This window comes from Vannielia sp. ABF1_015 (genome assembly GCF_056160745.1).
In genome coordinates, this window is record NZ_JBSWXT010000003.1 from 161,980 (window position 1) to 214,621 (window position 52,642).

Sequence of the window (52,642 nt, forward strand, 5' to 3'; positions counted from 1 at the left end):
AAGAAACACCCGCGCCCGTGCTGGAAGCCTCGCTTGGTGCCGCCACGGATGCCGCTGTCGAGGCGGCGCTGGCAGAGCTGCCCGCCGATGAGCCCACCCTTGAGCAAGAGGCCCCCTCGGTTGAACTCACCACTGTGGGTGTTGTCATCGGTCAGCGTGTCAACGTGCGCTCCGGCCCCTCCACCGGAAACGGCGTGATCGGCCAGGTCGTGCAAGACCAAGAAGTCGAGATCCTCAGCTATGAAGACAACGGCTGGGCCCGCATCCTGCTGAACGGCGAAGAGGGCTACATGTCGGGCGATTTCCTCAGAGAACTGCCGCAGGGCTGACAGCATTACTTGCGCCGGGCCACGCGCCGGGGCATGTGCTGCCGCATGACGCAAAAATCCATTCTCATCACCGGCTGTTCCACTGGCATCGGCTATGACGCAGCCCACGGCCTGCGCAAGGCGGGCTGGCGCGTGTTTGCCACCTGCCGCCAGCAAAAAGATGTAGATCGGCTCGCGGCGGAGGGGTTTGAAAGCCTCCGGCTCGATCATCAGGACGACGCCAGCATGAAAGCCGCCGTGGCCGAGGTGCTTGCGGCCACGGGCGGCACGGTGGATGCCCTCTTCAACAACGGCGCATATGGCCTCGTCGGCCCGCTGGAGGATGTGCCCACCGATGGGCTGCGCGACCTGTTTGAGAGCAATTTCTTTGGCTACCACACGCTGACGCGGCTGGTGCTTCCGGCGATGCGGGCGCAGGGGCACGGGCGGATTCTCAATTGCTCCTCCGTCCTCGGCTTCATGGCAATGCGCTGGCGCGGGCCCTATGTGGCATCCAAGTTTGCGCTGGAAGGCCTGAGCGATGTGCTCCGGTTGGAAATGTCAGACGCCAATATCGACGTGGTGCTGATCCAGCCCGGCCCGATCCGTACCGAGTTTCGTCGCAATGCCATCACCAAGTTCGAGCAATGGATCGACTGGAAAGCCTCGCCTCGCAAGGCGCAATACGAAGCCGAGCTGCTCGACCAGCTCTACAAGCGCAGCGACAAGCCCGAACCCTTCGAGCTTGGCCCCGAAGCGGTCACAAAAGCGGTGCTCAAGGCCCTCACCGCCCGCCGCCCGAAGGCGCGCTACCGGATCACCACGCCCACGCATATCATGGCCCTCGCCAAGCGCCTCCTGCCTCAGCGGGTGCAGGACTGGGCGATTCGCAAGGTCTGAGGCAGGCTGTCACCTTCGCATTCGTGCCCCGGCAGGCTACATGAGGCGAAACGCCGGAGACCCAGATGACAAATGATCCGTTATTCCTTCTCGTAGCCGTGGCCTGCCTCATCGTTGTGGCCATCCTGCTCTTTGGCATCGGCGGCTTCGCCAAGGGCGGCGAATTCAACAGGAAGCACGCCAACAAGGTGATGCGCTGGAGGATTGGCGCGCAGGCGGTGGCCATTGTGCTGATCCTGCTTTTTGTCTGGCTGCGCCGGGGAGGCTGACATGGTTGTTCTCAACAAGATTTACACCCGCACGGGTGACCAGGGCGACACCGCGCTTGGCAACGGCGACCGGGTGGCAAAACACTCGGCCCGCGTTACGGCCTATGGCACATCCGACGAGCTGAACTCGGTCGTCGGCATGGCCCGCCTGCATGCGACGGGCGAGATGGACGCGCGGCTTGCCACCATCCAGAACGACCTCTTCGATCTCGGCGCCGATCTCTGCCGCCCCGGGCTGGCCGAGGATGACGCGGCAGAGTATCCGCCGCTGCGGATGATCGAGGCGCAGGTCACGCGGCTGGAGGCCGAGATTGACGAGATGAACGCCGGGTTGGAGGCGCTGCGCAGCTTCATTCTGCCCGGCGGCACCCCGCTCGCCGCGCATCTGCACCTTGCTCGCACCACCTGCCGCCGCGCCGAACGGCTGGCCACCGAACTGGCGCAGGATGAGCCGGAGGATGTGAACCCCTTCACCATCCGCTACCTCAACCGCCTCAGCGATTGGTTCTTCGTCGCCGCCCGATTGGCAAATGACGGCGAAGATGTGCTCTGGGTGCCCGGCGGTAGCCGATAGGCCGCAATCGTTTGCGCTAACGGGGCAAAACGCGGCGTCGGCGTTGCGGATTGCGGCGTTTTTGCCCTGTAAGCGGGGCGCGCACTCCGCTAACAAATGCGCAAATCCGGGTGGTTTTGCCGCCCATGAAGCGAGGAGAGAGACCCTATGAAGGTGCTTGTGCCTGTGAAACGGGTGATCGACTACAACGTGAAGGTCCGTGTCAAATCGGACGGCAGCGGGGTCGATCTTGCCAATGTGAAGATGTCGATGAACCCTTTCGACGAGATCGCCGTAGAAGAGGCGATCCGATTGAAAGAGGCGGGGACCGCCGATGAGGTGGTGGCCGTCTCCATCGGCGTGAAGCAGGCGCAGGAAACGCTGCGCACCGCGCTCGCCATGGGCGCCGACCGGGCGATTCTCGTGGTGGCCGCCGATGATGTGCACCAAGACATCGAGCCACTGGCCGTTGCCAAAATCCTCGCCAAGATCGTCGAGGAGGAGCAGCCGGGCCTCGTGCTCGCCGGCAAGCAGGCGATCGACAACGATATGAACGCCACCGGCCAGATGCTCTCTGCCCTTCTGGGCTGGAGCCAGGCCACCTTTGCCTCCGAGGTGAAGGTTGAGGGCGACAGCGCCGTGGTGACCCGCGAGGTCGACGGCGGCCTGCAGACCATCAAGGTGAAGATGCCCGCCATCGTCACCGTGGACCTGCGCCTCAACGAGCCGCGCTATGCCTCGCTGCCCAACATCATGAAGGCCAAGAAGAAGCCGCTGGATGAGAAGACTGCCGAAGATTACGGCGTCGACGTCAGCCCGCGCCTCGAAGTGGTCAAAACCTCCGAGCCCGAAACCCGCCAAGCTGGCGAAATCGTGCCCGACGTCGATACGCTGGTGGCCAAACTCAAAGAGAAGGGGGTCGTGTAATGGCTGTTCTGCTTCTTGCCGAAGTGACCGATGGCGAACTGGCGATGGACGCCACCGCCAAGGCTGTTTCCGCCGCCAAATCGCTGGGTGACGTGACCCTGCTCTGCGCCGGGGCCTCGGCCTCTGCCGCCGGTGAGGCTGCCGCCAAGATCGACGGCGTGGCCAAGGTGCTGGTCGCCGAAGACGCTTCGCTGGGCCACCGCCTCGCCGAGCCGACCGCGGCGCTGATCGTCAGCCTCGCGGGCGACTACAGCCACATCTGCGCCCCGGCCACGACCGATGCAAAGAACGTGATGCCACGCGTCGCTGCCCTGCTCGACGTGATGATCCTCTCGGACGTCTCCGGCGTGGTCGACGCCGACACCTTCGAGCGCCCGATCTACGCCGGCAACGCGATCCAGACGGTGAAATCGAAGGACGAAAAGAAGGTTATCACCTTCCGGACCTCCACCTTCGACGCCGCCGGTGAAGGCGGCTCCGCCTCGGTGGAAAGCGCCTCTGCCGCCGAAAACCCGGGCCTCTCCGAATGGGTCGAGGACAAGGTGGCCGAAAGCGACCGCCCCGAGCTGACCTCTGCCGGCATCGTCGTTTCCGGCGGGCGTGGCGTGGGCTCGGAAGAAGACTTCGCCCTGATCGAAAAGCTCGCCGACAAGCTCGGCGCGGCCGTGGGTGCCTCGCGCGCCGCCGTCGACTCGGGCTTTGCCCCGAACGACTGGCAAGTGGGCCAGACCGGCAAGGTCGTCGCCCCCGAGCTCTACGTGGCCGTGGGCATCTCGGGTGCGATCCAGCACCTCGCGGGCATGAAGGACTCCAAGGTGATCGTCGCGATCAACAAGGACGAAGAGGCCCCGATCTTCCAGGTCGCCGACTATGGCCTCGTGGCAGACCTTTTCACCGCCGTGCCGGAGCTGATCGAAAAGCTCTGAGCCGGTGGCGGGCCGCTTGCCCGGCCGCTAAACCAATCAAGGCCCGCCCCAACCGGCGGGCCTTTTGCTTTACCTCATCAACTGCCGCAAAACCGGCGAGAGTGCCTCGGCAATTTCCTGATGCACCAGCGGCCCCGGCATTTCTGCCGCAACCGGCGCTTCCATCTCGGTAAATACCATGCCCTCCGTCCCCTTGCCCCAGGCATCAGCACTGGGCGTCACCTCGACAACCCCGGCCAGCTTCGGGCGCAGACTATCCACCATCTCCTCATCCACGAAGAGCGGGTCACACCCAAGCCCCTCGTCGCGGCAGGGCTGACGCCCGTCACGGACCCAAAGCAGCACCACTTTGCCCGGCAGCCGTGCCAGCATCGTCTCCATCCGCGCGACCCAGGCCGCCTTCAGCTCTTCAACCACCATCTTGTACTTTTCCACGCTGACGCGATGCAGCGTGCACAGCATGTGACGAGTGAAGTTGAACTCAGTAAAATCCACCTCGCGGAACACCGTTTTCATCAGGCTGGAGGCCCGCAAAAAGCGATCATTCCGGCGCGGATGCACGGCATAGAACCGGTTTGACATGTTCTGCGCGCCCATCACCTGCACCACCGTCACCGCGGCGCGGCTTGCCGCATCCACCAGCGTCGGATCGTTCACATAGAGGTCTGCCCCCGCGTTCAGGCAGCCGAAGTTGACACAGCGCCGCCCCGTCAGCTCTTCCACCAGCGACGGAAACGGCAACTCAACAAACTTGCCATAGGTCTCCGTGCCGCCAAAGAAGGCTACGTATTTGCCATCCAGCTTGCGTCGCGGGCCGCGAAACAGCAGCCGGGACTTGCCGTATCGGCAATGCATATAATCAAGGGCACACTGACCCCTTGTCGCGTAGGTCATTCCACCACCTCACACAATTTCTCTTCACCCGGGAGAGACCGTGAAGGATGCACCTTTCGATTTCGCTAAAGTTTCGAATTGGAGAGATATTTCTTTGCCGTCCGGGCCTTGCTGCGGCTGCATCCCACCCCTACTCTCCCGCAAAAGCCAAGCGGGGTGCATGACATGGATATCCAGACCATCGGCGTTGTCGGCGCGGGCCAGATGGGCAACGGCATTGCCCATGTGCTCGCCCTCGCGGGCTATGACGTCAAGATGAACGACATCAAGCAGGATGCCATCGACAAGGCGATGGAGACCATCCGCAAGAACATGGAGCGTCAGGTCAGCCGCGAGAAGATCACCGCCGAAGAGCGCGACGCCGCGCTGGGGCGCATCTCGTCAACCCTCACGCTGACCGACCTCGGCCCTTCCGACCTCATCATCGAGGCCGCGACCGAGCGCGAAACCATCAAAACCGCGATCTTTGAGGATCTGGTGCCGCATCTGGCCCCACACACGATCCTGTCGTCCAACACCTCTTCCATCTCCATCACCCGGCTCGCCTCGCGCACCGACCGCCCCGAAAAGTTCATGGGCTTCCACTTCATGAACCCGGTGCCGGTGATGCAGCTGGTCGAGCTGATCCGGGGCATTGCCACTGATGAACCCACCTACAAGGCCTGCGCCGCCGTGGTGGACAGGCTCGGCAAGACCGCCTCCTCCGCCGAGGATTTTCCGGCCTTCATCGTCAACCGCATCCTGATGCCGATGATTAACGAGGCGGTCTATGTGCTCTACGAGGGCGTGGGCAACGTGAAGTCGATCGACATGGCCATGAAGCTCGGCGCCAACCATCCGATGGGCCCGCTGGAGCTGGCCGATTTCATCGGGCTCGACACCTGCCTTGCCATCATGAACGTGCTGCATGACGGGCTGGCCGACACCAAGTATCGCCCCTGCCCGCTGCTCACCAAATACGTCGAGGCTGGCTGGCTGGGCCGCAAAACGCAGCGCGGCTTTTACGACTATCGCGGCGAAGAGCCGGTGCCGACCCGTTAAGGCTCAGCCCTTGGGCTTGAGCGCCAGCGTCTGCTCGCGCAGCCATTGGATGAAGCTGCGCGGATTATCGGCGCGCGAGTCAATCTCGTCCCGCCCGATTGCCTTGCCCACAACCGGGGCCTGCGGCTTGTTCAGCGCGTGGCGCACCTCGTAGAGCAGCAGGCTTTGGCGCAGCACCGCGCTCACCCTGTTGGCAATCTGATACCAGCGGCTGTTCTGGCCCTGAAAGTAGATCGGTACGACAGATGCGTTCGAGCGCAACACCATCTTTGCGGTGAAGGCGTGCCACTCCTTCTCGATCGCCGGGCCAAACCAGCCCTTGGACGAGGCCACCTCGCCCGCCGGAAAGAGCACCACGCAGCCGCCATCCTTGAGGTGCTGCATCGCCTTCTTGCGCATCTCAAGATTGCGCTCCAGCGCGTCCGGCTCATGCGGAAATGGCACCGGAATCATGAAGTCGTCAATCTCCGCAACGCCGGTCAGCAGCGAGCGTGTAAGGATCTTGTAGTCGGTCCGCCGCCGCCCGATCAGCTCGGCCAGCACCATGCCATCCACCAGCCCATGCGGGTGGTTGGCAACGATCACAAGCGGGCCGCTCTCGGGGATGTTGTCGATCTGCTCTTTCGGCGTGGTCAGATCAATCCCCATGACGCCAAGCGCCTGCGCCCAGAAGCCCTGGCCGTGGGGCACGCCCATCGCCTCGAAACGGCGGATCAGCCGCAGCAGCCGCAACTTGGCGGTGAGCCACTCCATCACCCGGATGAAATTGGCCTGCAGCGGGTTTGGGAAGGTGTTGGCGTAGCTCAGGCGCCGCCGGTCATAGGGCACCTCGTTGAGGGCCTCCGACTCATGCTGCGTCTGCGGCCCGGTCACGGGCAGCTCAAGGCCACGGCGCGGGCGCCGCAAGCTCATCGTCTTGGGTTGGTAACTCTCCACCAAGAGGGCCGTGCCTCCCTGCTCTCGTCTCTCAGATGCCTTCGCCGAATTTATCGGCCACCAGCTCTGCAAGGGCGGTGGCCAGCTCTTCGGCCTGGGCCCCGCGGGTTTCGACTTCAATAAAGGTTCCCTTGGACGCTGCCAACATCAAAAGCCCCATGATGCTGTCCCCCCCTGTCGAGAGCCCGTCTTTCGACACCTCGGCCTCCGCGTCAAACTGCTCCACGGTCTCCACGAATTTGGCAGACGCCCGGGCATGCAGACCTTTTTCGTTCACGATTTCCAGACGTTGCACCGACATACCCACCCCGCCTCAGGCGGCTCCACCATCATAGCTGTTTATGTATTTACGTCCTGCCGCCATCGCGCAACTTACCGCGTCCTCCACCTTCAGGTGGCGGGATTTCGCAAGTTTGACCAGCATGGGCAGGTTCGCGCCGTACAGAATCTTCCGGTTATCGGGGCGGCAGGCGAGCAAGGAGAGGTTGGAGGGAGAGCCGCCGAACATGTCGGTCACGACCACAACGCCAGAGCCATCGTCCACCGCATCGGCGGCAGCGCAAATCTCGTTCTGCTTGTTCGACCTGTCACAATCCGCTGCTATGGTGATGGCGCTGATGCCATCCTGTTGGCCCACGACATGCTCAACGGCGGCGAGGTATTCCTTCGCCAGCCCGCCATGCGCCACGATCACGATTCCGATCAAGCCTTCGTCCCCAAAGCTGCGGCCGGTGGCTCTGCCACCCGTGCCCCAACCCGCCGTTCAATTTCCCGATGCCGAATAGACACGCGCCATCCGGCCCCTGCAAGCTCTTTCCCGAACCGTTCCGTCAGGGCAACAGAACGGTGCTTCCCGCCGGTGCAGCCAAAGCCGATCGACAGGTGGGATTTTCCTTCTTCTACAAAGGCCGGAAGCAACATGTCTACAAGGCCTCGCACGCGCTTGTGAAACTCCGCGAAGCGCGGGTCGGCCTCCACATATCGTGCCACAGCGGCGTCGCGGCCATCCAGCGGGCGCAGATCCGGCTGCCAGTGCGGGTTGTTCAGGAAGCGGCAGTCAAACACCATATCGAGCCCATGGGGCAAGCCGCGCTTGTAGGAAAAGCTCTGGATCGACACGCCAAGCCGCACCGTTGCCTCCAGCGAAAACAGCCTGTCGAGTTCCTCGCGCAGGTCATGCACCGACAGGTCCGATGTGTCGATCAGCACATCGGCACGCTCGCGGATGCCGGCAAGCAGCTCAAAATCGCGCCGAATGCCCTCTTCCGGGCTCTCGGAGGGGGCGAGCGGGTGGCGGCGGCGGGTTTCGGAATAACGGCGCAGCAGCACCTCGGGCAGGCAATCGAGGTAAAGCACCTCATGGGCCACGTCCGGGCGCGCGTCGAGCTGAGCCAGCAGGTCGAGCAGGTGCGGCGGGTCAAACTCCCGGTTGCGGCTGTCGATCCCCAGCGCAAGGGCGCCACCGCGCGGCGCGGCCTCCAGCAGGCGGGGAACGAGCGAGAGGGGCAGGTTGTCGATGGCTTCATAGCCCAGATCTTCCAGCACCCGCACCGCCGAGCTGCGGCCCGCCCCGGCTGGCCCGGTCACGAGCACCAAGCGTTGCACAGCACTCGCGTGCGGCAGCGCTTGGGGCGTGGAAGTTGCATGCGGATCGTCAGTCATCGGGCCGGATCGTTGGGGCTGTTGAGGGTGCCGCCTGACATCATCAGCAACACCGCTGCCGGAAACTGCGCTCCTGCCGCCCGGTGAAGCAAGGGCAGACTGCATCCAAGGATCAGAATTTCGCGCGGTGGCGGTAGCCTGTCACGTTCTTCGCGCCCGACGTCGATCACGAGGTCGATTTTTGCCTGCTGCACGGCGGGCACCGTCAGCAGGCCAACGCCCCGGCATTCTATCCGGGCCTCGAAGCCCGGGCGGGGCCGCGCCGTGAGCGCACCGCCTGCCGCGCTGAGCATCAGCCTGTCGTCCCCCACCAGTTTTGCCCCGCGCGAGATCAGTTCCACCGCCAGCGCCGACTTTCCCGTGCCCGAAGGCCCGATCATCATCGCGCCCCGATCACCAATGGCCACTGCCGTTGCGTGGAAAAAGTCATCATGGCTGGCGGTCGTTTCGGCCATCGGCTGACATGTCCTGCACTTGCCTCCGCGCGGGCGGGGCGCGGTCTGCGATCAGAGGGGCAGGCCGACGACGAAGCGGGCGCCCAGCGGCTCGGAGGTGATGTCGCTCTCGGTGGGCCGGATGTTCTCGGCCCAGATCACGCCGCCATGGGCCTCGATGATCTGCTTGGAGATCGCAAGGCCAAGGCCGGAATGGTCGCCAAACTGGCCCTCAGGCCGCTCGGAATAGAAACGGTTGAACACCTTGGTCAGCGCCTGCTCGGGGATGCCGGGGCCGGTATCCTCAACCACCACCAGCACGCGATTTTCGCGCCGGCGGACCCAAACGCGCACCGCATCGCCCTCTTCGCAGAAGCTCAGGGCATTGGTGATCAGGTTGACAAAGACCTGCGCCAGCCGCGCCTCCAGACCATTGATCCGGATCGGCTGGCGGGGCACGTCGGTGATAAATTCCACGCCCTTTCGCTTGGCCTCGCCGCCCAGATACTCGGTAAGGTTGCCCAGCATATGGAGCAGGTCAAAGGGCTCTTCCTCTTCCTTCACCAGCTCGCTGTCGAGCCGGGAGGCGTTGGAGATGTCGCTGACAAGGCGGTCCAGCCGGCGCACGTCATGCTCGATCACGTCAAGCAGCTTCTGGCGCTGGTCATCACGCTTGGCCACCCGCATCGAGCTGACGGCAGAGCGCAGGCTGGCCAGCGGGTTCTTGATTTCGTGAGAGACGTCAGCGGCAAACTGTTCGTTGGCGTCGATCCTGTCGTAGAGCGCGGCCACCATACCGCGCAGGGCACCGGACAGGCGGCCAATCTCATCGGGTCGCCCGGTGAGGTCTGGGATGCGCACCCGGTTGGGGCTCATCTTCTGGCCGCCATTCTCCCGCCCGATCTCGGCGGCGGAGGCAAGGTCGGCAATCGGGTTGGCGATGGTGGAGGCCAGCAGCAGCGACAGGCCGATCGAAACAAGGATCGCGATGACGAACATCTGCAGCACCTGCTCACGCTCAGAGCGGACCAGCGTGTCAATCTCGCCCTGCGCCGAGGTGATGGCCACAACACCCACAACCTGATTGCCCGCAATCACCGGCGTTGCGACCGAAAAGATCGTGCCGCCCGCCGCGTTTGAACCCGTGCGCACCGTCGTGCGGCCGGTTGCGGCATCGGCCACCATGGCGCGCGCCAGCCCTTCGGCGTCTACATCGGGGATGTCGGCGCGCTGCGAGGAGAAGATTGAAGACATCCCCTCCCAGATCGCATTGAGAAAGTCGGTGATGACCGTGCGGCGCTCTTTCTGGGCCTGCGTCACGGCGCTTTCGGTGTCGCGGCCCAAGGTGGAGCCAAGGATTGTCTCGGCCTTGCCAAAAACGAAGACCTCAACCCCGGACGACAGGTCGAGCCCGTCAACCACCGCCTGAATATCCACGCCGCTCGCATCCAGCGCCACCGGGCCGCCCGTCAGCTGCACCTCGAAAACATCGGCGATAAGCTGGGCCTCGGCCTGAAGCCCCGCTTCGCGTTGCAGGGCCAAGCTGTCCCGGAAGGGATTGAGATAGAAAACACCCGCCACCAGCAGCAACAGGCCGAGCAGGTTGAAGGTGATGATCTTGCGGGCAAGCGGCGAGCGATTGAGCGTTAGGAAGCCCCGACGCGCACGCTTTTGCTGCATGGCGTAATCGGCGCTCTGGGGGCTTTCCCAGTCTTCGCCAAGAACGACATCCGCCTCATATGTCTGGCCTGTGTCCCTCACCGGGGCCACCTCCTGCCCGTGCCGCCTCACTCCTCGTTGTAGCGATACCCGATGCCATAGAGGGTTTCGATCGCGGAGAACTCATCATCCACCGAGCGCATCTTCTTGCGCAGGCGCTTGATGTGGCTGTCGATCGTGCGGTCGTCGACATAAACCTGATCGTCATAGGCCACGTCCATCAGCTGATCGCGGCTCTTCACGAAGCCGGGGCGCTGGGCGAGGGCCTGAAGCAGCAGGAACTCGGTCACGGTGAGCGACACATCCATGCCCTTCCAGGTCACGGCATGGCGCAGCGGATCCATCACCAGCTCGCCGCGCACCATCACCTGTGCAGTTTCCGCCTCGGTCGGGCCGTCGCCGCCAATCACTTCCTGACGGCGCAGCAGGGCGCGGATACGCTCCACCAGCAGGCGCTGGGAGAAGGGCTTCTTCACATAGTCGTCGGCGCCCATGCGCAGGCCGAGCACCTCGTCAATCTCGTCATCCTTCGAGGTGAGGAAGATAACCGGCATGGTCGTCTTGGAGCGCAGACGCTGAAGCAGGTCCATCCCGTCCATCCGTGGCATCTTGATGTCAAGAACCGCCATGTCGGGGAGCTTCTTGTTGAAGGCGTCCAGCGCCGTCTGGCCATCATTGTACGTCTCGACCTCGAAGCCTTCGGCCTCCAGAGTCATCGAAACGGACGTGAGGATATTCCGATCGTCATCGACGAGGGCAATTCTCGACATGCCTGTATTCCTTATTGTTTGTGCTCGTTGCCTTGTTTTGCCTCAACATCCCGAATCACACCTTTGGAATCAACTACTAAGTGCGAATCACCCGCACTTGCGGGCCCTAATGAACCGCAAAAGTGAAAACGAATGGCTAATTTGCATCACCTTACCGCCGCATTTCACGCCCCTCGGCGGATGTTTGCGTTAAACTGACGCTGGTTGCGCTAACGCCGCGCCTGCGCCGGTTCCTTTGCAAAAACGCCATGCTATAGGGGCGGAACCACCCCCTTGCCGGGGTGGCGTTTCAGGCCGGGACGGGCCGGAACGGACTGCCAGAACAGAGCTTGCCTCAGGAGCACGAAAGAACGATGACAATCGGACGCGTCAACCCCGCCAAACGCCTGGAAGATCAAGGAATTAATGGCCTGGGGAACGTCTATTACAACCTCATCGAGCCAGCGATCGTTGAAGAGGCCGTCAAGCGCGGCGAGGGTGAACTGGGCAAGGGCGGGGCGTTTCTGTGCTCCACCGGCAAGTTCACCGGCCGCTCGCCCAAGGACAAACACGTGGTCCGCTCCGCCGCCACCGAAGGCACCATCTGGTGGGAAAACAACGCGCCCATGTCAGAGGCCGGCTTCGATGCGCTCTACGCCGACATGCTGGAGCACATGAAGGGCCGGGACTACTTCGTGCAGGACTTGTTCGGCGGGGCCGACCCGGCCCAGCGGCTCGATGTGCGCATGGTCACCGAGCTGGCCTGGCACTCGCTCTTCATCCGCCACATGCTGCGCCGCCCGTCGCGCGACGAGCTTGATACCTTCGTGCCCGAGTTCACCGTCATCAACTGCCCGAGCTTCCAGGCCGATCCGGCCAGGCACGACTGCCGCAGCGAGACCGTGATCGCGCTGAACCTCGACAAGAAGCTGATCCTGATCGGCGGCACCGAATACGCGGGCGAGAACAAGAAATCCGTATTCACTCTGCTCAACTACCTGCTGCCCGAGCGCGGCATCATGCCAATGCACTGCTCGGCCAACCACGCCGAGGGCAACCCGGTGGATGCCGCCGTGTTCTTCGGCCTCTCCGGCACCGGCAAAACCACCCTTTCGGCCGACCCGAACCGGGTGCTGATCGGCGATGACGAGCACGGCTGGTCGGATCGTGGCACCTTCAACTTCGAGGGCGGCTGCTACGCCAAAACCATCAACCTCAGCGAGAAGGCCGAGCCGGAAATCTACGCCACCACGCAAATGTTCGGCACCGTCATCGAAAACATGGTCTACGATCCCGAGACCAAAGAACTCGACTTCGACGACGACAGCCTGACCGCCAACATGCGCTGCGCCTACCCGCTGGAGTACATCTCCAACGCGTCCGAAACCGCGCTTGGCGGCCACCCCAAGAACATCATCATGCTGACCTGCGATGCCTTCGGGGTGCTCCCCCCGATCGCCCGGCTCACCCCGGCGCAGGCGATGTATCACTTCCTCTCCGGCTTCACCTCCAAGGTCGCCGGCACCGAGCGCGGCGTGACCGAGCCTGAGCCGACCTTCTCCACCTGCTTCGGTGCGCCCTTCATGCCGCGCCGCCCGGAGGTTTACGGCAACCTGCTGCGCGAGAAGATCGACGCCCACGGCGCCACCTGCTGGCTGGTCAACACCGGCTGGACCGGCGGCGCCTATGGCACCGGCAACCGGATGCCGATCAAGGCCACCCGCGCTCTGCTCACCGCCGCGCTCGACGGCTCGCTGCACGAGGCCACCTTCCGCAAGGACGAAAACTTCGGCTTCCAAGTGCCCGTCACCGTGCATGGCGTTGACGCTGGCCTGCTCGACCCGCGCTCGACCTGGGACGACAAAGAGGCCTATGACGCGCAGGCCAAGAAGCTGGTGGAGATGTTCGCCGAGAACTTCGCCCAATACGACGCCTACATCGACGACGATGTGAAGGCCGTCGCCATCGGGTGAGTTTGCGAGGCAAGACATTGCGGGCGGTGAGGGCCGGGCTGGCCCTTGCCGTCCTTTTTCTGTCCGCTGGCGCGAGCCTCTCGGAGCCGCACGTGCAAGCCGATTCAACCGTCATCGAAAGGCTGGAATTTGGGCTCACATGCCCGCTGCCCATCGTCTCTTCCAAAGACGCGCCGGGCACAGAGAACGGGCGCGTGGATATCTTCGAAGGGGAGGCGCAGTTCGTCGACAGCCACCAGCAAGTGCCCGCTGTGCTGGGCGTTGGCTTTGGCGTCAAGGCCTGGGCGCGTGAGGGGGCTGCCCCCATGGCCATTACCATCCGCAGCCTGCACCCGGCCTTCCCGGGCACCGGGACCAGCAGCCAAAGCTTTGCCTCGCATCTCGGGCCGGAAGCGCCGATGACCCACATCTTCACCTTCGATGCGCCACACGAGGCCACGCCGGGGCTGTGGCAGCTTCAAGCGCTACAGGGGCAGAAGCCGATCTACTCGGTCTCTTTCCAAGTTGTGCCGCCCGCGGCCTATACCGGCCCGCCGCTGGCCTGCGAGCACCTCGACCTGCTCAGCGCTGCGCCCCGCCCTGCCGGGTCGCCCCCCGCATGAGACAGGCGGGTGAAGAAACCCTTCATCCTTGATCCGGCCACTTGGGTTCTGCCGCCAAAGGCCCCATATTCCCGCAAGATATGAAACACATTCGCCTTACCCTCCTGCTCGCCCTCACCCTCGCCCCGTCCGTCACCGTGGCGCAGGAAACCTCTGCCGAACTCTACATCAACCCCGCGCTGGTTGCCGAGGTCAGCTATGGCCTCAACTGCTCGGTCGAGATCACCGGCACAATGGAAGCGCCCGGCACCGACCGGGGGCAGGTCGATGTGTTCGACACCCCGCCAGAGCTCTCCCCGCTGGGCCAACTCGTGCCCGCGCTGATGGGCCTCGGCTTTGGCGTGCGTGCCCGCGCGGCGGATGGAGTCACGATCACCGGGGCCACCTTCACCGTCTTCCACCCCCCCTTCCCCGGCCGGGGTACCGAAACGCAGAGCTGGCAGGCCAGCTACAGCGACAGCAGCTTCTCGACCCATCTCTACCGGTTCGACTTTCCCTATGAGGCGGTCACCGGCACATGGATCATGGAGGCCAGCTTCGAGGGCGAACTGCTCTATCGAATCCCCTTCACCGTGGTCCCGCCCGAGACCTATCCCGGCGCGGGCGAAATGTGTGATCCGGCGGGCCTGTTGAGCCTTGCACCAGAGCGGCGCAAGCCTTTAGCGCAGCGCGCGCCCGCCTAGCCCATCACCCCGCGCCGGATCAGGTTGAGCCCGGCGATGAAGAGCACGGCCAGCGTTGCCTTGCGGAAGGTGGCCTGATCGATCCTGTCCTGCAGCTTGAAGCCCAGCCACATACCAGCCAGCGCGGGCAACAGCATGAGCGCCGAAAACCACACCGTCTCGCTGTTCATGATTCCGCTCTTCATGTGCCCGGCCAGCAGCATCACCGAACCGAGGCCGTAGATCACGCCTTGCACCACGATCTGCCGCGCCTTGGGGGTTTCGATGGCCACGAGGTAAAGCACCGTTGTCGGCCCCCATGTGCCCGCCAGCCCGCCGAGCGCACCAGAGAGAAAGCCCGCCACAACCGAGGCCACCGGGCGCCGCTCTTCGGGAATGACCAGCTTCAGCCCGGCAAGCTGGATCGCACATAGCAGCGTGACCGGGATGCCCAGCACCAGATACATCACCTGGCTGGAGATCATAGTCACCAACTGCGCCGACAGCAGGATCATGACGCAAACAATGAGGATATAGGCCCGGTAGTCGCGCAGCGCCGCCTTGGCCTCTTCCCAGCCGCAGCGGGCCACCTGAAGCGCGTTGGAAACGACGATAGGCAGGATGATGCCCGCCACCACCAGCTTTGGATCAAGCAAAATGCCCATGCCCGAGACCATGATCAATGGCATCGCAAAGCCCACCGCCCCTTTGACCACGCCCGCAAGCAGGGTGACGCCGAGGGCAAACGCGATGAGACCGGGGGTCAGAAGCTCTGGCAACATGCTCATGATGCCTCATAACGCGCCGCTCGCACCGCTGCACCTTCAATCGACCGCGACATTTTTATGCACCGAAGTCGCACGTGGCGAAATTAAGTTGCGCTGCACCTGCGAAAGGATTATCCCAACCCGAGCACGACAGCGAGGACCGAATCCATGCCCCATGACGGACAGGACATGACCGCCCAACCCATCCTTCTCCCCGATCTCCTCACCCTCACCGCCGCCGCGGTGCCCCCCGCCGAGGCGCTGCTGGAAGCGGCAAAATCGGGCCTGCGGGCCGAGCTGGCCACGGATGGCCGGGTGTCTGGCGGCGCCGTGGAGGCCAATCAGACAGCGGCCCACGGGCTGGCGTGGTTTGCGACCTATGTGCAATCGCTCAAGCAGATGCAGGCCTGGGCCGAGAAGCTGCAGGGAGAAGGCAAGTTTGGCGAGGTGGAGCAGCTGATCCACCAGATCGCCTTCGGAGAGTATCTCGCCCAAATGGTCGGCGGCATCCCGATGAGCCAGGGAGAGATCATCCGGCTCTCGGACATCGGCATCGACAGCGCCGATGCGCTGATGACCCATGAGGTGCGCCACCTCATCGCCAAAGGCAACAGCCAAGCCGCGCGCTTGCGACTGGTTGAGCTGATGCAGGAGCGCTCCGCCGAAATCACGGTCGGGGTCACCGGGCTGGACGACGAGCTGGAGATGATCCGCGAGCAGTTTCGCCGCTTCGCGGTCGACAAGATCGAGCCGCACGCCCATGACTGGCACCTTAAGGACGAGCTGATCCCGATGGAGATCATCGAGGAACTTGCCGAGATGGGCGTCTTCGGCCTGACCATTCCTGAGGAATACGGCGGCTTCGGTCTGTCGAAGGCTTCCATGGTGGTGGTCTCCGAAGAGCTTTCACGCGGTTACATCGGCGTCGGCTCACTTGGCACCCGCTCGGAGATCGCCGCCGAGCTGATCATCTGCGGCGGCACCGAGGCTCAGAAGGAAAGCTGGCTGCCCCGCATTTCCAGCGCCGAGATCCTGCCCACCGCCGTCTTCACCGAGCCCAACACCGGCTCCGACCTTGGCGCCCTGCGCACCCGCGCCGTGAAGGAGGGTGACACCTACAAGGTGACAGGCAACAAAACCTGGATCACCCACGCCGCCCGCGCCCACGTGATGACCCTGCTTGCCCGCACGGACCCTTCGACAAGCGATTACAAAGGCCTCTCGATGTTTCTGGCCGAAAAGACGCCGGGCACCGATGACGCCCCCTTCCCCACCCCCGGCATGACCGGCGGCGAGATCGAGGTGCTCGGTTATCGCGGGATGAAGGAATACGAGCTGGGCTTTGACGGTTTCGAGGTGAAATCCGAGAACCTGCTGGGCGGCGAAGAGGGCAAGGGCTTCAAGCAGCTGATGGAAACCTTCGAAAGCGCCCGCATCCAAACCGCCGCCCGCGCCATCGGCGTGGCCCAATCGGCGCTGGATATTTCGATGAAGTACGCGCAGGACCGCAAGCAATTCGGCAAATCGCTCATCGACTTCCCCCGCGTCGCCTCCAAGCTGGCGATGATGGCGGTGGAAATCATGATTGCCCGCCAGCTCACCTATTTCTCGGCATGGGAAAAGGACAATGGCGTGCGTTGCGATGTCGAGGCGGGCATGGCCAAGCTGCTCGGCGCGCGTGTGGCTTGGGCCGCGGCGGACAACGGGCTGCAAATTCATGGAGGCAATGGCTTTGCATTGGAATATGCCATCAGCCGGGTGCTCTGCGATGCGCGGATCCTCAATATCTTCGAGGGCGCGGCAGAGATTCAGGCGCAGGTCATCGCCCGCCGCCTGCTCGCCTGACAGCGCGCCACTCAGCGGCCCCGCAAGGCCGCTAACGGCTGACCCAGATCACCTTGCAAGCGTAGCCCGGCTTGTTGGGCGGCGGCGTGCCGCGCCCCTGCGCAACCCGGCATTCCGAAACGGCCCTGGCCTCTGCCTCTTCCGGGGATGTGAAGCCCCATGCACTGCCCCAGTGGCCCCGCTTATCGACGGCAAAGGCCCGCAGGCCGCTGTGACTGCGCCGCAACCCGATAAGCGCCTCCGCCTGTGGCCCCGAAACCGGCGGCGCGGCCTGTGCTAGGGGGGTGGCGGGCAACAGCTCTGCCACGATCCGGCAGTCCTCAGCCCATGTCACGCAATGCGCCAACGCATCGGCGCGGCCAACGCTGCGATCTGCATAGCCCGAAACAGCCCCAAACGCGCCATCCGCCCCAACGGCAAAGGCGCCATACCACTGAGGCCCGGTAAGAAACTCATCATAGGCCTGATGCATGGCCCAAGCCTGCGGATAGGCCGCAGCAAGCGCCTGCGGTGCAGGGCCTTGGAGCGCGGCGGCGGGCACGGGCTGATCGCTGTTCACAAGGCCGGAGACCGCCGTGAAGGACAGGGCGGTGATCGCCACCACAGCGCCGAAAAGAGTTGATCGCTTCAACATGCTGCAAATGTCGCAAAGCCCTGTGGCACCAACATGGCACCTTGGCGGCGGCGGGTTGGCACACTACCTCTGTCGGTATGAAACCTCTCGCCCTTGCCGCCCTCTTCGCCCTGCCGCCCCTAGCCACCGCCTGCGCGGATGAAACCCTCACCGGCTATGCCTCTGGCCTCTACCAGTTGGAAGAGATCGACGGCGAAGGCTTTGAATGGGGCGCCACGCTCGACCTGAGCGAAGCCGGGCGGATCGCGGGGCAAGCGCCCTGCAACAGCTACTCGGCAGCGCAGGACGCCCCCTACCCGTGGTTTCAACCCGGCCCGATCGCCTCCACCCGGCGGGCCTGCCTGCACCTGAACGGCGAGACCGCCTTCTTCAAAGCGCTCTCCGAGATGACGCTGGCAGAGGCTTCCGGGCCGGTGCTGATCCTGTCCAACGAGGCGGGGCGCGAAATGGTGTTTCGGCGCAGCGACGGCGAGTGATGCCCTAGCCCTTGGCGAGCACCCTCATCAAGCGCCCGCGCGCGCCGGGCAATGGCTTTTCGCCCAGCGAAGCCCTGAGCTGATGCTCCAGAAAATACCCCGTGGTTTCAAAGCCCTGCATCAACTCACCGGCGCTCTCTGGCGGCTCGCCCATCAGGCACGGCGGCAAGGGCAACAGCTTGGCGGCCCACTCCCCGGCCCCGCCTTCGCTCACCGCCCGGCCGGTCCTTGGCGACACATAAACCAGCCCGTCGCGCGCGCCCGTCGCAGCGCAGGTGGTGAGATCAAGGCCAAAGCCCATTTCGTCCAGCAGCGCCAACTCCCAGCGCAGATAGGCCAGCGGCCAATGGGGAGACCCTTCTTCGATCAGATCCAGCACGGTGAGCGAGCGGGTGTAGAGCCCGGGATAGGCGGAGCGCTCGGGTAAAACGAAGGAGAGCAACGCCGTCACCGCACCCAGCCCCGCCAGCGCCCTCCGGTCGCCCAGAACCCCGGCAGCGCGCGCGCGGATCGGCTCGACGGTGAAGGCCCCGAGGTGATCCTCCAGCCGCGCGCGCCAAGTCAGATCGAGCTGCGCGCCCGGTTGCAGGATGGGCGACATCCGGCGCCCTGCCCCTCCGCGCACCACGCCCGCATGGCGCCCGCGCTCGGCGGTGAAAACCTCAATGATTGCGGCGTTCTCGCCATAAGGGCGGGTGGTCAGCAGCACGCCTTCCGCACGCCACTCCATCAGTCCAGTCCTTCCTCGTCGAGCAAGTGCCGCCCGGCGCGGTCTTCCACCTCGATTACCCAGATATCCGGGTCAAACCGGCGTTGCTCGCGCAGCACCTCATCCACCTCCGGCTCCGGCCCCTCGGCCAACACGTCCCACGGGCGCGAGCCGTCCATTGCCATGATCCGCTGAAACGCCCGCGCAGTGCCGTCGAGCGGGCTCTGCTTGACGAGAATGTTGCCCGCCGTCTCATCGCCCTTGGCGACCACGAAGGCGGGGATGTCGGCCAGCCGCAGGCGGGTGAGGTAGGCCTGCACCCAGAAGCCGCTGGTCAGGCGGGTCATTGGTGCTTGCCAAGCTTTTGGGTGCGTATTCGAGCTCGCAATCCCTCTAGGTCCGCCAGATCATCCATTCGATGGATCATCGCATGGCAGTTTGGACAGAGCGGCACAAGATCGGAGATCGGATCTGGCTTGTACTCAGAACCGCATTTCGACAACGGCAGCAGATGGTGAACGTGTATGAAACCAAGTCCGAGTTCCCCATACCGTTCTAAGAAGTTCAACCCGCACACCTTGCAGGCCAAGCCGTGAGTCGAAATGCAGGCATCTCGGTTCTTCTTGGAGCGTTCGTATCGGTTTACAAACACCGACCGCACATTTCCCTCTACCTCTCCCTCTGCCGACGATGGATCTATCTCTTCTGGTTGCGCAACGATCCCGCTAACTGCGAGAACGTAAAACTTCCGGTTATCACCCTCGGCTTCGACCCATCCTTTCTTTGACGGGCCTTCTCCGCACGAGTGGCACGCGGCAGCGTAGCCGACCCTGAGCTCCTCGAAACCGACGTCGCCTCGGAGCAGGCGGTTCATACCGGCTTCTTGGAAGAGCCGCTCATAGGGCGTCAGTTGCGTTATAGTCTCTGAGGCGCTGGTTTCGTCCCAGCTCGCTCCAGCGAGATGTGCCATTGCCCAGCGCAGCGACACGAACTGCCGAGTTTCTGATTCTAGTACGAGTACCTTCGTCGCGTTGCGCAGCTTTCGCGAGTAGTTGGCCCTGTCCCTAGACCCTAGCCTTTGAAACGCCGCCACAGCACCGGGCAGCGCATCGGAAAACCATCTCGGATCAGTGTTCGGAGAGGGTAACCAAGACTTCATTGGTCAAGCGTTCCCGTCCTTGAAATCAAGCCCCATCTCGTCGTAGCGCTCGCTCTCCTCCAGCCAGTTGGGCCGGACTTTCACCTGCAGGAAAAGGTGAACGCGATGGCCGAGAAACTCCTCCAACTCCTCGCGCGCCGCCTTCCCCACGGCCTTGATCGTCTCGCCCCGGTTGCCCAGCACGATGCCCTTGTGCCCGTCGCGCATGACATAGACGATCTGGTCGATCTTCGCGCTGCCATCCTTACGGTTTTCCCAAGCTTCCGTCTCGACGGTCAGCTGATAAGGCAGCTCCTGATGCAGCCGCAGGGTCAGCTTTTCGCGGGTCATCTCGGCGGCGATCATCCGCAGGGGCAGATCGGCGATCTGGTCTTCGGGGTAAAGCCACGGGCCTTCGGGCAGCTCACCGGCCAGCCATTTGCGCAGATCGTCCACGCCATGGCCCTTTTCGGCGGAGATCATGAAGACCTCTGCAAAATCATAGGCTTCGCTAAGCTTTGCCGTCAGTTCCAGCAGCACCTCCGATTTCACCCGGTCAATCTTGTTGATCGCCAGCGCCACCTTCTGGTCTTCAACCTCGCGCTCTTTCAGCGCGTCCAGAATGGCCTGCACCCCCTCGGTCAGCCCCCGGTGCGCCTCGACCAGAAGAACCACCACATCGGCATCCGCCGCGCCGCCCCATGCCGCGGCCACCATCGCCCTGTCCAGCCGTCGGCGAGGACGAAAGAGGCCAGGCGTGTCGACGAACACAAGCTGGCTCTCGCCTTCAATCGCCACACCGCGAATACGGGCGCGGGTGGTTTGGACCTTGTGGGTCACAATGCTCACCTTCGCGCCGACCATGCGGTTGGTCAGCGTCGATTTGCCCGCGTTGGGCTCTCCGATCAGGGCGACGAAACCGGCGCGTGTGGTCATGGGCTGTGGCCTTTCATGGCGGCGAGTCTAGCCCGCCGGGGAAGGCGCTTCCATAGGGTTAGGCGAGTGTCAGCACAAGCGGGCAATGGTCAGAGACTTCCGGGGTATGGATCACGTCGAACTGGGTCACCTGCACCGAATCGCTGACCATCATGTAATCGGCAAAGCGCTCGGGCTTGGTGTAAAGGCTGTTGCGGGTGCCGGGGTGGCCGCCTTCGGTGACCAGCTCGCGCGGGGCGAGGCTGGAGAGTTGCTCAAGGGTTTCACTGCCGGGTAGCACATTGAAATCGCCGCAAATAATCACCCCATCGCCGGGGTGCAGCACCGCCTCGACCAAGTCCGCGAGGCGCTTGGCCTGCGCGGCGCGGGCGGGGGTGTCGGCCTTGCCAGCCTCGGGGTCACGCAACCCGTGCATATGGGCAATCACCACCGCGCCCTCGGGCCGCCAGAGGCGGATGGCATGGCCGGTGCGGGAGCGGGGATGCGGGCCAAAGCCCTCCGCCCCGAAGCGGCCATGCACAAAACCCTGCGCCTGATGGGTAACAGGCAGGCCACGCCGAACCGCCGTGGCAAGGCCCCATTGGCTCCAAACCTGCGACTCGCCATGCCAGAGCGGGCCTCGGGCCGCAGGGCAAAAGGTGATGTCGTGCCCCGGCAGCGCAGCGGCGAGATCGGCCAGCATGTCGGCCCGCTGGAGCAGGTTGCGCCCCTCGTCGCGGTAATCCAGCCATTCTGAAGGGCTGTTCGGAACGTGGATAACCTCTTGAAGGCACAGGATATCCGGATCGTTCGTACCGAGCCAGGCAGACATTTCACCGTGCATCCGCCCGCCCCATGCGTTGAGGCAGGTGATCCGCATCAGCTTTCCAGCCGCCCCAGCAAGGCCCGCGCCGCCTCGTGCTCTGCCAGCTTCTTGCGGCGGGCCTTGCCCATGGCCTCTTCACCACTGGCCAGAACGGCGGCCATGTGGAAGATGAACTCGTGGCCAACGCCCTCCTGCTTACGCAACTCGTAGCTGGGAGGCGGCAACCCACGGGCCTGCGCCCATTCTTGCAGCGCGGTCTTGGCATCCTTGGCATCCGCCTCAACGCCTTTGACCCGCCCCAGCCAATGCTTGCGCACCACGGCACGGGCGGCATCGTAGCCCGCGTCTCGGTAGACGGCGGCAATCACCGCCTCCATCGCATCGCCCAGCAGCGCCTCCTTGCGCCGCCCGCCTGATTGCATCTCGGAGCGGCCCAGCTTGAGCACATCGCCAAGGCCAATCTCGCGGGCCACATCTGCGCAGGTTTCCTTGTTGACCAGCACATGAAAGCGGGGCGAAAGCTGGCCCTCCGCCGCGGCCGGATCCGCCTCCATCAGCGCTTCGGCCACCACAAGGCCAAGCACCCGGTCGCCCAAAAATTCCAGCCGCTGGTTGTTGTCCTGCCCGGCGGTAGAGAACGACGGATGAGTCAATGCGCGTATCAGCAACTCCGGCGTGGCAAACTCATGGCCGAGCCGCGCCGCAAAAGCCTGAATCTCTGCCGAGAGCTTCATTCGATCTGCACCCCGTATCTATCACCGCGCCAGTTACGAAAATCATAAAGCCACGAACCAGCGGCAGAAAACAGCACCCTGTCCGCATGGCCGCGAATGTTTCCGAGCGGCACGAAGCCCAGCCCGCCGGCAGACTGGCTCACCCGGCTATCAAGGCTGTTGTCGCGGTTGTCGCCCAGCACGAAGACATGGCCCTCGGGCACGGTGACCTCTGCAGTCCTGTCCATCGGGCCACCCTCCGCGATGCTGAGCACAAGGTGGCTGCGGCCCCCGGGAAACGTCTCTCGCAGAAGGGCTTTCTGGCAGATCGACCCATCGCCGACGGGTTCGTTCGAGCAACGCGGGCGGTGGCGGTGCGGGCCTTGGGCGCGCATGATTTCCTCGAAGTCGCCCTGCGGCTCCTGGGCCAACGGAACGCCGTTCAGCACGGGCACACCATCCTGCATCGCGATTGTATCGCCGCCGACGGCCACCACGCGTTTCACGAAATCAGCCCCGGTAACCGGATGGCGGAAAATGACGACATCGCCGCGCTCAACCGCTCTCTGCTCGCGTTCGTTGACGAAGAGATAGTCGCCCACCAGCAGCGTGGGCTTCATCGAGCCTGCCGGGATATAGAACGGGGCCCAGACCAAACGAACAGCGAGGGCGAGGCCGGGAAGGCCCAGCACCACGGCAACGCCTATCCCGATGAAAAACCAGTAGAGAACCCGGCGCACCGGATCACTCTACCTTGTGAAAGAAGCGGTCGCCCCGCCATGTCCAGAAGTAGAAAAGCGAGCGCCCGGCGGAGGAGAACATCACCCGGTCGACCCGGCCGATGAGGTTTTCGTAGGGCACAAAGCCGACGCCGCCAATCTGCTGGCTCACGCGGCTGTCCTGGCTGTTGTCGCGGTTGTCGCCCATGAAGAAATATTCGCCCTCGGGCACCACGTAGACCTTGGTTTCATCCTGATGGCGATTGGGCAGATAGCGCACGTCGAGGGTGCTGTAGCTCTTGCCGTTCAGGTCGGTTTCGATCAGGCGCTGCTTTTCGCAGGTGCCGCCCTGACCAACCGGCGCATTGGAGCAGGCGGGCTCGGTGCCCTGGCTGCCCTGAGGCTGCTTGATCTCGGTATAAAGCCCGCCGTCCTGCTGGCTATAGGGCGTGCCGTTCACGATCAGCTGGCCCTTGGTGACCTGAATGCGATCTCCGGGCAAACCTATGAGCCGCTTCACAAAATCGGCACCGCTCACCGGATGGCGGAACACCACCACATCGCCGCGCTCCGGCGCACCGGCCCAGATCCGCCCCGAAATCGGGCAGGCGGAGAACGGGCAGGAATGCTTGGAGTAGCCATAGGCCATCTTGTTGACGAAGAGGAAATCGCCGATCAGCAGCGTGTCCTTCATCGAGCCTGTCGGAATCCAGAACGGCTGGAAGAACAGGGTGCGGAAGACACCGGCGATGATGAGAGCCCAGAAGACGGTTTTGACCGTCTCCATGATGCCGTCGCCGGCTTTGGTTTTCTCGGCCATTCGGCTCCCTCGCCTGTCTCCTCGCTCGGCTCGCTTCATGGCGGTGGGGCGAGGTAGTGTCAAGCTAACGTAAGGGGACCGCGCAGGAAGGTTAACGGCGCGGCACGATCACGCCGCGGTGCAGGGCAACATCCCATGCACAAGTGATGCACATCCCATGCATAGCTGAATTACGCCGAAGTCGGCCCGGTGACGAACCTTACGCTTCCGCGCGCTGCGGCAAGGCCTCGATCACCACGAAGGCCTGCGCCCATGGGTGATCGTCGGTCAGTGTCACATGGATCACCGCCTCATGCCCCGGCGGCGTCATCGAAGCCAGCCGCTCGGCGGCCCAGCCCGTCACCTCCATCACCGGCTGCCCGGTGTGCAGGTTGCGCACCGACATGTCCTTCCACGCGATCCCCATGCGCAACCCGGTGCCCAGCGCCTTGGAGCACGCCTCCTTGGCCGCCCAGCGCTTGGCATAGGTGCCCGGCGTATCGGCCCGCCGCTCGGCCTTGGCCTGCTCGGTGGGCGTAAACACGCGGTTGCGGAAGCGGTCGCCAAACCGCTCCAGCGTGGCCGCGATACGCTCGATGTTGGCCAGATCGGTGCCGATGCCGAGAATCATGGGCGGCTCATTCGTTGCCGAGCTGCTGGCTGACGGTGATCTCGCCGGTCGATTGGTTGAGCGTGATGGAGAGCAGGGTGGAGTTGACGAAGTTCTTCTCGGGCAGCCAGATCATCGCCGGAAGGGCGAAGGTAAGGCCACGGGCCGGGTCATAGCCTGCTTCGAGGCGTTCAAACTGCATCCCCGCCCAGCCCGCCTGCCCCTCGCGCGAAAGCACCTTGCACTGGCGGCTACCAAGCTCGTCGAAAGGTGGCGACAGGATCATCAGGTGATTGGGAGCGGCAGCGGGTTCGATCGTGTCGAGCAACACAAGGCGCACATCGCCATTGGCAAAGCTGCGGGTGCTGGCCTCCCACGGCTCGGGGATGTTGCGGGCCTGCGTGCGCCAGTCGCCGCAGTCAGACACTTCCTGCGCGGCGGCTGGGAGGCTGAGCGCGAGCAACGCAAGAGCGGCGCGGATCACTTGCCCCCCTCCAGCGCCTTCAGCTGGCTCTTGACCCCCATGCCAAAGAACACGCGATTGACGACCAGCACCAAGCCCAGCAGCACCACGAAGACAACGGCGATGATGCCAAAGGCCTTCGGGTCTGCCAGCTGTGGCATAAAGAGAAACGTGCCGAGGAGGATGGCGGCATTGATGACCGCCACGACAAGGGTCATCCGCAGCGCGATAGACCATGCCTCACCGTTCGGTGCCAGTTCGCGGTACGCCCGCGCGAAGGCCTGCCCTTCGACCAAGGCCGCCAGCATAGGCGGCAGGGCGGTGGAAAGGCCGGTCGGCATGCGCAGGCCAAAGGCGGCATCCGCAATCCAGATCAGCGCGGCGAGGCCGACGGCGGCGGCAATGTAGACGCCCGCGTATCGCATAAGATTTACCCGCATCGCACCTGTCCCCGCTCCGTTCGGCCACAAACGGCCTTTTCAGCGTAGCTTAACGGCCGGGGCGCGGCAGGGGAAGGTCGGCCAACGCGCGGGCGCTCATGGCGCGAAGCGCGGGATGTGCAAAAGGGTCGGCTGGGTCGGGGGCAGGGGGCGAGACAAAGAAAGCGCGGAGGTAACGGAGCATGGGGCATCCTTTCAGCTAGGCTCAACATAGCCCCCAGCACACGCCTTTTGGATTGCGCCTTCGCTGCACATGGCTTTAGATTTTCTATATGCCTGACCTGAACGAAATTCCGCTCAATGCCCTGCGTGCCGCCGAGGCCGTGGCGCGGCTGGGCTCGCTCTCCAAGGCCGGCGCGACGCTTGGGGTTTCACCCGGCGCGGTGAGCCAGCAGGTGGCGCGGGCGGAGGCGGCGCTGGGGCGGTCGCTGTTTGAGCGCAGGCCGGGCGGGATGACACCTCTCGAGGGCACCGAGGAGATCTTTGCCAACCTCGCCGAAGGCTTCGCCCGCCTCACCCGCGCCGCAGAGGCTGCCCGGCGCGACCGGGCGCATGTGCTCACCGTCTCTGTCGCGCCGATCTTTGCCGCGCGCTTCCTGATCTGGCGGCTGGCCGCTTTCACCCGCGCCCATCCATACATTCAGGTGCGGATCGACAGCGCGGTGGGGCTGGTTGATTTTGCCGCCTCGGATATCGACCTCGCGGTGCGGATCGGCCCGGGCGGCTACAAGGGCGTGGCCTGCGAGAAGCTGTTCGATCAGCGGATCGTGCCGGTTTGCTCCGCCGATATGGCCGCGCAGGTGCAAAGCGCCGCAGACTTCTCCGCCCTGCCGATCATCCGCGACACCTCCGCCATGTTCGGCTGGAACAACTGGTTGCAGCCCGAAGACGCCGCCGTGGCGCTGGGCGGCGGGCCTGAGTTTTCAGACGCCTCGCTATGCTTTGACGCGGCGATGGCCGGGCAAGGGGTGTTTCTGGCCTTCGAGGTGCTGGCGCATGATCCACTGGCGCGTGGGCAAGTGGTCGCGCCCCTGCCGCGCTGGCACAAAACCCAGCACGCCTATTGGCTGCTCCACGCCGAGGGGCGCAGCCTGAGCAACCCGGCGCGGTTCTTTCGGCGCTGGCTGAAGGGCGCGATTGCTGCGGAAGGGCTGGGCGGCTGAGCGCCCGGTGGTGGGCAATTTGCCCACCCTACGCAGATTAACGGCCGATGAAGGCGCAGGCGTCGGCGTGGCCGAGATCACAGGCGCGGGTGGCGGCCTCGCGGGTGGCATCTTCGCTCTTCTCGGTGCCGATCCCGTTGGCATGCATCGCAATCAGCGCCACGCAGCCCTTCACGCTGTCCATGTCACAGGCGCGTTTGGCGTAGAAAAACCCGCGCTCGGGATCGGTGGGCAGCACATCGTCATAGGCAAGCGTGTAGCCGACATACCAGCAAGACTCGCCGTGAGGGGCCTGCGCATCATGGCAACGACCAAGGGCAGACAGCTGTATCATCGCCCGCTTCTGCGCCTCTCCGGCTGGCAAGTCCTGCGACATGAGGGCCTCGCGGCAGGCCTGATAATTGCCATTGGAGTCGCAATCCGCTTCCAGTGCGGCCCGATCCTGCGCGGCAGCAGGCAGGGCGAGGAGAGCGCAGGCAAGGGCGGCGAAGAGGCGGTGCATGGGCTGTGGTGCCTTTCTGGATTGGGAGGGCGAGGTGGTGGGCAAATTGCCCACCCTACGCGCGGGCCTCGTCCATCAGGCGGCGCATTTCGTGGATGGCAGGCACGAGGCCGCGAAAGATGGCTTCGCCGATGATGAAGTGGCCGATGTTCAGCTCGCGCAGCTCGGGGAAGGCGGCGATGGGTTGCACGGTGTCATAGGTAAGGCCATGGCCGGCGTGCACCTCCAGCCCGAGGGAGTGGGCGAAGGCAGACATCTCGCGCAGGCGCTCCAGCTCCTCGCCCCGCTCCTTCAGCCGCCCCTCGGCGTGGGCGTCGCAATAGGCACCGGTGTGCAGCTCAACCACCGCTGCACCAATCCGGTGCGCGGCCTCGATCTGGCGTTGATCCGCGGCGATGAAGATCGACACGCGGCACCCAGCATCGGCCAGCGGGGCGATGAAATGCGCCAGCTTGTTCTCTTCCCGCGCCACTTCCAGCCCGCCCTCTGTGGTGCGCTCCTCGCGCTTCTCGGGCACGATACACACCGCATGGGGCTTGTGGTGCAGGGCGATGGCCTGCATCTCCTCGGTCGCGGCCATCTCGAAATTCAGCGGCACGGTGAGCGCCTCGGTCAGCGCTTCGATATCGCCATCCGAGATATGGCGGCGGTCTTCGCGCAAATGCGCGGTGATGCCATCGGCCCCGGCCTCCTCGGCCAGCTTGGCGGCGCGAAGCGGATCGGGATAGGCCGAACCACGCGCGTTGCGGACGGTGGCGACGTGGTCGATGTTGACGCCGAGGCGGAGTTTTTCAGTCATGCTGCAAGCCCTTTGTTGAGGCGGACCTTAGGGCGGGTTTTGCCGGGTTGGAAGGGGGCGCGGCCCGAGGCGTGTTGCCCCTGCCACGCAGATGCGATGAGACCCCGGAGGGGTCGAAGAGCCGTTGACCCTACTCCCCCGCCACGTCGCTTTCCTGCTTCTTCCGCTTGGCGGCGATCTCTTGCAGCTTGGCCTTCAGTTGGCCCTTGCGGCGTTGCTGGTAGGCCGTGAGGACGGGCACGGAAACATAATAGCAGATCGTGGCGCAGATCACGCCGGGCACGATGCCGCCGATGAGATAGGGCAAGAAGACATCATCGAAGAAGCCCGCCAGCTTGCCCCAATGGGCCTTGTCGGGCGTGAATATCGAGATGAAGTTGTTCCACAGGTCCGACATGGCACCCGAAAACGCCTTCATCAGCCCGTGGCTGTCATCCGGCCTCGGGCCGCGCCCGAAGACGGGGCGGGTGCCCAGCATCGCGTGGCCCAGTTTGAGTGAGAGGGCCGCGATGATCGGAAAGGTGATCGGGTTGCCAAAGAACGTGCCGAGGATGGCGGCGAGGATATTGCCGCGCATCACCTTGGCGACGAGGAAGGCCGAGAGAAAGTGCAGCCCGTAGAACGGGGTGAAGCTCACGAAAACCCCGGCCCAGATGCCACGGGCAATGCGGTTGGGGGCGTCGGGCAGGCGGCGCAGCCTGTGGCGCACATATTGCGCCGCACGATACCAGCCGCCGCGCGGGTAGAAGAACTCGAGCACGATTCGTGCCCAGCTTCGCCTGTCCCTGCGCCTGAATACCAAGCCTCTTCCCCTGCTCTGCGGCCCCGCCCCGGGGGCCGCTGGTTCATGGTTTGCGGTCCGTGTTCTTCACTCTCGCGATCTCGGCCACATCACTATCGGCCTCAAGCGCGGTCTGCACCATGTGCAGGTGCTCCACGTCACGCAAGTCCACATCTATCAAGAGACGATAAAAATCCTGTTTCCGGTCGATAAAGTGCAGATCGGAGATATTCGCCTTCTGCTCCCCGATCAGGGTGCAGATGCGCCCGAGGATGCCCGCATCGTTGGAGATGGTCAGCTCGACGGTCACGGTGTTGACGGCACCGTGCTGGCCGGAGTGCCATTGCAGATCAACCCAGCGGTCAGGCTCGTCGTCAAACTCCACCAGCACCGGGCAATCGATGGCATGCACAATCACACCCTTGCCGCGATAGGTGATGCCAACAATCCGCTCGCCCGGCACCGGCTGGCAGCATTGCGCGCGGGTGGAGATCTGGCCTTCAGGCAGGCCCACAACCGAGCGGGCCTCATCCACCACCTCGCCGCGATGGGCTTCGGCGAGGTCGGGATAAAGCGTGCTCACCACGTCACGCGCGGTCAGTTCGGCCGACCCGAGGCGCGCCAGCAACTCTTCATGGTTTACCAGCCCAAGCGTTCGGGCCGCCGTGGTCAGCGCCTTTTCGGTGGCCTTCTTGCCGATATGCTCAAAGGCCACGCGGGCCAGCTCGCGCCCGAGCTTGATAAAGCGCTCCCGGTCTTCCTCGCGCAGGGAGCGGCGGATGGCACTCTTGGCCCGCCCCGTCACCACGATATCCAGCCATGTCGGCTGCGGCCTCTGGCCCTCGGCGGTGATGATCTCCACTTGCTGGCCGTTCTTCAGCCGGGTCCAGAGCGGCACCCGCAGCCCGTCAATCTTAGCCCCAACGCAGCTGTCGCCGATGCGGGTGTGGATGCCATAGGCATAGTCGATCGGCGTCGCTCCGCGCGGCAGCTTGATCACATCGCCCTTGGGGGTGAAGCAGAACACCTGGTCCTGATACATCTCCAGCTTCACATGCTCGAGAAACTCGTCGTGGTCTTCCACGTCGAGCCTGTCGGTCAGCGAGCGGATCCATTGCGCCGGGTCGACGGCAAAACGGTTTTCGGCCCGCACGCCATCACGATAGCTCCAATGCGCGGCCACCCCGGCCTCGGCCACATCGTGCATCTCACGGGTGCGAATCTGCACCTCCACCAGCTTGCCGTCGCGGCCCGTCACAGTGGTGTGGATCGAGCGGTAGCCGTTGTTCTTGGGGGCCGAGATGTAATCCTTGAAGCGCCCGGGCACCGCCGTCCAGCGGGCGTGAATCGCACCAAGCACGCGGTAGCAATCTTCTTCGGAGTCGAGGATCACCCGGAAACCATAAATGTCGGCCAGCCGCGAAAAGCTCTTTTGCTTTTCCTGCATCTTCCGCCAGACCGAGAAGGGCTTCTTGGCACGGCCCAGCACCTCGCCCTTTATAGCAGCCTTCTTCAGCACCTTCTGAATGTCGCGGGTGATGCTGTCGATCACATCGCCGCTCTCGCGTTGCAGCATGATGAAACGGCGGATGATCGAGTTGCGGGCCTCGGGGTTCAGCACCTTGAAGGCGAGGTCTTCCAACTCCTCGCGCATCCACTGCATCCCCATGCGCCCGGCGAGCGGCGCGAAGATATCCATCGTCTCCCGCGCCTTCTGCGCCTGCTTCTCGGGGCGCTGAAACTTGATGGTGCGCATGTTGTGCAGCCGGTCCGCCAGCTTGACGAGCAGCACGCGCGGGTCGCGGCTGACGGCCATGATGAGCTTGCGGAAGTTCTCGGCCTGCTTGGTCTCGGTGCTGGAAAGCTGGAGGTTGGTCAGCTTGGTGACGCCATCCACCAACTCGGCCACTTCGGCCCCGAACTGGCGCGACACATCGGAGTAGCTGGCCATCGTGTCTTCGATGGTGTCATGCAGCAGCGCGGTGATGATCGTGTCATCATCCAGCATCTGCCGCGCCAACAATTCGGCCACGGCAACGGGGTGGGTAAAGTAGGGCTCGCCCGACTGGCGCAGCTGGCCATCATGCATCTTGTCGCCATAGGCAAAGGCCTCGGCGATCCGCTTGGCGTCACAGTTCGGGTTGTAAGAAGAAACGAGGGCGACGAGACCGTCGGAGTCCATGCCTGTCGCCCTTGGTTTGAGGTTACTTCTGTTCCTGCGCTTCCATCAGGGCGCGGAGGAGCTTCTCTTCCGACATGTCGTCGTCGGCGGGCTTGTCCTGCTCGGCACCCATCAGCAGCGCCATTGCATCATCCTCGGGCTCATCAACCTCAATCTGGGTCTGATAGCTCTCGATCATGCGCTCGCGCAGATCATCGGCCTGCTGGGTCTCCTCGGCGATCTCGCGCAGCGAGACAACCGGGTTCTTGTCGTTGTCGCGCTCGATGGTGATGCTGCCACCTGCGGCAATCTCACGAGCCCGGTGCGCGGCGAGCATGACAAGCTCGAAGCGGTTGGGGACTTTATCGACGCAATCTTCAACGGTGACGCGGGCCATGGATATCTCCTGCAGGGAGGGTTGGGCAGTGAAGGCCGCTACTTAACGGGGCTATGGGGCGATGGCAAGGGGGCGGGGGCCGGTTTTGAAGGAGCAGGCCCCGGTTTTGCAGGGCATTGCGGCACTATGACAGGGGTTTGATCTCATCTCGTGCCTTTTGCGGCAGCGCCGCCGCCATTTGCGCCACCGAAAGGCCGGTCACGGGGTGTGTCCAATCCGGGGCAATGTCCAACAAGGGCACCAGCACAAAGGCGCGCTCGGCCAGCCGGGGATGCGGCAGGATCAGCTCTTGCGGGGTTTCTCGCGCGGCGCTGACGGCAGAAAGCCCCGCCCAGCGCCGCCATGTGGGCCGGTCGGGGCGCACCGCATCGCCCCAGCCGATCAGGTCGAGGTCCAGCGTGCGCGGGCCCCACCGCTTGTTGCGCACCCGCCCGTGCGCCGCCTCGACGGCGTGCAGATGCGCCAGAACCGCCTCGGGAGACATCGTGGTTTCAACCAGGACAGTGGTATTCACAAAATCCGGACCTGACCCCTGCGGAAATGCAGGGGTCTCAAAGAGGCGGCTTTTTGCCACTATCGCAAACGAATCGTGATTGAGGGCGGAAAGCGCCGACAGGATCGTTACATTTGGGTGACCCGCAGGTGACGTTGCGTTTGACCCGGCGGCAATAAGAGCATTTGTGACTGTCATATGACACTAGGAGGGTTGCGACCGACTTTTTTTACACTATTTTCCGCTACGGTCTCGGGAAAACTCCACTCTTTCCCCTCCCACCACCACCACACACGGGGAGTTCCGGGCCCATATACAGAAAGGGTATTTGATGTTCTACCGTGATGAGCGCCTCGCTCTGTTTATTGATGGTTCAAATTTATATGCCGCCGCCAAGGCGCTGGGCTTTGACATCGACTACAAGCTCCTCCGTCAGGAATTCATGCGCCGTGGCAAGCTGCTGCGCGCCTTCTACTACACCGCCCTGCTGGAGAACGACGAGTATTCGCCGATCCGCCCGCTGGTGGACTGGCTGCACTACAACGGCTTCTCGATGGTGACCAAGGCCGCCAAGGAATACGTTGATAGTCAGGGCCGCCGGAAGGTGAAGGGCAACATGGACATCGAGCTGACCGTCGATGCGATGGAGCTGGCTCCCCATGTCGATCACATCGTGCTGTTCTCCGGCGACGGCGATTTCCGCCCGCTGGTTGAATCGCTGCAACGCCAGGGCGTGCGCGTGTCGGTCGTGAGCACGATCCGCAGCCAGCCGCCGATGATCGCCGATGAACTGCGCCGTCAGGCCGACAACTTCATCGAGCTGGACGAGCTGAAAGACGTGATCGGCCGCCCGCCACGCGAGCCGCGCCCCGAGCCTGCGGGCGCAGAGGAGCTGACCGCCCGCGATTGACCCACGGCGGCGGGCAGATTGCCCACCCTACGGTTCAAGGCCCGCCCGTTGTGGCGGGCCTTTTGCCGCGCAGCTGTGGGTTTACCTCGCCCCGACCCTGCCCTACCTCTAGCAGCATGACCAAACCGCCCCTCACTCTTCTCCTCGCCGCTCCGCGCGGCTTTTGCGCCGGTGTCGACCGGGCGATCAAGATCGTCGAGATGGCGCTGGAGAAATGGGGGGCGCCTGTCTACGTGCGCCACGAGATCGTGCACAACAAATACGTGGTGGACGGGCTGCGCGAGAAGGGCGCGGTGTTTGTTGAAGAGCTGGAGGAATGCCCGGACGACCGCCCGGTGATCTTCTCGGCCCACGGGGTGCCCAAGGCGGTGCCCGCCGAAGCCGCCAAGCGCGAGATGATCTTTGTCGATGCCACCTGCCCGCTGGTCAGCAAGGTGCATATCGAGGCCGAGCGCCACGCCGAGAACGGCTTGCAGATGGTGATGATCGGCCATGCGGGCCACCCAGAGACGGTAGGCACCATGGGCCAGCTCCCCGAGGGCGAGGTGCTGCTGGTTGAGGTGCCCGAGGACGTGGCGGCACTGGAGGTGCGCGACCCGGAGAAGCTGGCGTTTGTCACCCAAACCACGCTTTCGGTGGATGACACCGCCGAGATCGTCGCCGCGCTCAAAGCCCGCTTTCCGGCCATCGTCGGGCCGCATAAAGAAGACATCTGCTATGCCACCACCAACCGGCAAGAGGCGGTGAAGGCCATCGCTCCCCGCGCCGATGCACTGCTGGTGGTGGGCGCGCCGAACTCCTCCAACTCGCGGCGGTTGGTCGAGGTGGCGGGCCGCGCGGGCTGCGGCTATGCCCAGCTTGTGCAACGCGCGAGTGACATCGACTGGCGGGCGCTGGAGGGCATCGGCTCTGTCGGCGTCACCGCCGGTGCCTCTGCCCCCGAAGTGCTGATCGAAGAGGTGATCGACGCGTTCCGCAGCCGTTACGAGGTGACGGTGGAGATGGTGGAAACCGCGCAGGAGCGCGTCGAGTTCAAGGTGCCCCGGGTGCTGCGCGAACCGGCCTGAGGCGGTTTTTCGGCGCCGGTCAAAGTCTTCAGCGAAATTTCATGTGACAGCGCCGGGCTATCCCGCCACTCTGCGCCGCATGAGACATATTCCCTTATTGCTGACCTTCTGTGCCACCGCCGCCTGCGTTCAAGCCGAGCCGGAAGGGCCTCAGGGCGAGTTTTTTGCCACCTACGGCTATGACAACGGCAGCCTTCCCCCGCCCCACCGCGAGGAGTTCAAGGCGGTGTTCAGCCGTGAGGGGCAGGTGCGCCTGACGGCCTGCCGTGGCTATGGTGAAGAGGGCTGCGTGAGCCTTGATGCCGCAACGAAGCCCGGCGCGGCAGAGCGGATCGCGGCGGCGGCGCGGGCCTCGGGGCTGGCGGAAACGCCTGCCAAGAAAAACCCGGAGCCCCCCATCGGCGGCGGGCTGGCCTGGGGTGAGGTGGTGCTGGGCGGCGCGACCTACGCGGCCATCGCACTGCCTGCCCGCGCGGACGCCGCGCGGGTGGACGCCCTGCTCGCGGCACTTGACGCAGAGGTGCCTGAGGCAGCCCGCAAGGCGGTGAACGCCGAGGCGGACAAGAAGGCCGGGAAGTAGGGATTTCTCTTTTCGCATCGCGCGGGCTGGGGCAGGGTTGGCCATGGCCTGTTTTCGTTTGTTCCTTTGCCTCCTCCTTCTCGCACCCGTCGAGGCCCTCGCCGAGGCCCCCGCGCTCGTTGCCAGATACCTGCATGAAAACACCCGACCGACCGAACCCGGCTTCAAGGGCTTCTACTTCGAGGTCTACTCGGATTCGAGCGTGATGCTCATGGCTTGCCGTGGCCCGGATAAGGACGATTGCGTGACGCGACTTGCCGAGGCGGACCGGGAAAAGGTTTATGCCATAGACGCGGCGGTTGAGCGCAGCGGCTTGGCAGCGCGGCCTCCGCGTGCGCTGCCCGCGCCCAAGAGCTATGGCGAGGCGCGGGCCGGGTGGGTTTGGGGCGTGGGCAGCGATGGGCTGAAACTGCCGCCCTTCGTCAGCCCCGCCGATGCCGCCCGGATGAAGCCGGTCTACGATGCGATCCGCGCCGCCGTGCCAATCCGTGAGTTTCGTCGCGTGAACCGCGATGCCGACAAACTGTTGAAACGAAAGTAGCCTTCATGACCCTTGCCTTCCTCGTCACCGCCTTCCTCGTCTGCCTCGCGCCCGGCATCGGGGTGGTCTACACCCTGTCGATGACGCTGGGCGGCGGCTGGCGTGCAGGGGCCTTCGCGGTGATCGGCTGCACGCTGGCCACCGTGGTGCACCTCGCCGCCGCCATGGCCGGGCTGGCCGCCGTGCTTCACACCTCGGCGCTGCTATTCCAGGCGATCAAATGGGCCGGCGTGGCCTACCTGCTGTGGATGGCCTGGGGCACGCTGAACGGCAAGGGCACGCTCGACGTGAAGGCGGAAACGCCCGGCGCGGCACTGCGGATCGTGCGGCGGGGCATCACGCTCAACATCCTCAACCCCAAGATCCCGATCTTCTTCGTGGCCTTCCTGCCGCAGTTCATCACCCCCGGCGCCAATGCCACGGCGCAACTGGTGCAGCTTGGCCTCGCCTTCGTGGTGATGACCTTCGCCGTCTTTGCGCTCTACGCGGTGCTGGCGGGCACCATGCGCGCCCGCGTGTTGGCCTCCGAGCGGGCGATGGCCTGGCTGCGCCGCGCCTTTGCGGCCTCCTTCGCGGCGCTGGGCCTCAAGCTGGCCTTCGAGCGGGCATGAACCCCGAAGACACGCTCGCCGTCTACGACGCGCGGGTGGAGGACTACGTGGCGATGAGCGTCGCGGTGAAGGAGCGCAAGGATCTGGAGGCCTTCCTGTCGCACCTGCGGCTCGGTGCCCGCGTGCTCGATCTGGGCTGCGGCCCCGGTGCCTCGGCTGCCGTCATGGCCGAGCAGGGCTTCAAGGTCGAGGCGCTCGACGGCTCTGCCGAGATGGTCGCGCGCGCCGGGGCGATACCGGGCGTCACCGCGCGGCAGGCCCGGTTCGAGGAGGTCGAAGGCGAGGCCTGCTACGATGGCATCTGGGCCAATTTCTCCCTGCTCCACGCCCCGCGCGCCGATTTCCCCGGCCACCTCGCCCGCCTGCACCGGGCGCTGAAGCCGGACGGCTGGCTGCATCTCGGCATGAAGCTGGGAGAGGGCGAAGGGCCCGACAGCATCGGGCGCTTCTATTGCTACTACGGCGAAACCGAGCTGGATGGGCTCCTGGCTGCGGCGGGCTTCGTTCCGCGGGCGCGGCGGGTGTCGCGCGGCAAGGGGCTTTCGGGGCGGGTGGATGACTTTATCTGCATCCTTGCGCAGGCTATTCCCGGCGCCGCGACAACGGGTTAGGCTCCCCGGCATGGACAAGCTCACCACCGCCGCCCGCGCCTTTGCCGCCAAGACCATGGGCCATGCGATCGTGTTTTTCGCATGGCTGGTCACCGCCGTGCGCGGCATCTGGGAGGGCTGCGAGCCGGTGCCGGTGCAGCGCGTGTACTTCGCCAATCACACATCCAACGGGGATTTCGTGCTGATCTGGACGGCCCTGCCCTCGCGCCTGCGCCGCCGCACCCGTGCCGTGGCAGCGGCGGACTACTGGCTGACGAATGGCTGGCGCAGCTTCATCGGGCGTGACGTGTTCAACACCGTGCTGATCTATCGCGGCGAAGAGGGGCGCGATGTGAACCCGATGGACAAGATCATGGAGGCAGTCGACGCGGGCGACAGCCTCATCATCTTCCCCGAGGGCAAGCGAAACATGGACCCGGACGTGCCGCTGCTGCCGCTAAAATCGGGTATCTACAACATCTCCTCGCAGCGCGAAGAGGTCGAGATGGTTCCGGTCTGGATCGAGAACCTCAACCGCGTGCTGCCCAAGGGCAAGCTGGTGCCGGTGCCGCTGCTCTGCACCGTCAGCTTTGGCGCGCCGATCCGGGTGCGCCCGGGCGAGAGCCGGGAAGAGTTCTTGGAGCGGGCGGGCGCGGCGATGCTGGCGCTGAAACCCGCCGCCGGGCCGCAGGTAACATCGGGCGAAGCGCCGGAGGGCAGCGCATGAGTGCCGCGAGTGCCGACCTGCTGAAGCTGCTCTTCGGCACCCTCTGCGTTCTGGTGCTGGCCACCTTCATCGGCCGGGTCTTGCGGGCCTATGTCGCGCCCGACCGCTCCAACCCCGGCATTGAAAACCTGAACGCGCGGATTGATGCGTGGTGGGGCATGGCGGCGCTTCTCGGCCTCGCCTTTCTGGCCGGAAAGGCCGGGGTGATCGTGCTCTTCGCGCTGATCTCCTTCGCCGCTCTGCGCGAGGTGCTGACGCTAACCACCAAGCGCGCCGCCGACCATTGGGCGCTGTTCGGCGCGTTCTTCGTGGTGCTGCCGGTGCAGTTCTGGCTGGTCTGGGACGAGTGGTATGGCTTCTATTCGATCTTCGTGCCGGTCTACGCCTTCCTGCTGCTGCCGGTCGTCGCGGTGCTGCATGGCGACACGCGCGACGTGTTCATTCGCATCGCAGAAACCCAATGGGCGCTGATGATCTGTGTCTATTGCGTGAGCCACGTGCCCGCCCTGCTGACGCTGCGGATCGAGGGCTTCGAGGGGCGCGAGGTGCTGCTGATCGCTTGGCTGGTGATCGTGGTGCAAATCTCGGACGTGCTGCAATACACATGGGGCAAGCTGGTGGGGCGCACCAAGGTGGCACCCACCGTCTCGCCCTCCAAGACATGGGAAGGGCTGGTGGGGGGCGTGGCCTCGGCCTCGCTGATCGGCACCGCGCTCTACTGGATCACCCCGTTCTCGCCCTGGCAGGCACTTGGCATGGCGCTGGCCGTCACGCTCATGGGCTTCTTCGGCGGGCTGGTGCTGTCGGCCATCAAGCGCGACCGGGGGGTGAAGGACTGGGGCCACCTGATTGCCGGGCACGGCGGCTTCATCGACCGGATGGACTCGGTCGTCTTCGCCGCGCCGATCTTCTTTCATCTCGTGCGCTACTACTGGTCAGCAGTCTGATGGGGCTGGCGGATTCGTCATTGGTCCATACCGCCGCAGGGGCCGCGCTGATGGGCGGCTGGGCGTTTTACGCCAACTCCGGTCACCCGATGCCCGCGCCGCTGGTGGCCGCACTGGTGCAGGGCGCGATGACGGCGGCCATCACCTACGGGCTAAAGCGGGTGCAGGAGGCGCTGGTGCCACGTCTGCCGGGGGTGGCCGGGCTGGTGGGGCCGCCGCTGGTGTGCTGCGCAATCTCCTTCGTGCTGCTCTTCACCATCCACAGCCTCGCCGGCACGCCCGAAGTGCTGGCCACGCTGACCGTGCCCACCACCGTGGCGACGCTCTATGCCATGCTCTACACCTACAGGCTCTGGTCGCGTGGCTGAGCGCCGCCCCATCGCCGCCCGCTCAGCGGGCTGGGCGCAGGCCGCGGCACGGCGGCTGGCGGCCTCTTCGGTGACGCCCAACCAGATTTCCGCCAGCTCCATGCTCTTTGCCGCGCTGGCCTTCGCCTGCCTCTGGCTCACCCGCCCCGCCGGGCCGCTCATCGCAGCCTTGCTGCTCTTCGCAGCTGCGCTGTTCTGCCAACTCCGCCTCATCGCCAACCTGCTCGATGGGATGGTGGCGCTGGAGGGCGGCAAGGGCGGGCCGACGGGGCCGTTTTGGAACGAGGCGCCAGACCGGGTGGCAGATGTGCTCATTCTGGCCGGGCTGGGGCTGGCCTGCGGGCTGCCCTGGCTTGGCTGCCTTGCAGGCGCCTTTGCGGTGGCCACGGCCTATATCCGCGAGCTGGGCCGGGCCGAGGGGCTGGCGGCCGACTTTTGCGGGCCAATGGCCAAGCCGCACCGGATAGCGGCGGTGACAGCGGGCTGCGTGTTGGGCGCGGTGGAGGTTTTGATCTGGGGGTCGGGCTGGGCGCTCTTCGCCGTGCTCTGGCTCGTCGCCCTCGGCACCGCATTCACCGCCCTGCGCCGGGCAATCCGCATGATCCGGGCCTTGTCTCTGCCGCGCGACCCGGGCACATAGCGCCCATGCCAGACCTTTATGCCTATACCGACGGAGCCTGCTCCGGAAATCCCGGCCCCGGTGGCTGGGGCGTGCTGCTGCAAGCCAAGGAGGGCGACGCGGTGGTGAAGGAGCGCGAGCTCTCGGGCGGCGAGGCGCAGACCACCAACAACCGGATGGAGCTGATGGCCGCCATTTCGGCGCTGGAATCGCTCTCGCGCGATACCGAGATCACCGTGGTCACAGACTCGGCCTATGTGAAGAACGGCGTCACCGGATGGGTGCATGGCTGGAAGCGCAACGGCTGGAAGACCGCCTCGAAGAAGCCGGTAAAAAACGTCGAACTCTGGCAGCGTCTCGATGAGGCCAACCGGCGGCATCGGGTAACGTGGCAATGGGTCAAAGGCCACGCCGGGCACCCCGAAAACGAGCGCGCGGATGAGCTGGCACGCGCCGGGATGAAGCCGTTCAAATAGGCACATTTGGCTGGCCGCAAGCAGGCCTGCACGCGCACTCTTGCAGAGTTTGACAGCGTGATGGGATGGCTGCCTCAGCACCGTGTACAAGCGGTGCGGCGCCCTGCACGATGGCACCCTGTCGAGAATGCCCCTTCAGGCCGCTCCCGCCCCCGGAACATCCACGCCATGGCACACCGAAAGACGCAATGCTGCGGGCCGATGGCATAACGTCAGGCGGACGAGCGGGCGGCGCGCAATGGGCGCCGCCCCTTGGGCGTTAGCCCGCAACCTGTTCACGCAGCACCGAGGCGGTGAGCGAGATCATCAGGTAGATCCCGGCAAAGATCAGCAGCGCGAGGGCGGTGTTTTCGAAGGCACGCGGATAGGTGGCCTCGTCGGGCGCAATCGGTGCAACGCCAAGCGAGAGATAACGCACCTGCCGGTTGGCCTCGATCCGGGCAGTCTCAAGCTGGGCGGCGGCTTGCTGGAGCAGCAACTGCCGGGTGGCCAGATCGGCCTCGGCAATGCGCAGCTCACCGGTGATGCGGGCCAAAGACGCGCCGGTATCGGTCGTCTGGGTCATCGAGGAGCGCAACTCTGCGACAAGCGCCTTGAGCCGTGAGATATCGCCCTCCAGCGCCCGGACGCGGGCCTGATTGGGGCGGGTGTTGGAGAGTTGCTGCTGAAGGTCGAGCTCCTTCTGGCGCAGCTCCAGCTCAAACTGGGTGATCTGGCTCATCAGTGAGCCGGATTCGCTCACCGGGTCGAGCACGCCAAGCTGCTCTTGCAGCTCCAGCACCCGTTTTTGCGCGGCAAGCACCTTCGCCTCAGCCTCGTCAAAACTTTCACGCGCGCCCTTCATCTGGTCTTCCCGCAGGCGCTGGGTGAGCTGGTCAATCTGCTCTTCGGCGTAGCCCAGAAGCGCCTCAGAGAACTCCTGGCTCTTTTCGGGGCTGGCGGCGATGACCTCCATCTTGAGGATGCCCTCGGACGGGTCGTAGCCGATTTTCACGTTGCGCTGATACAGCCGATAGGCGGCCTCGTCGGTTGCACCGCTTTCCAGCCTCTGGATCGGGTCGATGAACGGCTGCTCGAAGTGGATCTTGAAGCCATGCTCGGCGTCCAGCCGCTTCATCGCGGCGCGGGAGGAGAGGTAGCTTTGCACCGTCGTGCTGTCTTGCTGGGTGGCAAGAGTGGTGCCCTGGAACAGCCCGCCAAGGCCCGCAGCGGCGCCGGATTCGGCCTGTTGAATCAGGAACTCGGACTTGGTGGCATAGAGCGGCGTGGCCAGCACGTAGTAGTACCAGCCCGCGATGAAGGCAGGCAGCAGCACAAAGAAGGCCAGCCGGGTGAAGAGCAGCAAGGATTTGCGGCGGCGGCGGCGGGTGATGTCTTGCTGGATGCGGCCAATCTCGTTGGCGCGCTGCTCGGCGGTGTTGAGCGCAGGGCTGGGCACCGGCGCATCCTGAGGCACGGCCACGGAGGTGCCGGGGCCCTGCTGGCGTGCGACCTGCGGCAGATTGGGGGTAGCCCCACCGCCGTTGCCGTTGCCTTGGCCTTGGGCCTTGGCGTTGTTCTGCACCAGCTCCAGCATGGCGGAGCGCTGAAACGGATCAATGCCCCGGTCGCGCAGCTGTTTGACCGCGTCGAAATCGGAGGTCGGGGCCAGCCCGTGCTTTTGCGCCACCCGGCGGGCCATGCGCAGCTGGCGCCCGGTCAGCCCCTCTTTGCGGATGTCGGCAATGGTCTGTTCGCTCTGGGCGGATTGGGCAGAGGCAACCTCGCCGCTCTGGGCAGGCGTCTGTCCCGCCTTGCCCTTTTTGGCGGCGGCAGCGGTTGGCATCATGTCGGGGCCAAAGCCATCGTCATGCATCTCGGGCGAGGCGGCCTCCATCATGGCCACGTCTTCATCCTTCGCCTTGCCGGGCTCGCGCAGGGTTACATCTTCGGCCTTGGCACCCTTCGCCTGCTCCTGCTGGGCCTCAGGCGCCGGCGCGGTTGCGGCCACGGGCTTTTCCTCTACTGGCGGCGGGGAAACCTTGCGCGCCGTCGCGCCCTCGGTGGCCGCCATGGCCTGGCCGGGGGTCAACGGGCCGTCACGCCGGATGCGGAATTTGCTAGCCTTGGGCTTGGTAGTCATAGAGCCTCTTTGCTTCTTCCAGCGTTTCAAACATGTGGAACTGCCCATCCCGCAGCACCGCTGCCGAGCGGCAGAACTTTTCAAGCGTGCCGGGCTGGTGGGAGACGATAATAACAGTGGTATCTTTCAGCCGCTCCCGCAGGATCGACCCCGCACGGCGGTTAAACTCAACATCCGTTGTCGAGGGCATGCCCTCGTCGATCAGATACATATCAAAATCGAGCGCCAGCATCAGCGCAAAGCAAAAGCGCGCGCGCATCCCCTGGCTGTAGGTGCCGACCGGCATGTCAAAATATTCTTCGATCCCGCAAAGCCAGCGCCCGAAGGCCTCCACATAATCGGGATCAAGCCCGTAGAGCCGGGCGATATAGCGGGCGTTCTCGGTGCCGGTGTGCCGGTTGACGACGCCCCCCATGAACCCGAGCGGAAAGGAGATGCGGCAACCCCGGCGAATCTCGCCCTCATCGGGTTTTTCCAGCCCCGCCATCATGTTGATCAGCGTGGTCTTGCCGGTGCCGTTGGGGGCGAGGATGCCAAGCGAATTGCCCAGTTCAACACGAAAAGACACGCGATCAAGGATCACCTTGCGCTGCTTCCCGGTCCAGAAGGACTTGCTGACGTTGGAGAATTCCAGCATCCGTTGCCTTTGCCACTGCTCGTTTCTACACCTTAGCCGGTGTTTGGTTAATACATCGGTATAGGTTTGCAGTTAGGCAGCAATATGTCGCCCCTAACGTCAGGTTTTCAACGGCCCTGCGGCAGATTGTGACGCAACTGTGGCGCAGCGGGAGGCAACGCGGCGAATCCGGCGGCACTTACACCACCTTTGAAACAACCGTCAGCCTATCCGACAAGGCAGGCAGCCCGGCAGGCGCGCTGCCGCGGCTGTGCCGCCCTCAGCCTTCCTGCTTTTCCACCCTCGTCAACTTGCCCGCGAGCAGCGACAGCACCGCTGCGCCAAAGCTGAAGAGTGCGCCCATCTTGGCGGCGTCCTGCACCGGCCCGCCGGGGAAGGCGACGGAGGCCACGAAGAGCGACACGGTAAAGCCGATGGCCGCAACGAAGCCGATCACCACAAGGTCGATCGAGCGCATGCCTGCAGGCAGCCCCAGCTTCATCGGATAGGCAGCGATCCAGCCCATCAGGAAGATCCCCACCGGCTTGCCGATGATCAGCCCCGCCAGCACCAGCCAAGTGGCTTCGCCGATGGCGTTGAACTCCACGCCCGCGTTCAGCAGGCCGAAGAAGAACAGGATCACCTCCACCGGATGCTTCAGCATGTGCTCGGCCTTGTTGAGCAGGTCCGAAAGATACTGCTCGGCCTCCGAAAAGATACCAAAGGCGCGGTCGGCGTGGGGCAACGTGGGCACGATGGGCAGCAGGCCCAGCGCCGGGTGGATGCCCGCCTCCTGAAAGCCATACCAGCTGACGCAGCCCGCCAGCAGATAGGGCCAAACACTGAGGGTCGAGGCCATCCAGGTGGATTTGGGCCGGTCCTGATTGCCCGCGTCGAGCTTGCGGGGCAGCCAGTTGCACAGGATGAACACGGCCACGGCAGCGGCCAGCGAAAGCAGCAGCCACTCCGGAGCAAGCTCTCCCGAGGGGTAGAAGATGGCAAGGATGATGAGGCCCGCCGCATCATCTGCAATCGCGAGCAGCAGCAGGAAGCGCACCGCCGGGTGGCCCGCGCCAAACACCATGCGGCCCACGAGATAGGAGAAGGCGATGTCGGTTGCCGTGGGGATAGCCCAGCCGTTGGCCACGGCGCTATAGGTCTCGGAGCCAAGGAAATAGGCGATACCGAGGTAAACCGAGATCGGCCCAACCATGCCGCCCACGGTGGCGATCAGCGGCGTGGCCGCCTTCTTGCCGCGCAGGCTCCCGTTCTCGAGGATCACCGCCTCCCAAACTTCCTTGGCCGCGATGGCAAAGAAGAAAGCCATGAGCACATCATTGACGAGGTAGTGCAGCGTCAGCGTGCGGTGTCCATCATGCATGTGGCCGATGGGCGCGTGATCCCAGATCACGAATTCCACGAAGTGGTGGTAGCTGTCGGCGTTAATATTGGCCCAGATCAGAGCGATGATCGCGCCCGCAATGAGCAAGAGCGAATAGTTCGTGACGAAATTCCAGACGCGATACATGCCTCACCCCTCTGCCGCAGCGTTTCCCCCAGATACGCAAATCGGAAAGGAGGGGCAACCGGGCGGGCAGGCGCTCATCTGTGCGCTGCCGCGCATGGCAGGCTCAGGGCCGGGCGCGACAAGGCAACGCCATGCCTCTTTGCCTCAGGCGAAGGCACCCCAGGCCATCCCCGCCAACACCGCGCCAACGAAGGCAAATCCAAGGTAAGCCGCAAAGACCCGGGGCTTCACCAGCGCCCAGACGGCCACGGCGGCGGGGATGCAGGAGACGCCCCCGGCAATGACAAAGGCCATCGCCGCGCCTTGGCTCATGCCCTGCGCCAGCAGCGCGTCGATCAGCGGCACGGCGGCATAACCGTTGAGGTAAGCCGGTGCCCCCACAAGCGCGCCCAGCAGGATCGGCCCCAGCCCCTCGCCGCCCAGCACCGCCCCGATCATCTCGGCGGGCACATAGGTGAGCATCAGGCTCTCCAGCAAATAAGCCAGCAGCAGCCATTTGAAAAGAAACAGGCCATTTTCCAGCGCCGTTTCGCGGAAGGCCTCGCGGCGCGGAGCTTCGTTCCAAAACCGCCAAACGGGCTTGCCCTCAAAGGGCTTGTCGCTGCCGCAGCAGGAGCCGCAGGTCTTCTTCGGGCGGAGCGGATCGGCAAAGACGGGGGATTTGGCGAAGGCCATCGTCAGGTAGCCCCCCATCAGGCCAAGGCCAACGGCGGCGAGCGTCTTGGCCAAGGCAAATTCCAGCCCCAGCGTGCCCGCGGTGATCGAAAACATCGCCGGGTCCATCAACGGCGAGGCCAGCCAGAAGGCCATGACCGCGCCAAGCGGCGCACCCACGGCGAGCAAGGCGGCGATGAAGGGGATCACCTCGCAGGAGCAGAACGGCGACAACCCGCCGAGCAGGGCCGCCATCACGATCATCCGGCTCTGGTTGCCCTCAAAGGCGCGGGCCAGCAGGCTTTCGGCCCCCGTAGCCTTGAGCCACGCGACGGCGAGAACGGCGAAGAGGATGAAGGGCGCGGTATGCAGCAGGGCGTTCAGCGCAAATTGCACCGTTGGCAGCACCTGCGGCGTATCAAACAGCGCCACAGCGAGCACAATTAGCAGAGAGGCCAGCCATGCCTTGGGGGTGCGCTTCCAAAGGGCCCCGAGCGAGGGGCGGGGCGATTGGGTGAGGTCAGCCATGAGAATGGTCTCCATCGGGCGCATCGGCGCAACATTCGGCAAGAAGGAAATCGGTGAGGGCGCGGACTTCGGAGTAGGCGACGGCGGCGCAAATGATGCTGCGGCCCTGCTTTTCCTGCCGCACAAGCCCAGCGGCGGTGAGGATCTTCATGTGATGTGTCAGCGTGGAGCCGGTGACGCCGGTGCGCTCGCCCAGCTCGCCAATGCGCAGCCCACCCGGCCCGGCCCGAACGAGGCTGCGCAACACGGCAAGGCGCTGCTCGGAGCCAAGCGCCGCGAAGGTGGAGGCGGCGGTGGCGAGCGAGAGATCATCTGCATGAGTCGTTTTCATGATTCTAGAAATATCGAACGGACTCACACCGCGCAAGATATTTCGAAAACCATCGAAACATGGGCGAGGGCGCCTCGAAGGGCGGACGAGCCAGCCCCGGTGGGCTCATCCAGCCCCTTCAGGCCTCTCTTCGCCCCCGCTACACTGCACCCCATGGCCCTCCCCGACGACATCCGCGCCTGCCGCCTCTGCGCCCCCCGCTTTGCGGCCACCGCCACGCGCCATGCCCCGCGCCCGGTGCCGTGGTTTGCCCCCAATGCCCGCATCCTCATCGTCGGGCAGGCCCCGGGGATGCGCGTGCATGAAACCGGCCTGCCCTTCAACGACCGCTCCGGCGACCGGCTGCGCGACTGGCTCGGGATTGACCGAGACACCTTTTACGACACCGCACGTATCGCCATCCTGCCCATGGCCTTCTGCTTCCCGGGCTACAACGCCAAGGGCAGCGACCTGCCCCCGCCCGCCATTTGCGCCGACACATGGCGCAACGCCGCGCTCAACCACATCGGCCCGGCCCCGCTCACCCTGCTGATCGGCGGCTACGCACAGGGCTGGCACCTTGGCCGCGCGGCAAAGCGCGCGGGCGTCACCCGCACCGTCGCCGGCTGGCGAAGCCACGCGCCCGCCCGCTTCCCCTTGCCCCACCCGTCTTGGCGCAATACGGGGTGGCTGAAGGCAAACCCATGGTTCAGCGCCGAGCTTCTTCCGGCGCTGCGCGACAGGGTGAAGGAGGTGTTATGACCACGCTCGACGAGGCCCACGCGGCCATGGAAGCGGGTGGCGAAGCCGAGCGGCTCGCGTTTTATGCCCGGCTGGCGGACAGCCAGTTGTTTCTGCTGCTGGAAGAGGAGCCGGAGGGAGAGGTGATTTCCCCGCGCACGGTGGAGACCGGCGAGGGCGAGATTTTGCTGGCCTTCGACAGCGAAGAACGGCTGGTCGGCTTCACCCAGGGCGAGGCCGCCTTTGCTGCCATGTCCGGGCGCGGGCTGGTGGCCATGATGGCGGGCCAGAACCTCGGACTGGGGCTAAACCTTGAGGCCCCCTCGGCCATGGTCTTGCCCGCCGCCGCGATCGACTGGCTGGCCGAGACGCTGGGCCACGGGCCGGAGGCCGCCGAAGAAATCCCGGTGGAGGTGAACGCCCCCGCCCTGCCCCGCGCGCTCCTGATGGCACTGGACGCAAAGCTGGCCACCGGCGCTGGCTTGGCAAAAGCGGCGCTGCTGGTGCGGGCCAGTTATCGCTCCGGCGCAGAGGGGCACTTGCTGGCCTTCATCGACGCACAAGAGGGCGCAGAGCACGCGCTGGCGGGCGCGGCGAACGAGGCGCTCAAGTTCTCCGGGCTGGAGAGCGAAGCGCTGGACGTGGCCTTTCTGGAAGACGGCTCGCCTCTGGCACAGGCGATGGCGCGGCACGGCATGCGGTTTGATCTGCCGGAGCCTGAGCAGCGTGAGCCATGGGTGCCGGAACCACCGGGCTCAAACCCCGACAAGCCGCCGAAGCTGCGATAGCATAGCTAGGTGGCTCTGCCCGGGCCTCTGACCCACCATCGCGAGGTCGAAGACGCCTCGAAGGGCGGATGAGACGGACCAGTCAGAGCCGGGTCAGCACGCAGGCCGGCAGCACGCGCGCATAGTCCTCCAACCGGCACAACTCGGTCCCTGCCGTCATCACGGCAGCCGAGGCCGCCGCCATCCCGGCCTGAAGCGCCTCTTCCGGTGCTTTGCCCGAGGACAGCGCAAGGGTGAACCCGCCAACAAAGCTGTCGCCCGCGCCGACCTTGCTCACCACCGGCACATCGGCTCCGGCGGCATGCCATGCGCTCCCGTCGGAGCAGGCCATAACCGACCCGGCCGCGCCCATTGCCACGATCACCTGAGGCGTCGTTTTCGCCAGCGCCGCGGCAAAGGCCCGCACCTCTGCCACATCTGCCAGCAGCGTGCCGGACAAGATCCGCGCCTCCTCGTGATCCATCCGCAAAACATCGGCCCCGCCCTCACGCGCCAGCCGGCTCAGGGGCTCGCCCGATGTGTCCGCAATAAGTGTCGCACCGGCAGCGCCCACCGCATCCGCGAGCGGCCTCAGCCAATCCGGCCCCATGCCCGGCGGCAGCGAGCCGGAGAGGACGACAAGCGCGCCGGGCTCCACCGCCGCTTTCACCGCGTCGAGAAACCCCGCGCAGTCAGTCTCTGACCACGCCGCGCTGCCCAGCGAAAACCGAAACTGGTTGCCGGTCTCCTCGCAGGTCACGGCGAGGCTCTGGCGGGTGTCGCCGGCGGCTTCGACGCGCAGCACATCCAGCCCGCGCGCGATCAGCGCGGCTTCCAGCGTTGCGCCCGTGGCCCCGCCCAGCGCGACGAGGCAGCGCGAGGAACCGCCAAGCTGGTGCACCGCCCGGCTCACGTTCACCCCGCCACCGCCCGGCTCCACCGTGGCCGGGCCGCAGCGCAGCTTCACGCCCGGGCGCACCAAAGCCGTCCCCGCCGAGAGGTCCAGCGCCGGGTTGGGGGTGAGGGTCAGGATCGGGCGCATCGGCCTAAGACGGGTCGCGCCAGCGGTTGACGATGGGGTAGCGCCGGTCAAGCCAGAAGGCCGCCTTGGTCAGCCGGGTGCCGGGCGCGGACTGAAAGCGCTTGTATTCGCTCAGAAAAATCAGGCGCTCGATCTTGCGCACCACCTCCTCGGCAAAGCCCTCGGCCACCACCTCGGCCACGGAGGCCTCTTCATCGACCAGCATTTCAAGAATGCGGTCGAGATCCTCGTAAGGCGGCAGGCTGTCTTCGTCCTTCTGATCCTCGCGCAGCTCGGCAGATGGCGGCTTGTCGATCACCCGGGGCGGAATCACCTCACCCTCTGGCGCCAGCATCCACGCCCGGTGGTTGGCGTTGCGCCAACGGCAGGTTTCAAACACCCGGGTTTTGTAGAGGTCTTTCAACGGGTTATACCCGCCCGCCATATCGCCATAAATCGTGGCGTAACCCACGGCGACCTCGCTCTTGTTGCCGGTGGTCAGCAGCATCTCGCCAAACTTGTTGCTCAAGGCCATCAACAGCAGCCCGCGCAACCGGCTCTGGATGTTCTCCTCCGTCAGCCCCGGCTCGGTGCCCTCAAAGAGCGGCGCCAACGCCTCCGTCACCGCGGCCCGCGGGCCGCTGATCGGCACAAAGTCGTAGCGGCAGCCCAGCTTCTCGGCCACCGCCTTGGCATCCTCCAGCGAATGCTCCGAGGTATATTCCGAAGGCAGCATCACGCAGCGCACATTCTCCGGCCCCAGCGCATCCGCGGCGATTGCCGCCACCAGTGCCGAGTCGACCCCGCCCGAAAGCCCCAGCAGCGCCTGTTTGAAGCCGGTCTTGGCAAAATAGTCGCGCACCGACTGCACCATGCAGCGATAATCCTGCTCCCATTCGCCCGGCAGCACGGCCTTCTCGCCCTCCACGGCGCGCCAGCCGTCCGGGGTGCGCTCAAGGTCCAGCTGCGCCACCGCCTCGTCAAACACCGGCATCTGCAAGGCCAGCGCCCCGCCCGGGTTCAGCACAAAGGAGCCGCCGTCAAAAACCTGGTCATCCTGCCCGCCCACCATGTTGAGGTAGATCAGCGGCAGCCCGGTTTCGACCACGCGCTGCACCATCAGGTTCTGCCGGGTCTCCATCTTGCCGCGATAGTAGGGGGAGCCATTGGGCACGAGCAGAAACTCGGCGCCGGTCTCGGCCAGCGTCTCGGCCACATCCTCGTGCCACGCGTCCTCGCAAATCGGCGAACCGATGCGGGTGTTGCCCACCGCATACGGGCCGCCTAGCGGGCCAGCATCATAAATGCGGACCTCGTCAAACACCGTCTCATTTGGCAGGTGGTGCTTGAGCACCCGGGTCATCACCTTGCCGTCCTTGAGGATGAAATAGGCGTTGAACAGCTTGCCATCCTCGGGCCAAGGCCCGCCAATGGCGATGGCCGGGCCATCGGCACAGTCACGCGCCAGCGCCTCCACATGGGCCACCGCATCGGCGGCAAAGGCGGGGCGATCCACAAGGTCTTGCGCGTTGTAGCCGCAGATGAACATCTCGGTGAAGGCCACCAGATCGGCCCCGGCGGCCTTGCCCTTGGCCCAGACCTCGCGGGCCTTTGCCGCGTTGCCCGCCATATCCCCCAGAACCGGGTTCAACTGTGCCAATGTTATCCGAAACCTGTCGGCCATGCCTGCGCCTCTCCTTGATGCGATCCGACTTAGCAGATTGACGCTGAAGTGAAAGGTTGCCCGCCCAAAAAGCGTTGCGACCCGGCGCGGCGGGCCTTACCTTCGTGCCCGCGCAGGAAGACGACCCGCGCCGAAAGGGCAAGGGGCAGCCAAAAGGATAAAACCCAATGATCCGGGCAGGACATATCGCACTGGCAGCCATTCTGGCGCTGGCCACACCGCTGGCCGCGCAGGACAAGCAAATCAAGCAATACGAAAACGGAGGGGTCTACGAGGGCACCTTCAAGAACGGCCTTCAGCACGGCAAGGGCAGCTATACCCTGCCCAACGGCTACGAGTATGAGGGCGACTGGGTCGAGGGCGAGATCCTCGGCCAAGGCGTCGCGCGCTATCCCAATGGCTCAGTCTATCAGGGGGCCTTCGCCAAGGGCAAACCGGAAGGCAATGGCAAGATCACCTTCGCCGATGGCGGCACCTATGACGGCGATTGGAAGAACGGCGAGATGACCGGCCAGGGCGTGGCCGATTATGCCAACGGCACCCGCTACGAGGGCGCCTTCGTGAAGGGGCTGCACGAGGGGCAAGGCAAGCTCACCTCACCGGGCGGCTCTGTCTACGAGGGCACTTGGGTGGCCGGCTCCAAGGAAGGCGCGGGCCGCATGACCTACCCCGACGGGTCGGTTTACGAGGGCAACTTCGTTCGCAACCAGCGCGCCGGTCAGGGCGTGCTGACCATGCCGGACGGGCTCACCTACAACGGCGCGTGGAAGGCCGGGCAAATCAACGGGCTCGGCACGCTGACCCAGCCCAACGGCGATGTCTACACCGGCCTGCTGGTCGATGGGCAGCGCCACGGCAAGGGCAAGGTCACCTATTCCAACGGCGATGTGTATGAGGGCGACTTCAAGGCCGATCAGCGCGACGGGCAAGGCACCTTCACCGGCGCCGATGGCTACAGCTACACCGGCGCGTGGAAGGAAGGCCGGATCCACGGCAAGGGCAAGGTAAACTACCCGGACGGCTCGGTCTACGAGGGCGATTTCGTCGATGATCTCGCGCAAGGTCAGGGCACCATCACCTACCCCGATGGCTCGGTCTACACCGGCGGCTGGGTCGAGGGTGTGATCGAGGGCAAGGGCGTGGCGCGCTACAAGGGCGGTATGGTCTACGATGGCGAGTTCAAAGATGCCAAGAACCACGGTCAGGGCACCATGACCTCCCCCGATGGCTATAAATACATGGGTGAATGGAAGAACGGCCTGCGCGACGGTCAGGGCGTGGCCACCTATGCCGACGGCACCACCTACGAGGGCGGCTTCAAGGCCGGAATGCGCGAAGGCCAGGGCAAAATCACCATGGCCGACGGCTTCACCTACGAGGGCGGCTGGACAGCGGGCGAGATCGACGGCAAGGGCGTGGCAACCTATGCCAACGGCGATGTCTACGAGGGGCTCTTCGCCGCGGGCAAGCGGCAAGGTCAGGGCACCATGACCTATGCCACCGGCGAGGTGGAAAGTGGCGAGTGGGAAAAGGGCATTCTGACCCGCGCCAGCACCCCGCCTGCCACCGAAGACACCGCAGAAGAGGCCGCCGCCCCCTCCGACGGCTGAGCCCCCGCGCTCAGCTCCGCCGCCGCTCGCGCCAGAGCGTGAACAACCCCGCGCCCACCACGATGGCTGCGCCAAGAATGGTGACCGGCGGCAGCACATCGCCCCAAAAGATCACGCCCACGGCCGAGGCAAAGACCAGCTGGAAATAGGCAAAGGGCTGCACCGCGCTGGCCTCGGCAAACTCGTAGCACTTGATCAGCGTCCAGTGCCCCAAGGCGCCCGTCATGCAGAGACTGGCCATCCAAAGCCAGTCGGTCCCGGTCATCGGCACCCATTGCCACACCGCCACCGCCGTCATCACAACCGCGCCCGAGGTGCCGGTGTAAAAGAAGGAGGTGGCCGAGCTGTCATGCCGGGAGACGGCGCGGGTGAGCAACCCGTAGAGCGCAAACATCCCCGCAGCCACCAGCGGCACGATCGCGGCGGGGGCAAACACGCCAAAGCCGGGCCGCAGGATCACGAGGATGCCGCAAAACCCCACGCCAATCGCCGCCCAGCGCCGCCAGCCAACCTTCTCGCCCAGCACCGGGCCGGACAGCGCGGCAATGAGCAGCGGGTAGCAGGCAAAGATCGCATGGGCCTCGACCAGCCCCAGCAGCACGAAGCCCTGCACCGCCACGCAAATCTCGGCGGCCAGCAGCACCCCGCGAAAGATCTGCAACCAGGGCACGTTCGAGCGGGCCGCCGCCCTGAGCCCGCCGGGCGCGCGCGCGGCGATGGTCAGGACGAAGGCGGCGAAGAACCAGTAGCGGATCATCACCACCATCATCACCGGGTAGGCCTCGGCAAGATGGCGCGAAAGCCCGTCTTGCACCGCAAAGATAAAGGTGGTGACGACCATCAGCAGAATGCCGTTGGTCTGGGCGCTGCGGGGCTTCATGCGAGGATTCCTATGCTCATGTGGCGCTTGCGCCCATAGCCCGGCTGGCGCGTCACGGTGAAGCCCGCCGCCCCAAGCGCCCGGCGCACGTGGCCTGCCGCCGTGTAGGTTGCAAATGTCCCGCCCGGTGCGGTGTGGCGGCCAACCTCGGCCATCAGCGCGGGCTCCCAAAGCTCGGGGTTCTTGGCGGGCGAGAAACCATCAAGAAACCACGCATCCGCCCTGCCCTGCCACGCCGTCAATGTCTCCCGCGCATCGCCGGGGATGACCTCGGCCGAAAGCCCCGGCGCGGTGATCACCCCACCGGCCTCGGGCCATTGCGCCACAAGCGCCGCCATCAGATCGGGGAAGGCCGGGGCAAAGGGCTCCAGCGCCCGCGCGGCATCCTCAGCAGCCATCGGAAAAGCCTCAAACCCGGTGTAGCGCACCGCCACCCCGGCCTCGCGCCCCATATGCCAGAGCGCCAGCAGGTTGAGCCCGGTGCCAAAGCCCAGCTCGGCCACATGAAACCCATCGCGCAACCGCTCGGGCAGGTCATTGCCAGCCAGAAAGGTATGGCGCGTTTCGGCCAGCCCGTTCTCCAGCGAGAAATACGGGTCGTCAAAACGGGTCGAGACGGGGGTGCCGTTGGCGCGCCATGCGAGCGTGGCGGGATGGTGATGCATCGGGGGATGGCCTATGTGTTCGGGCGGAGAATGGCGGCGGCGCGGAGGGATGTCCATGGCAGAGGTGACGGTGCGCGGGGCCGGGGTGTTTGGCCTGTCGATCGCGTGGGAATGTGCCCGGCGCGGCGCAAAAGTGCGGGTAATTGAGCGGCACGCAGTCGGCGCAGGGTCGTCG

At 64.9% G+C, this 52,642-nt stretch carries 64 protein-coding genes (2 of these 64 running past the window's edge); 28 read left to right on the forward strand and 36 right to left on the reverse strand.

The features are described 5' to 3' along the window. The 6 genes from ACXAG6_RS18045 to ACXAG6_RS18070 all read left to right on the forward strand — a co-directional run. Window positions 1-329: the 3' portion of an SH3 domain-containing protein gene (locus ACXAG6_RS18045; RefSeq protein WP_475339263.1), read on the forward strand. It extends 202 nt beyond the left edge of the window; the window shows 329 of its 531 coding nt (coding positions 203-531); its start codon lies beyond the left edge, outside the window; it ends in the stop codon at window positions 327-329. A gap of 45 nt (window positions 330-374) precedes the next feature. Beyond that, entirely contained in the window at window positions 375-1,208 is an 834-nt protein-coding gene (locus ACXAG6_RS18050) for an SDR family NAD(P)-dependent oxidoreductase (protein WP_475339265.1), read from the forward strand. A gap of 65 nt (window positions 1,209-1,273) precedes the next feature. After that, window positions 1,274-1,477: a twin transmembrane helix small protein gene (locus ACXAG6_RS18055; protein WP_140015539.1), complete on the forward strand. Its 204-nt coding sequence runs from the start codon at window positions 1,274-1,276 to the stop codon at window positions 1,475-1,477. 1 nt (window position 1,478) lies between these two features. Continuing rightward, complete coding sequence (locus ACXAG6_RS18060; RefSeq protein ID WP_475339267.1) at window positions 1,479-2,051, forward strand: cob(I)yrinic acid a,c-diamide adenosyltransferase; 573 nt, start codon at window positions 1,479-1,481, stop codon at window positions 2,049-2,051. 147 nt (window positions 2,052-2,198) lie between these two features. Next, on the forward strand, window positions 2,199-2,957 hold the full coding sequence (locus tag ACXAG6_RS18065) for an electron transfer flavoprotein subunit beta/FixA family protein (protein ID WP_475339268.1): 759 nt from the start codon (window positions 2,199-2,201) through the stop codon (window positions 2,955-2,957). After that, window positions 2,957-3,883: an electron transfer flavoprotein subunit alpha/FixB family protein gene (locus tag ACXAG6_RS18070; RefSeq protein ID WP_140015542.1), complete on the forward strand. Its 927-nt coding sequence runs from the start codon at window positions 2,957-2,959 to the stop codon at window positions 3,881-3,883. The genes ACXAG6_RS18065 and ACXAG6_RS18070 overlap by 1 nt, the downstream gene beginning before the upstream one ends. A 69-nt stretch (window positions 3,884-3,952) precedes the next feature. On the opposite strand, the gene ACXAG6_RS18075 is transcribed toward ACXAG6_RS18070, so the two are convergent. Then, on the reverse strand, window positions 3,953-4,777 hold the full coding sequence (locus tag ACXAG6_RS18075; protein ID WP_475339270.1) for a DUF6473 family protein: 825 nt from the start codon (window positions 4,775-4,777) through the stop codon (window positions 3,953-3,955). 165 nt (window positions 4,778-4,942) lie between these two features. Between ACXAG6_RS18075 and ACXAG6_RS18080 the strand changes: the two genes are divergently transcribed. Continuing rightward, complete coding sequence (locus ACXAG6_RS18080; RefSeq protein ID WP_475339271.1) at window positions 4,943-5,818, forward strand: 3-hydroxybutyryl-CoA dehydrogenase; 876 nt, start codon at window positions 4,943-4,945, stop codon at window positions 5,816-5,818. Between the two features lie 3 nt (window positions 5,819-5,821). Here ACXAG6_RS18080 and ACXAG6_RS18085 read toward each other — a convergent pair whose 3' ends face one another. From ACXAG6_RS18085 to ACXAG6_RS18115, 7 genes are all read right to left on the reverse strand, one after another. Beyond that, a complete protein-coding gene (locus ACXAG6_RS18085; RefSeq protein WP_140015545.1) occupies window positions 5,822-6,730 on the reverse strand; it encodes a lysophospholipid acyltransferase family protein in 909 nt (302 codons plus the stop codon). A gap of 55 nt (window positions 6,731-6,785) precedes the next feature. Next, complete coding sequence (locus ACXAG6_RS18090; RefSeq protein ID WP_140015546.1) at window positions 6,786-7,055, reverse strand: HPr family phosphocarrier protein; 270 nt, start codon at window positions 7,053-7,055, stop codon at window positions 6,786-6,788. 12 nt (window positions 7,056-7,067) lie between these two features. After that, window positions 7,068-7,460: a PTS sugar transporter subunit IIA gene (locus ACXAG6_RS18095; protein ID WP_140015547.1), complete on the reverse strand. Its 393-nt coding sequence runs from the start codon at window positions 7,458-7,460 to the stop codon at window positions 7,068-7,070. After that, entirely contained in the window at window positions 7,457-8,416 is a 960-nt protein-coding gene (gene rapZ / locus ACXAG6_RS18100) for an RNase adapter RapZ (RefSeq protein ID WP_140015548.1), read from the reverse strand. Before rapZ ends, ACXAG6_RS18095 begins: the two co-directional genes overlap by 4 nt. Further along, complete coding sequence (locus tag ACXAG6_RS18105) at window positions 8,413-8,871, reverse strand: HPr kinase/phosphorylase (RefSeq protein ID WP_475339273.1); 459 nt, start codon at window positions 8,869-8,871, stop codon at window positions 8,413-8,415. Before ACXAG6_RS18105 ends, rapZ begins: the two co-directional genes overlap by 4 nt. Window positions 8,872-8,922: 51 nt before the next feature. Then, window positions 8,923-10,530, reverse strand: a complete 1,608-nt coding sequence (locus ACXAG6_RS18110; RefSeq protein WP_475339517.1) for a sensor histidine kinase — start codon at window positions 10,528-10,530, stop codon at window positions 8,923-8,925. Between the two features lie 107 nt (window positions 10,531-10,637). After that, window positions 10,638-11,339 carry a response regulator transcription factor gene (locus ACXAG6_RS18115; protein ID WP_140015550.1) on the reverse strand — a complete coding sequence of 234 codons (702 nt, stop codon included), beginning with the start codon at window positions 11,337-11,339 and terminating at the stop codon, window positions 10,638-10,640. A gap of 353 nt (window positions 11,340-11,692) precedes the next feature. On the opposite strand from ACXAG6_RS18115, the gene ACXAG6_RS18120 reads away from it, so the two are divergent. The 3 genes from ACXAG6_RS18120 (at window position 11,693) to ACXAG6_RS18130 (ending at window position 14,576) form a co-directional block, all read left to right on the forward strand. Further along, window positions 11,693-13,291, forward strand: a complete 1,599-nt coding sequence (locus ACXAG6_RS18120) for a phosphoenolpyruvate carboxykinase (protein WP_475339274.1) — start codon at window positions 11,693-11,695, stop codon at window positions 13,289-13,291. Window positions 13,292-13,383: 92 nt separating this feature from the next. Beyond that, window positions 13,384-13,893, forward strand: a complete 510-nt coding sequence (locus ACXAG6_RS18125; protein WP_475339275.1) for a DUF3859 domain-containing protein — start codon at window positions 13,384-13,386, stop codon at window positions 13,891-13,893. Between the two features lie 80 nt (window positions 13,894-13,973). Further along, the gene (locus ACXAG6_RS18130) at window positions 13,974-14,576 is read left to right on the forward strand and encodes a DUF3859 domain-containing protein (RefSeq protein ID WP_475339276.1); all 603 of its coding nucleotides are present in this window, start codon (window positions 13,974-13,976) and stop codon (window positions 14,574-14,576) included. Here ACXAG6_RS18130 and ACXAG6_RS18135 read toward each other — a convergent pair. After that, window positions 14,573-15,343, reverse strand: a complete 771-nt coding sequence (locus ACXAG6_RS18135; RefSeq protein WP_475339277.1) for a sulfite exporter TauE/SafE family protein — start codon at window positions 15,341-15,343, stop codon at window positions 14,573-14,575. The two genes, ACXAG6_RS18130 and ACXAG6_RS18135, sit on opposite strands and share 4 nt — an antisense overlap. Before the next feature lie 147 nt (window positions 15,344-15,490). On the opposite strand from ACXAG6_RS18135, the gene ACXAG6_RS18140 reads away from it, so the two are divergent. After that, window positions 15,491-17,167 (forward strand): acyl-CoA dehydrogenase family protein, encoded by a 1,677-nt coding sequence (locus tag ACXAG6_RS18140; protein WP_475339278.1) that lies wholly within the window; start codon window positions 15,491-15,493, stop codon window positions 17,165-17,167. 31 nt (window positions 17,168-17,198) lie between these two features. Here ACXAG6_RS18140 and ACXAG6_RS18145 read toward each other — a convergent pair whose 3' ends face one another. Further along, complete coding sequence (locus ACXAG6_RS18145; protein ID WP_475339280.1) at window positions 17,199-17,801, reverse strand: hypothetical protein; 603 nt, start codon at window positions 17,799-17,801, stop codon at window positions 17,199-17,201. A 77-nt stretch (window positions 17,802-17,878) separates the two neighbouring features. On the opposite strand from ACXAG6_RS18145, the gene ACXAG6_RS18150 reads away from it, so the two are divergent. Next, window positions 17,879-18,277, forward strand: coding sequence for an META domain-containing protein (locus ACXAG6_RS18150; protein ID WP_475339281.1), 399 nt, complete (start codon window positions 17,879-17,881; stop codon window positions 18,275-18,277). Window positions 18,278-18,281: 4 nt separating this feature from the next. Here ACXAG6_RS18150 and recO read toward each other — a convergent pair whose 3' ends face one another. The 11 genes from recO to ACXAG6_RS18205 all read right to left on the reverse strand — a co-directional run bounded on the left by recO (window position 18,282) and on the right by ACXAG6_RS18205 (window position 25,609). Next, window positions 18,282-19,007 (reverse strand): DNA repair protein RecO, encoded by a 726-nt coding sequence (gene recO, locus ACXAG6_RS18155; RefSeq protein ID WP_475339282.1) that lies wholly within the window; start codon window positions 19,005-19,007, stop codon window positions 18,282-18,284. Continuing rightward, the gene (locus ACXAG6_RS18160; RefSeq protein WP_475339283.1) at window positions 19,007-19,333 is read right to left on the reverse strand and encodes a DUF1491 family protein; all 327 of its coding nucleotides are present in this window, start codon (window positions 19,331-19,333) and stop codon (window positions 19,007-19,009) included. The genes recO and ACXAG6_RS18160 overlap by 1 nt, the downstream gene beginning before the upstream one ends. Beyond that, entirely contained in the window at window positions 19,330-19,860 is a 531-nt protein-coding gene (locus ACXAG6_RS18165) for an HNH endonuclease (protein ID WP_475339284.1), read from the reverse strand. Before ACXAG6_RS18165 ends, ACXAG6_RS18160 begins: the two co-directional genes overlap by 4 nt. 288 nt (window positions 19,861-20,148) lie before the next feature. Then, the gene (gene era, locus ACXAG6_RS18170; protein WP_475339285.1) at window positions 20,149-21,060 is read right to left on the reverse strand and encodes a GTPase Era; all 912 of its coding nucleotides are present in this window, start codon (window positions 21,058-21,060) and stop codon (window positions 20,149-20,151) included. Between the two features lie 58 nt (window positions 21,061-21,118). After that, entirely contained in the window at window positions 21,119-21,919 is an 801-nt protein-coding gene (locus ACXAG6_RS18175) for an endonuclease/exonuclease/phosphatase family protein (protein ID WP_475339286.1), read from the reverse strand. Next, window positions 21,919-22,599, reverse strand: a complete 681-nt coding sequence (gene rnc, locus ACXAG6_RS18180) for a ribonuclease III (protein WP_140015562.1) — start codon at window positions 22,597-22,599, stop codon at window positions 21,919-21,921. The genes ACXAG6_RS18175 and rnc overlap by 1 nt, the downstream gene beginning before the upstream one ends. Continuing rightward, the gene (gene lepB, locus ACXAG6_RS18185) at window positions 22,596-23,318 is read right to left on the reverse strand and encodes a signal peptidase I (RefSeq protein ID WP_475339288.1); all 723 of its coding nucleotides are present in this window, start codon (window positions 23,316-23,318) and stop codon (window positions 22,596-22,598) included. Before lepB (ACXAG6_RS18185) ends, rnc begins: the two co-directional genes overlap by 4 nt. 4 nt (window positions 23,319-23,322) lie before the next feature. Further along, entirely contained in the window at window positions 23,323-24,117 is a 795-nt protein-coding gene (gene lepB / locus ACXAG6_RS18190; RefSeq protein WP_475339289.1) for a signal peptidase I, read from the reverse strand. Between the two features lie 199 nt (window positions 24,118-24,316). Beyond that, window positions 24,317-24,727, reverse strand: a complete 411-nt coding sequence (acpS, locus tag ACXAG6_RS18195; protein WP_475339290.1) for a holo-ACP synthase — start codon at window positions 24,725-24,727, stop codon at window positions 24,317-24,319. 7 nt (window positions 24,728-24,734) lie between these two features. Continuing rightward, a complete protein-coding gene (locus ACXAG6_RS18200; RefSeq protein WP_475339292.1) occupies window positions 24,735-25,190 on the reverse strand; it encodes a hypothetical protein in 456 nt (151 codons plus the stop codon). After that, the gene (locus ACXAG6_RS18205) at window positions 25,187-25,609 is read right to left on the reverse strand and encodes an ABZJ_00895 family protein (protein ID WP_475339293.1); all 423 of its coding nucleotides are present in this window, start codon (window positions 25,607-25,609) and stop codon (window positions 25,187-25,189) included. Before ACXAG6_RS18205 ends, ACXAG6_RS18200 begins: the two co-directional genes overlap by 4 nt. Window positions 25,610-25,881: 272 nt before the next feature. On the opposite strand from ACXAG6_RS18205, the gene ACXAG6_RS18210 reads away from it, so the two are divergent. After that, window positions 25,882-26,772: a LysR substrate-binding domain-containing protein gene (locus ACXAG6_RS18210; protein WP_475339294.1), complete on the forward strand. Its 891-nt coding sequence runs from the start codon at window positions 25,882-25,884 to the stop codon at window positions 26,770-26,772. Between the two features lie 37 nt (window positions 26,773-26,809). Here the strand turns inward: ACXAG6_RS18210 and ACXAG6_RS18215 are convergent, their stop codons facing one another. From ACXAG6_RS18215 to folK, 6 genes are all read right to left on the reverse strand, one after another. Then, window positions 26,810-27,274 (reverse strand): SEL1-like repeat protein, encoded by a 465-nt coding sequence (locus ACXAG6_RS18215; RefSeq protein WP_475339295.1) that lies wholly within the window; start codon window positions 27,272-27,274, stop codon window positions 26,810-26,812. Window positions 27,275-27,329: 55 nt separating this feature from the next. Then, window positions 27,330-28,073 carry a pyridoxine 5'-phosphate synthase gene (locus tag ACXAG6_RS18220; protein ID WP_475339297.1) on the reverse strand — a complete coding sequence of 248 codons (744 nt, stop codon included), beginning with the start codon at window positions 28,071-28,073 and terminating at the stop codon, window positions 27,330-27,332. Window positions 28,074-28,203: 130 nt separating this feature from the next. Further along, window positions 28,204-28,833: a DUF2062 domain-containing protein gene (locus ACXAG6_RS18225; protein ID WP_475339298.1), complete on the reverse strand. Its 630-nt coding sequence runs from the start codon at window positions 28,831-28,833 to the stop codon at window positions 28,204-28,206. An 85-nt stretch (window positions 28,834-28,918) separates the two neighbouring features. Then, window positions 28,919-31,036, reverse strand: a complete 2,118-nt coding sequence (locus ACXAG6_RS18230) for a RelA/SpoT family protein (protein ID WP_475339299.1) — start codon at window positions 31,034-31,036, stop codon at window positions 28,919-28,921. Between the two features lie 22 nt (window positions 31,037-31,058). Continuing rightward, window positions 31,059-31,412 carry a DNA-directed RNA polymerase subunit omega gene (gene rpoZ / locus ACXAG6_RS18235; protein ID WP_140015572.1) on the reverse strand — a complete coding sequence of 118 codons (354 nt, stop codon included), beginning with the start codon at window positions 31,410-31,412 and terminating at the stop codon, window positions 31,059-31,061. Window positions 31,413-31,536: 124 nt separating this feature from the next. After that, the gene (folK, locus tag ACXAG6_RS18240) at window positions 31,537-32,103 is read right to left on the reverse strand and encodes a 2-amino-4-hydroxy-6-hydroxymethyldihydropteridine diphosphokinase (protein ID WP_475339301.1); all 567 of its coding nucleotides are present in this window, start codon (window positions 32,101-32,103) and stop codon (window positions 31,537-31,539) included. A gap of 133 nt (window positions 32,104-32,236) precedes the next feature. Here folK and ACXAG6_RS18245 point away from each other — a divergent pair, with 133 nt between their 5' ends. The 11 genes from ACXAG6_RS18245 (at window position 32,237) to rnhA (ending at window position 39,341) form a co-directional block, all read left to right on the forward strand. Continuing rightward, window positions 32,237-32,815 carry a LabA-like NYN domain-containing protein gene (locus tag ACXAG6_RS18245; protein ID WP_140015574.1) on the forward strand — a complete coding sequence of 193 codons (579 nt, stop codon included), beginning with the start codon at window positions 32,237-32,239 and terminating at the stop codon, window positions 32,813-32,815. Between the two features lie 116 nt (window positions 32,816-32,931). Next, window positions 32,932-33,882: a 4-hydroxy-3-methylbut-2-enyl diphosphate reductase gene (gene ispH, locus ACXAG6_RS18250; RefSeq protein ID WP_475339302.1), complete on the forward strand. Its 951-nt coding sequence runs from the start codon at window positions 32,932-32,934 to the stop codon at window positions 33,880-33,882. A gap of 79 nt (window positions 33,883-33,961) precedes the next feature. Then, the gene (locus ACXAG6_RS18255; protein ID WP_475339303.1) at window positions 33,962-34,462 is read left to right on the forward strand and encodes a hypothetical protein; all 501 of its coding nucleotides are present in this window, start codon (window positions 33,962-33,964) and stop codon (window positions 34,460-34,462) included. A gap of 43 nt (window positions 34,463-34,505) precedes the next feature. Continuing rightward, complete coding sequence (locus ACXAG6_RS18260) at window positions 34,506-35,003, forward strand: hypothetical protein (RefSeq protein ID WP_475339304.1); 498 nt, start codon at window positions 34,506-34,508, stop codon at window positions 35,001-35,003. Between the two features lie 5 nt (window positions 35,004-35,008). Continuing rightward, entirely contained in the window at window positions 35,009-35,614 is a 606-nt protein-coding gene (locus ACXAG6_RS18265) for a LysE family translocator (protein WP_475339306.1), read from the forward strand. Further along, window positions 35,611-36,225: a class I SAM-dependent methyltransferase gene (locus tag ACXAG6_RS18270; protein ID WP_475339307.1), complete on the forward strand. Its 615-nt coding sequence runs from the start codon at window positions 35,611-35,613 to the stop codon at window positions 36,223-36,225. The genes ACXAG6_RS18265 and ACXAG6_RS18270 overlap by 4 nt, the downstream gene beginning before the upstream one ends. A gap of 10 nt (window positions 36,226-36,235) precedes the next feature. Continuing rightward, the gene (locus tag ACXAG6_RS18275; protein WP_475339309.1) at window positions 36,236-36,931 is read left to right on the forward strand and encodes a lysophospholipid acyltransferase family protein; all 696 of its coding nucleotides are present in this window, start codon (window positions 36,236-36,238) and stop codon (window positions 36,929-36,931) included. Further along, window positions 36,928-37,878, forward strand: coding sequence for a phosphatidate cytidylyltransferase (locus tag ACXAG6_RS18280; RefSeq protein WP_475339310.1), 951 nt, complete (start codon window positions 36,928-36,930; stop codon window positions 37,876-37,878). The genes ACXAG6_RS18275 and ACXAG6_RS18280 overlap by 4 nt, the downstream gene beginning before the upstream one ends. Then, complete coding sequence (locus ACXAG6_RS18285) at window positions 37,878-38,246, forward strand: hypothetical protein (RefSeq protein WP_475339311.1); 369 nt, start codon at window positions 37,878-37,880, stop codon at window positions 38,244-38,246. The genes ACXAG6_RS18280 and ACXAG6_RS18285 overlap by 1 nt, the downstream gene beginning before the upstream one ends. Beyond that, window positions 38,239-38,886: a CDP-alcohol phosphatidyltransferase family protein gene (locus ACXAG6_RS18290; protein WP_475339313.1), complete on the forward strand. Its 648-nt coding sequence runs from the start codon at window positions 38,239-38,241 to the stop codon at window positions 38,884-38,886. The genes ACXAG6_RS18285 and ACXAG6_RS18290 overlap by 8 nt, the downstream gene beginning before the upstream one ends. Before the next feature lie 5 nt (window positions 38,887-38,891). After that, window positions 38,892-39,341 (forward strand): ribonuclease HI, encoded by a 450-nt coding sequence (gene rnhA, locus ACXAG6_RS18295; protein WP_140015584.1) that lies wholly within the window; start codon window positions 38,892-38,894, stop codon window positions 39,339-39,341. A 259-nt stretch (window positions 39,342-39,600) separates the two neighbouring features. Here rnhA and ACXAG6_RS18300 read toward each other — a convergent pair whose 3' ends face one another. The 5 genes from ACXAG6_RS18300 to ACXAG6_RS18320 all read right to left on the reverse strand — a co-directional run bounded on the left by ACXAG6_RS18300 (window position 39,601) and on the right by ACXAG6_RS18320 (window position 45,120). Beyond that, window positions 39,601-41,463, reverse strand: coding sequence for a KpsE/RkpR family capsule polysaccharide export protein (locus ACXAG6_RS18300; RefSeq protein WP_475339314.1), 1,863 nt, complete (start codon window positions 41,461-41,463; stop codon window positions 39,601-39,603). Beyond that, window positions 41,441-42,100, reverse strand: coding sequence for an ABC transporter ATP-binding protein (locus ACXAG6_RS18305; protein ID WP_140015586.1), 660 nt, complete (start codon window positions 42,098-42,100; stop codon window positions 41,441-41,443). Before ACXAG6_RS18305 ends, ACXAG6_RS18300 begins: the two co-directional genes overlap by 23 nt. Before the next feature lie 259 nt (window positions 42,101-42,359). Then, window positions 42,360-43,607: a Na+/H+ antiporter NhaA gene (locus ACXAG6_RS18310; protein ID WP_140015587.1), complete on the reverse strand. Its 1,248-nt coding sequence runs from the start codon at window positions 43,605-43,607 to the stop codon at window positions 42,360-42,362. Window positions 43,608-43,751: 144 nt separating this feature from the next. Further along, entirely contained in the window at window positions 43,752-44,789 is a 1,038-nt protein-coding gene (locus ACXAG6_RS18315) for a permease (protein WP_475339518.1), read from the reverse strand. Beyond that, window positions 44,782-45,120 (reverse strand): ArsR/SmtB family transcription factor, encoded by a 339-nt coding sequence (locus ACXAG6_RS18320; RefSeq protein WP_475339316.1) that lies wholly within the window; start codon window positions 45,118-45,120, stop codon window positions 44,782-44,784. The genes ACXAG6_RS18315 and ACXAG6_RS18320 overlap by 8 nt, the downstream gene beginning before the upstream one ends. A gap of 153 nt (window positions 45,121-45,273) precedes the next feature. On the opposite strand from ACXAG6_RS18320, the gene ACXAG6_RS18325 reads away from it, so the two are divergent. After that, complete coding sequence (locus ACXAG6_RS18325; protein ID WP_475339317.1) at window positions 45,274-45,861, forward strand: uracil-DNA glycosylase family protein; 588 nt, start codon at window positions 45,274-45,276, stop codon at window positions 45,859-45,861. Continuing rightward, a complete protein-coding gene (locus ACXAG6_RS18330) occupies window positions 45,858-46,628 on the forward strand; it encodes an SseB family protein (protein WP_475339318.1) in 771 nt (256 codons plus the stop codon). The genes ACXAG6_RS18325 and ACXAG6_RS18330 overlap by 4 nt, the downstream gene beginning before the upstream one ends. An 82-nt stretch (window positions 46,629-46,710) precedes the next feature. On the opposite strand, the gene ACXAG6_RS18335 is transcribed toward ACXAG6_RS18330, so the two are convergent. Both ACXAG6_RS18335 and ACXAG6_RS18340 read right to left on the reverse strand, forming a co-directional pair. Continuing rightward, complete coding sequence (locus tag ACXAG6_RS18335; RefSeq protein WP_475339320.1) at window positions 46,711-47,649, reverse strand: 1-phosphofructokinase family hexose kinase; 939 nt, start codon at window positions 47,647-47,649, stop codon at window positions 46,711-46,713. 4 nt (window positions 47,650-47,653) lie between these two features. After that, window positions 47,654-49,312 (reverse strand): NAD+ synthase, encoded by a 1,659-nt coding sequence (locus ACXAG6_RS18340; RefSeq protein WP_475339321.1) that lies wholly within the window; start codon window positions 49,310-49,312, stop codon window positions 47,654-47,656. Window positions 49,313-49,479: 167 nt separating this feature from the next. Between ACXAG6_RS18340 and ACXAG6_RS18345 the strand changes: the two genes are divergently transcribed. Continuing rightward, window positions 49,480-50,922 (forward strand): MORN repeat-containing protein, encoded by a 1,443-nt coding sequence (locus tag ACXAG6_RS18345; RefSeq protein WP_475339322.1) that lies wholly within the window; start codon window positions 49,480-49,482, stop codon window positions 50,920-50,922. Between the two features lie 10 nt (window positions 50,923-50,932). Here the strand turns inward: ACXAG6_RS18345 and ACXAG6_RS18350 are convergent, their stop codons facing one another. Together ACXAG6_RS18350 and mnmC2 are read right to left on the reverse strand one after the other, a co-directional pair. Continuing rightward, a complete protein-coding gene (locus ACXAG6_RS18350) occupies window positions 50,933-51,802 on the reverse strand; it encodes a DMT family transporter (protein WP_475339323.1) in 870 nt (289 codons plus the stop codon). Further along, entirely contained in the window at window positions 51,799-52,467 is a 669-nt protein-coding gene (gene mnmC2, locus ACXAG6_RS18355; RefSeq protein ID WP_475339324.1) for a tRNA (5-methylaminomethyl-2-thiouridine)(34)-methyltransferase MnmC2, read from the reverse strand. Before mnmC2 ends, ACXAG6_RS18350 begins: the two co-directional genes overlap by 4 nt. 49 nt (window positions 52,468-52,516) lie before the next feature. On the opposite strand from mnmC2, the gene ACXAG6_RS18360 reads away from it, so the two are divergent. Then, a protein-coding gene (locus ACXAG6_RS18360) for an NAD(P)/FAD-dependent oxidoreductase (protein ID WP_475339325.1) crosses the window boundary here: on the forward strand, window positions 52,517-52,642 show its start. It continues 924 nt past the right edge of the window; the window shows 126 of its 1,050 coding nt (coding positions 1-126); it begins with the start codon at window positions 52,517-52,519; its stop codon lies off the right edge, out of view.

What these genes read in the sequence shown, in the direction of transcription:
- ACXAG6_RS18280 (WP_475339310.1), top strand. Translation starts at nt 36,928, where the DNA reads ATGAGTGCCGCGAGTGCCGACCTGCTGAAGCTGCTCTTCGGCACCCTC.
- folK (WP_475339301.1), bottom strand. Translation starts at nt 32,103, where the DNA reads ATGACAGTCACAAATGCTCTTATTGCCGCCGGGTCAAACGCAACGTCA.
- ACXAG6_RS18110 (WP_475339517.1), bottom strand. Translation starts at nt 10,530, where the DNA reads ATGCAGCAAAAGCGTGCGCGTCGGGGCTTCCTAACGCTCAATCGCTCG.
- ACXAG6_RS18065 (WP_475339268.1), top strand. Translation starts at nt 2,199, where the DNA reads ATGAAGGTGCTTGTGCCTGTGAAACGGGTGATCGACTACAACGTGAAG.
- ACXAG6_RS18285 (WP_475339311.1), top strand. Translation starts at nt 37,878, where the DNA reads ATGGGGCTGGCGGATTCGTCATTGGTCCATACCGCCGCAGGGGCCGCG.
- rnhA (WP_140015584.1), top strand. Translation starts at nt 38,892, where the DNA reads ATGCCAGACCTTTATGCCTATACCGACGGAGCCTGCTCCGGAAATCCC.
- recO (WP_475339282.1), bottom strand. Translation starts at nt 19,007, where the DNA reads ATGGAGTGGCGTGCGGAAGGCGTGCTGCTGACCACCCGCCCTTATGGC.
- ispH (WP_475339302.1), top strand. Translation starts at nt 32,932, where the DNA reads ATGACCAAACCGCCCCTCACTCTTCTCCTCGCCGCTCCGCGCGGCTTT.
- ACXAG6_RS18265 (WP_475339306.1), top strand. Translation starts at nt 35,009, where the DNA reads ATGACCCTTGCCTTCCTCGTCACCGCCTTCCTCGTCTGCCTCGCGCCC.
- ACXAG6_RS18145 (WP_475339280.1), bottom strand. Translation starts at nt 17,801, where the DNA reads ATGTTGAAGCGATCAACTCTTTTCGGCGCTGTGGTGGCGATCACCGCC.
- ACXAG6_RS18130 (WP_475339276.1), top strand. Translation starts at nt 13,974, where the DNA reads ATGAAACACATTCGCCTTACCCTCCTGCTCGCCCTCACCCTCGCCCCG.
- ACXAG6_RS18300 (WP_475339314.1), bottom strand. Translation starts at nt 41,463, where the DNA reads ATGACTACCAAGCCCAAGGCTAGCAAATTCCGCATCCGGCGTGACGGC.
- rnc (WP_140015562.1), bottom strand. Translation starts at nt 22,599, where the DNA reads ATGAAGCTCTCGGCAGAGATTCAGGCTTTTGCGGCGCGGCTCGGCCAT.
- ACXAG6_RS18175 (WP_475339286.1), bottom strand. Translation starts at nt 21,919, where the DNA reads ATGCGGATCACCTGCCTCAACGCATGGGGCGGGCGGATGCACGGTGAA.
- ACXAG6_RS18085 (WP_140015545.1), bottom strand. Translation starts at nt 6,730, where the DNA reads ATGAGCTTGCGGCGCCCGCGCCGTGGCCTTGAGCTGCCCGTGACCGGG.
- mnmC2 (WP_475339324.1), bottom strand. Translation starts at nt 52,467, where the DNA reads ATGCATCACCATCCCGCCACGCTCGCATGGCGCGCCAACGGCACCCCC.
- ACXAG6_RS18070 (WP_140015542.1), top strand. Translation starts at nt 2,957, where the DNA reads ATGGCTGTTCTGCTTCTTGCCGAAGTGACCGATGGCGAACTGGCGATG.
- rpoZ (WP_140015572.1), bottom strand. Translation starts at nt 31,412, where the DNA reads ATGGCCCGCGTCACCGTTGAAGATTGCGTCGATAAAGTCCCCAACCGC.
- ACXAG6_RS18165 (WP_475339284.1), bottom strand. Translation starts at nt 19,860, where the DNA reads ATGAACCGCCTGCTCCGAGGCGACGTCGGTTTCGAGGAGCTCAGGGTC.
- ACXAG6_RS18050 (WP_475339265.1), top strand. Translation starts at nt 375, where the DNA reads ATGACGCAAAAATCCATTCTCATCACCGGCTGTTCCACTGGCATCGGC.
- ACXAG6_RS18135 (WP_475339277.1), bottom strand. Translation starts at nt 15,343, where the DNA reads ATGAGCATGTTGCCAGAGCTTCTGACCCCCGGTCTCATCGCGTTTGCC.
- era (WP_475339285.1), bottom strand. Translation starts at nt 21,060, where the DNA reads ATGACCACACGCGCCGGTTTCGTCGCCCTGATCGGAGAGCCCAACGCG.
- ACXAG6_RS18260 (WP_475339304.1), top strand. Translation starts at nt 34,506, where the DNA reads ATGGCCTGTTTTCGTTTGTTCCTTTGCCTCCTCCTTCTCGCACCCGTC.
- ACXAG6_RS18305 (WP_140015586.1), bottom strand. Translation starts at nt 42,100, where the DNA reads ATGCTGGAATTCTCCAACGTCAGCAAGTCCTTCTGGACCGGGAAGCAG.
- ACXAG6_RS18270 (WP_475339307.1), top strand. Translation starts at nt 35,611, where the DNA reads ATGAACCCCGAAGACACGCTCGCCGTCTACGACGCGCGGGTGGAGGAC.
- ACXAG6_RS18310 (WP_140015587.1), bottom strand. Translation starts at nt 43,607, where the DNA reads ATGTATCGCGTCTGGAATTTCGTCACGAACTATTCGCTCTTGCTCATT.
- ACXAG6_RS18320 (WP_475339316.1), bottom strand. Translation starts at nt 45,120, where the DNA reads ATGAAAACGACTCATGCAGATGATCTCTCGCTCGCCACCGCCGCCTCC.
- ACXAG6_RS18090 (WP_140015546.1), bottom strand. Translation starts at nt 7,055, where the DNA reads ATGTCGGTGCAACGTCTGGAAATCGTGAACGAAAAAGGTCTGCATGCC.
- ACXAG6_RS18345 (WP_475339322.1), top strand. Translation starts at nt 49,480, where the DNA reads ATGATCCGGGCAGGACATATCGCACTGGCAGCCATTCTGGCGCTGGCC.
- ACXAG6_RS18315 (WP_475339518.1), bottom strand. Translation starts at nt 44,789, where the DNA reads ATGGCTGACCTCACCCAATCGCCCCGCCCCTCGCTCGGGGCCCTTTGG.
- ACXAG6_RS18330 (WP_475339318.1), top strand. Translation starts at nt 45,858, where the DNA reads ATGACCACGCTCGACGAGGCCCACGCGGCCATGGAAGCGGGTGGCGAA.
- ACXAG6_RS18055 (WP_140015539.1), top strand. Translation starts at nt 1,274, where the DNA reads ATGACAAATGATCCGTTATTCCTTCTCGTAGCCGTGGCCTGCCTCATC.
- ACXAG6_RS18075 (WP_475339270.1), bottom strand. Translation starts at nt 4,777, where the DNA reads ATGACCTACGCGACAAGGGGTCAGTGTGCCCTTGATTATATGCATTGC.
- ACXAG6_RS18120 (WP_475339274.1), top strand. Translation starts at nt 11,693, where the DNA reads ATGACAATCGGACGCGTCAACCCCGCCAAACGCCTGGAAGATCAAGGA.
- ACXAG6_RS18115 (WP_140015550.1), bottom strand. Translation starts at nt 11,339, where the DNA reads ATGTCGAGAATTGCCCTCGTCGATGACGATCGGAATATCCTCACGTCC.
- ACXAG6_RS18245 (WP_140015574.1), top strand. Translation starts at nt 32,237, where the DNA reads ATGTTCTACCGTGATGAGCGCCTCGCTCTGTTTATTGATGGTTCAAAT.
- ACXAG6_RS18255 (WP_475339303.1), top strand. Translation starts at nt 33,962, where the DNA reads ATGAGACATATTCCCTTATTGCTGACCTTCTGTGCCACCGCCGCCTGC.
- acpS (WP_475339290.1), bottom strand. Translation starts at nt 24,727, where the DNA reads ATGATTCTCGGCATCGGCACCGATCTGGCCAACATCGAGCGTATCGCG.
- ACXAG6_RS18275 (WP_475339309.1), top strand. Translation starts at nt 36,236, where the DNA reads ATGGACAAGCTCACCACCGCCGCCCGCGCCTTTGCCGCCAAGACCATG.
- ACXAG6_RS18105 (WP_475339273.1), bottom strand. Translation starts at nt 8,871, where the DNA reads ATGGCCGAAACGACCGCCAGCCATGATGACTTTTTCCACGCAACGGCA.
- ACXAG6_RS18325 (WP_475339317.1), top strand. Translation starts at nt 45,274, where the DNA reads ATGGCCCTCCCCGACGACATCCGCGCCTGCCGCCTCTGCGCCCCCCGC.
- ACXAG6_RS18150 (WP_475339281.1), top strand. Translation starts at nt 17,879, where the DNA reads ATGAAACCTCTCGCCCTTGCCGCCCTCTTCGCCCTGCCGCCCCTAGCC.
- ACXAG6_RS18335 (WP_475339320.1), bottom strand. Translation starts at nt 47,649, where the DNA reads ATGCGCCCGATCCTGACCCTCACCCCCAACCCGGCGCTGGACCTCTCG.
- ACXAG6_RS18230 (WP_475339299.1), bottom strand. Translation starts at nt 31,036, where the DNA reads ATGGACTCCGACGGTCTCGTCGCCCTCGTTTCTTCTTACAACCCGAAC.
- ACXAG6_RS18060 (WP_475339267.1), top strand. Translation starts at nt 1,479, where the DNA reads ATGGTTGTTCTCAACAAGATTTACACCCGCACGGGTGACCAGGGCGAC.
- ACXAG6_RS18210 (WP_475339294.1), top strand. Translation starts at nt 25,882, where the DNA reads ATGCCTGACCTGAACGAAATTCCGCTCAATGCCCTGCGTGCCGCCGAG.
- ACXAG6_RS18205 (WP_475339293.1), bottom strand. Translation starts at nt 25,609, where the DNA reads ATGCGGGTAAATCTTATGCGATACGCGGGCGTCTACATTGCCGCCGCC.
- ACXAG6_RS18215 (WP_475339295.1), bottom strand. Translation starts at nt 27,274, where the DNA reads ATGCACCGCCTCTTCGCCGCCCTTGCCTGCGCTCTCCTCGCCCTGCCT.
- ACXAG6_RS18080 (WP_475339271.1), top strand. Translation starts at nt 4,943, where the DNA reads ATGGATATCCAGACCATCGGCGTTGTCGGCGCGGGCCAGATGGGCAAC.
- lepB (WP_475339289.1), bottom strand. Translation starts at nt 24,117, where the DNA reads ATGGCCGAGAAAACCAAAGCCGGCGACGGCATCATGGAGACGGTCAAA.
- ACXAG6_RS18140 (WP_475339278.1), top strand. Translation starts at nt 15,491, where the DNA reads ATGCCCCATGACGGACAGGACATGACCGCCCAACCCATCCTTCTCCCC.
- ACXAG6_RS18160 (WP_475339283.1), bottom strand. Translation starts at nt 19,333, where the DNA reads ATGACCCGCCTGACCAGCGGCTTCTGGGTGCAGGCCTACCTCACCCGC.
- ACXAG6_RS18340 (WP_475339321.1), bottom strand. Translation starts at nt 49,312, where the DNA reads ATGGCCGACAGGTTTCGGATAACATTGGCACAGTTGAACCCGGTTCTG.
- ACXAG6_RS18220 (WP_475339297.1), bottom strand. Translation starts at nt 28,073, where the DNA reads ATGACTGAAAAACTCCGCCTCGGCGTCAACATCGACCACGTCGCCACC.
- rapZ (WP_140015548.1), bottom strand. Translation starts at nt 8,416, where the DNA reads ATGACTGACGATCCGCATGCAACTTCCACGCCCCAAGCGCTGCCGCAC.
- ACXAG6_RS18350 (WP_475339323.1), bottom strand. Translation starts at nt 51,802, where the DNA reads ATGAAGCCCCGCAGCGCCCAGACCAACGGCATTCTGCTGATGGTCGTC.